Source organism: Arsenicicoccus cauae (assembly GCF_043162025.1).
Taxonomy (GTDB): Bacteria; Actinomycetota; Actinomycetes; order Actinomycetales; family Dermatophilaceae; genus Arsenicicoccus; species Arsenicicoccus cauae.
Genome location: NZ_CP171001.1, coordinates 2755743 through 2812983 on the forward strand (window position 1 = coordinate 2755743; position 57241 = coordinate 2812983).

Below are 57241 nucleotides of genomic sequence, written 5' to 3' on the forward strand. Positions count from 1 at the left end.
GAGGCCCGCCGTCGAGGCCGGCATACGGCCTGCCGTCGAGCTCGAACTCGACCACCATCACCGTCCCCGGCTCTCCCTTGTCGCCGTCCTCGGGGTAGGGGATGTCGGTGAGGATGCGTGAGTTGGGGGTGACGGAGGTCCACAGCCGTGCGGCCTCGACCGCGTCGCCGTCGAACCAGAAGACCGGGGTGACTCCCTGCGTGGTGGTGACCTCTCCTGACGTGCCCGGCCGTATGCCGGTGCGCCCACCCAGTCCGGGGCCCGGGCCGAGGCGCGCGGAACCGCCTCGGCCCGATGCGCCGGGGGCGCGGCACGCAGGTAGCGTGCCCCCATCTGGTCGTCCAGCCGAGGAGAAGCACATGCGCCCCATCGTCGTCACCGCGTTCATGTCCCTCGACGGGGTCATGGAAGCCCCCGGCGGCGAGCCCGGCCACCGCAGCAGCGGGTGGACCTTCAAGGACATCGCGTTCGACCCCGCCGCCTACGAGATCAAGGGTCGTGAGCAGGAGGAGGCCGGCGCCCTGCTGGTCGGGCGCAGGAGCTACGAGGCCTTCGCGCCGGTGTGGCCGAGCATGACCGAGGAGTTCCCCGGCTACAACGCCATGCCCCGCTACGTCGTCTCCACGACGCTCGCCGAGGCGGACCCGCGCTGGCCCGCCTCGATCCTGCGGTCCCTCGACGAGGTGGCCGCCCTGAGGGACTCCGACGGCGACCCGATCATCGTCCACGGCAGCGCGACCCTGGGGCACGGCCTCGCCGACGCCGGCCTGGTCGACCGCTACCACCTGCTGGTCTTTCCGGTCCTCCTCGGCGCCGGCAAGCGGTTGTTCAGCGACACCGACAAGGACAAGCAGCGCCTCGAGGTCCGCGAGTCCGAGACCTACGGCAACGGGATCACCAAGCTCGTCGCCGACGTCCTGCGCTGAGCCCGCTGCCGCCGGGCCACCGTCACCGCCGTCGCGGCCCTGGTCAGCCAGCAGCGCCAGGAGCGGGTGCTGTCGACGGGCGTCGTCGAGGGCGGGCGCCGGGCCGTGGGCCAGACGGCCGACGTGCTCGCCGGCTGATATCGCTCACCGCAGCGCAGCGGCATAGGACCTCACCCTCCGCAGCTCGGCGAGACGGGCCTCCCAGGTCACGCCGAGCCCGACCAGGACCCCGCCGCCGACCGCCAGCGGCAGCCACGGCGGCAGCAGGCTGACGACGGGAGCGCACAGGGCGAGGGCCAACGCCCCGGCCGCCGCGGCACCGACGTAGAGGTGGGCCGCGCGGCGGCGGGCCGCGCCGAGGGCCGTGAGTGCGACCGCCGCGACGATGCCCACGAGGGCGCGGACGGAGGTCGTGTCGTCGACCCCCATCATCGTGGTGGGGGCGAGCGCCACGGCCAGGGCCGGGACGGCCGCGTAGGAAGGGGTTCGCAGCGTCAGGGTCGCGGGCAGCGTCCAGGCGGCCAGGCAGGCCGCGGCCGTCAGGGTGTAGGCCTCCGGCACCGTGACGTCGGCCATGGCCAGGAGCAACCAGCAGGCCACGAGGAGCAGACCGGTCGCGACCATGCCGAGGGCCCGGCGTCGCCGCAGCAGGGACCATCCGGCGCACCCGGCCGCACCGACGAGCAGGACCGCCACCAGCCGCTCGGTGTGGCCGTGCGTCAGCAGCAGGGCGGCACCCCACCACACGCTCGCGGAGGGGTCAGGCCGGCGACGTCGCCCGTCGATGGCCCCACCCACCACGATGACGGCGGCGGCGACGGCCGCTCCGACGGCCGGGAGCCACCCGGCCGACAGCGCGACCATCGGCACCGAGGATCCGCCGGCACCGTTCCAGGCGCACCAGGGCACGACGAGAGTCGCGAGGACGGCGGTCTCGCCCTGGATCCCGAGGATCCGTCGCAGCTCTTGCCGCCCGGCGGGCCGGCGACCAGTCGCGTGCAGGAGCACCGTCAGGACCAACGCCGAGACCGGCCAGGTCCAGACCAGGGAGGACGGTTGCCGCACGGGGTGCGCGGCCTGCCACGCCCCGAGCGCCAGCCCGGGCACCACCCCGGACGCGGTGAGGAGCAGGCCCGGCGCGAGCGCGACGAGCGGCCGGACGTCGCCGGTCGCCCGCACCGCGACGGCACCGACGAGGCCCACGACGGCCACGAGCACCACGGAGGACCAGGCACCGTCCGCGACGGCCAGGTCGTCGGCGGCCACCAGCCACCACAGGGCGACCAGCGCGCCGGCCGCCGCGTCCAGCGCGAGCGCGACCCGCGACCAGGCCAGCGGCACGGCCGCTCGTGCCGCGGTGACCAGGACGGTGGCGAGCCAGGGCAGCGGCCAGCCGGCCAGCAGCCCGGTGCCCAGGGCGTGCTCGGCCCGTGCGGCGAGGACGGCCTGCTCGACCAGCACCACCGTCATCACGCCGAGGACCAGCGCGGCGGACCACACGGAGACCGGGGCCGCGCGGGTCACCCGCGGCCGACGCGCCAGGAGGTCGGCGAGCGCGGGGATCCCCAGGACGAGCACGACGGCCACCCAGGGACCATGGCGGTGCGCCTGCTCGACCAGGAGCAGACCGAGACCGCCCAGGCCGACGGCCCCCGCCGCGTCGGCGCTGCGCCACAGCACCCCGCGCCGCAGCCCCCGGTGCAGGCTCCCCCAGCCCACCGCGCAGAGGACGGCCAGACCGAGGGCGTGCACGACGCGCGGCTCCTCGGCGTGAGGCGCGGCAACGGCCAGGCCGATGAGGTGGAAGCCCGTCGCCAGCGCCCCCGCCGTCTCGGCGGAGCCCGGCAGCCCCCGACGGCGCAGGATCGGCGCGACCGCCAGGGCGCCCCCCGCGAGGCCCAGCATCACGACGAGACGGGCCTGCCACGGCAGGAGCATCCAGGTCACGAGGGCGAACACGCTGCCCGCTCCCAGCAGGCACAACGCGCCCACGAGGAGCAGGGTGCTGCGCACCGCCGAGTGACGCACGGGGTCTGCGGTCGGGGCGGCGGCGGGGGCCGTCCCCGCCACCGGCTCGGGCCCGGGCCCGGGCCCGAGCCGGTGATCGGCCCCCTGCGAGGCGGTCGGGTCAGGGTGGAGGGCGGTCGGGTCGGCGCGGAAGGCGGTCGGGTCGGCGACGAGGGCGTCCTTGGTGCGGTCCGCCTCGGACAGCAGCGTCGCGAGCCGACCGACCGTCGGGTGCGTCAGCCGCAGACGGCACTCGGGGCACCGGGTGACTGCGCTCGGGAGGTCGGCGCCGCAGACGGGGCACGACTGGGGGTCGAAGTACCTGGCCATGGCCCCATGCTGGCCAGCCCGCTCAGGGGGCGGCCAGAGTATCCCTACCCACGCGCCCGGTCACGGCGCGTGGGTGGAGCAGGGCAGGGCGCGGGATCAGGCCGAGCGCGATGCCGCCTTGCGCGGCGCAGCCTTCTTTGCGGTGGCCCTGCCCGTGGACGTCCCCTTGCCGGAGGTCGTCACCGCAGCCGCCTTGCCGGCGGACCTCGCGGCCTTCTTGGCCGCGCCCTTGGCGGGTCGCTCGACCGGCGCGGCCATAGAGACGTCGGACCGCTCGGTGGTCTTGGCCAGCACGGGTCGCAGGAACTGACCGGTGTAGGACCCCGAGACCTCGGCGACCTGCTCCGGCGTGCCCGTCGCGACGACCGTGCCGCCACGGTTGCCACCCTCCGGGCCCATGTCGACGATCCAGTCGGCGTTCTTGATGACATCGAGGTTGTGCTCGATCACCAGCACGGTGTTGCCCTTGTCGACCAGCCCCTGCAGCACCAGGAGGAGCTTGCGGATGTCCTCGAAGTGCAGGCCCGTGGTCGGCTCGTCGAGGACGTAGATGGTGCGGCCCGAGGAGCGCTTCTGCAGCTCCGCGGCCAGCTTGACGCGCTGCGCCTCCCCGCCGGACAGGGTCGTGGCGGGCTGTCCGAGGCGGACGTAGCCGAGGCCCACCTCGACGAGGGTCTTGAGGTGGCGCGAGATCGCGGGGACGGCCTCGAAGAAGGTGGCGGCCTCCTCGATGGGCATGTCCAGGACGTCGGCGATGGTCTTGCCCTTGTAGTGCACCTCGAGGGTCTCGCGGTTGTAGCGCGCCCCGTGGCACACCTCGCAGGGGACGTAGACGTCCGGGAGGAAGTTCATCTCGATCTTGATGGTGCCGTCGCCGTTGCAATTGTCGCAGCGACCACCCTTGACGTTGAACGAGAACCGTCCCGGCTGGTAGCCGCGGACCTTGGCCTCCGTGGTCTGCGCGAAGAGCTTGCGCATGTGGTCGAACACCCCGGTGTAGGTCGCCGGGTTGGACCGCGGCGTACGGCCGATCGGCGACTGGTCCACGTGCACGACCTTGTCGAGGTGCTCCAGCCCGGTGACGGTGCGGTGGCGTCCCGGCACCTGCCGGGCACCGTTGAGCTTGTTGGCGAGGACGGTGTAGAGGATGTCGTTGACCAGCGTGGACTTGCCGGAGCCGGACACCCCGGTCACGGCGACGAGGTTGCCGAGGGGGAAGGACACGTCCACCCCGTGCAGGTTGTGCTCCTTGGCGCCCACGACCGTCACCTCGCGGCCAGGCTCCTGCGGGCGGCGGACCGCGGGCATGGGGATCTCCCGCCGTCCCGACAGGTAGCGCCCCGTGAGGGACTCGTCGTTGGCGAGCAGGTCGTCCACCGACCCGCTGTGGACCACATGGCCGCCGTGCTCGCCGGCGCCGGGGCCGATGTCGACGACCCAGTCCGCGGTGGCGATGGTGTCCTCGTCGTGCTCGACGACGATGAGCGTGTTGCCGAGGTCCCGCAGCCGGGTCAGCGTCTCGATCAACCGGTGGTTGTCTCGCTGGTGCAGGCCGATGGATGGCTCGTCGAGGACGTAGAGCACGCCGACGAGGCCCGACCCGATCTGCGTGGCGAGGCGGATGCGCTGCGCCTCGCCACCGGACAGGGTGCCGGCGGGGCGGTCCAGCGAGAGGTAGTCGAGGCCGACGTCGAGCAGGAAGCCGAGCCGCGCGTGGATCTCCTTGATCACCCGCTCCGCGATCTGCTGCTCGCGGGCCGAGAGCTCCACGTCGCGCAGGAAGGCCGCGCACTCGTCGATGGGCAGGGCGCAGACCTCGGCGATCGACCGGCCCCCGAGCAGGATCGACAGGATCTCCGGCTTGAGGCGGGCCCCGTTGCAGGCCGGGCAGGGGATCTCGCGCATGTAGCCCTCGTAGCGCTCGCGCGACCACTCGGACTCCGTCTCGGCATGCCGCCGCCGGACGAAGGGCACCACGCCCTCGAAGCCGGTGGTGTAGGAACGGTCGCGGCCGTAGCGGTTGCGGTACTTGACGTGGACCTTGTAGTCCTGCCCGTGCAGCAGCGCCTCCCTGGCCCGCTCGGGCAGCGAGCGCCAGGGCACGTCCAGGCTGAACGACAGGTCCTTGGCCAGCGCGTCGATGACCCGCAGGAAGTAGTCCTGGGCCCCCGATCCCTGGGCCCAGGGCGCGATGGCGCCCTGGCGGATGCTCAGCTCGTCGTCCGGGACCAGCAGGTCCGGGTCGACCTCCAGCTCGGTGCCCAGACCGGTGCACTTGGGGCACGCGCCGAACGGCGAGTTGAACGAGAAGGACCGCGGCTCCACCTCGTCGATGGACAGGGGATGGTTGTTGGGGCAGGCCATCTTTTCGGAGAACCGCCGCTGCTGCGGGAGGGCCTGCCCGTCGTCGTCGACGTCGCCGTCCTTGACGTCGACGAAGTCCACGACCAGGATCCCGCCGGTGAGGCGCAGGGCGGTCTCGACCGAGTCCGTGAGCCTGCGCTTGCTGGTGGCGTCGTCCCCCTTGGCCACCAACCGGTCCACCACCACCTCGATGGTGTGCTTGCGCTGCTTCTCCAGCGTTGGCGGCTCGGTCAGCGACACCGTCTGCCCGTCGACCCTGGCCCGGGAGAAGCCCTTGGTCTGCAGCTCGGCGAACAGGTCCACGAACTCGCCCTTGCGGCCCTGCACCACCGGAGCCAGCACCTGGAATCGGGTGCGCTCCGGCAGCGCGAGCAGCTGGTCGACGATCTGCTGAGGGGTCTGCCGGCCGACCGGCTCGCCGCACACGGGGCAGTGCGGGTGCCCGGCCCGGGCGAAGAGCAGCCGGAGGTAGTCGTACACCTCGGTGATCGTGCCCACCGTCGAGCGAGGGTTGCGGTTGGTCGACTTCTGGTCGATCGAGACCGCCGGGGACAGCCCCTCGATGAAGTCGACGTCAGGCTTGTCCATCTGACCGAGGAACTGACGGGCGTAGGCGGACAGGCTCTCGACGTAGCGACGCTGGCCCTCGGCGAAGATCGTGTCGAACGCCAGCGACGACTTGCCGGAGCCCGACAGCCCGGTGAAGACCACCAGGGAGTCGCGGGGCAGGTCGACGGAGACGTTGCGGAGGTTGTGCTCGCGTGCTCCACGGACGATCAGACGGTCGTGGGCGCGGCGAGGGGCGACAGAAGCATCAGGCACGACCGCCATGCTAGGTGCCACCACCGACATACCCCTCCCTGACGCCTCGGCGCCTCGTCGCGGCGTCCGGGGGACGCTCGCACGCTGGCGGGCAGCTCTCCCCCGGCTCGTCTAGTCTTGTCCGTATGACGGACGCACGGGCCCAGCAGCACGCCGCCGACCTCGCGCTGCTCCGGGTGGAGTCGGCGCGCGTGATCGCCACCGTCGAGGCGCTGGGCGCGGACGGCATACGGCACCCGTCGATGTGCGAGGGCTGGACCAGGGCCCACGCGATCAGCCACCTCAGCGGCAACGCCCGGGCGATGCTCAACCTCGTGGCCACCGTCGAGGGCGACCCCACCCCGATGTATCCCTCGCGCGAGGAGCGGGACACCGACATCGAGCGCGGGGCCGCCGCGACCTACGAGACGCTGCTGGCCGAGCTGCGCGACACCTCGCAGCAGATCGTCGACGCCCTCGCGGCCATGCCCGAGTCGGCGATGTCCCGGACCGCGCAGGCTGGCAACGACCCCGCCGCCATGACCGCGCTGACCGGCGCCGACCTGCCCGGCCACCGGCTGCGAGAGGTGGTGTGGCACCACGTCGACCTCGACGCGGGCTACACCTTCGCGAACGCCCCGGCCAAGGCCGTCCGCCGGTGGTTCGACGAGGCCGTCGACGACCTCCGCAGCGACCCGCGGTGCCCGCCCATGACGCTGCGCACCGACGAGCGCGACGTCGTCGCCATCGGCGACGGCCGGCCCACCGTCAGCGGTCCCCGGGCGGGGCTGCTCCTGTGGCTGGTCCGGGGCCGACCCGACCAGGTCACCGCCCCCTCCCCCGACCAGCTCCCCCACCTCTCCCCCGACCAGCAGGAGGACCTTTCGTGACCCACACCGACTACACCGGCGACGTCGCCCCCGGCGGCCCCAGCGACGTGCGGGAGCTGCCGCACCTGACCATCCGCAAGACCGCGGTGTCGTCCATGCACAACAACGTGTACCTGCTCACCGACCGGGCCACCGGCCACCAGCTGCTCGTCGATGCCGCCGACGACGTCGGGCGCATCACCGCCCTCGTCGCCGAGGGCACGGGCCGGCTCGACCTGGTCGTCACGACCCACCAGCACTGGGACCACACGCGGGCGCTCAAGGACGTCGTCGAGGACACCGGGGTCGAGACCGCCGCCTCCGCGGCGGACGGCCGGGCCCTGCCGGTCCGGCCCGACCGCGAGCTCGCGCACGGCGACACGATCACCCTGGGCGAGAGCACCCTGAGGGTGATCGAGCTCCGCGGCCACACCCCCGGAGGGATCGCCCTCGCCTATGACGACCCCGAGGGCGACTCGCACCTGTTCACCGGCGACAGCCTGTTCCCCGGCGGCGTCGGCAACACCAAGAACCCCGGCCAGTCCTTCGACCAGCTCATCGACGACGTCGAGACGCGCATCTTCGGGGAGTACGACGACGCGGACTGGGTCTACCCCGGCCACGGGGGCGACACGACGCTCGGCGCGGAGCGCCCCAACCTCGACGAGTGGCGCGCCCGCGGCTGGTGACCCGCGTGGCCGCACCCCGCGGTGGGGCCCGGCCCGCGCAGCCGTTAGATTTGGCGCCGTCCTCGGTGTTCGACGGAGAATCTCTCAAGGAAGTGTCCTCATGCGCGCGCTCGTCAAGCCCCACGCCGGCCCTGGTCTCGAGCTGAGAGAGGTCCCGGAGCCGCACGTCGGCCGCGGCGAGGTCAAGATCAAGGTGATGCGGGCGGGGCTCTGCGGCACCGACCTGCACCTGGAGCAGTGGGACGAGTGGGCGGCCTCCATGGTGCGTCCGCCCATGACGCTCGGCCACGAGTTCTACGGCGAGATCGTCGACATCGCCGACGACGTCGTCACCGCCCACGGGTCCGGCAACCTGCAGGTCGGTCAGCGCTGCGCGGTCGAGGGGCACGTCGTGTGCGGCATGTGCCGCAACTGCCGAGCCGGCCGCCGGCACATGTGCCTCCACACCAGCAGCATCGGCATCAACCGGGACGGCGCCTTCGCCGACCACGTGGTCGTCCCCGCGACCAACGTCTGGGTGCAGCCCGACGACATCGACCCAGAGCTGGGGGCACTGTTCGACCCCTTCGGCAACGCCACGCACACCGCGCTGCAGTTCCCCATGGTCGGGGAGGACGTCCTGATCACCGGCGCCGGTCCCATCGGGGTCATGGCCGCCGCGATCGCACGGCACGCCGGCGCGCGCCACGTCGTGGTGACGGACCTCAGCGACTTCCGGCTCGAGCTGGCGTCCGGCGCCGGGGCGACGCGCGTGGTCAACGTGGGTCGCGAGTCCCTCGCCGACGTGCAGCGCGAGCTCGGCATGACCGAGGGCTTCGACCTCGGCCTGGAGATGTCGGGCGCGCCGGCGGCGATGAAGGCCATGATCGACAACTGCAACTTCGGCGCCAAGATCTCGATGCTGGGCCTGCCCACGGAGGGCTTCCCCGTCGACTGGGGCACCGTCATCACGCACATGCTCACGATCAAGGGCATCTACGGGCGCGAGATGTTCGAGACGTGGTACCACATGACCTTCATGCTGCAGACCAGCGCTGCCCTGCGCGACGCCGTGCGGTCGGTCATCACCCACCGGGTCGGGCTGGAGCAGTGGCCCGACGCCTGGGCGACGGCGCGCTCCGGCGAGTGCGGCAAGGTCGTCCTCGAGATCGCCGACTGACCGCGACACCTAGGAGATTCGATGTACGGCACGATCAAGGACGAGCTCGCCAGCACCCTGCAGGAGATCAAGGACGCGGGGCTGTGGAAGTCCGAGCGGCAGCTCACCAGCCCCCAGTCGGCGCACGTCACCACGAGCCGGGCGCAGGCCCTCAACTTCTGCGCCAACAACTACCTCGGCCTCGCGGACCACCCCGAGGTGGAGCGCGCCGCCGCGGAGGCGCTGCGCGAGTGGGGCTTCGGCATGGCGAGCGTCCGCTTCATCTGCGGAACCCAGAGCCAGCACAAGGCCCTGGAGGGCGCGCTGTCGGACTTCCTGGGGACGGATGACACGATCCTCTACAGCTCCTGCTTCGACGCCAACGGCGGGGTCTTCGAGGTGCTCTTCGGCGCCGAGGACGCGATCATCAGCGACGAGCTCAACCACGCCTCCCTCATCGACGGCATCCGGCTCTCCAAGGCGATGCGGTTCCGGTACAAGAACGCCGACATGACCGACCTGCGGGCCCAGCTCGCGGCGGCGCACGAGCGGGGCGCCCGCCGCGTCGTCGTCGTCACCGACGGGGTCTTCTCGATGGATGGCTACCTCGCGCCGCTGCCCCAGATCTGCGATCTGGCCGAGGAGTTCGGCGCGATGGTCATGGTCGACGACTCGCACGCGGTCGGCTTCGTCGGGGACGGCGGCCGCGGCACCCCGGAGCACTTCGGCGTCATGGACCGGGTCGACATCCTGTCGGGCACGCTCGGCAAGGCCCTCGGCGGCGCCTCGGGCGGCTACATCAGTGCCCACCAGGAGATCGTGGACCTGCTGCGCCAGCGCTCGCGCCCCTACCTCTTCTCCAACGCGGTGGCCCCCTCGGTGGTCGCCGGGTCGCTCAAGGCCCTGGAGATCGCGCGCGGCTCGGCCGAGCCCCGCGAGGTGCTGCGCCGCAACGCCGAGCTCTTCCGTCGGCTGATGACGGAGGCGGGCTTCGAGCTCCTGCCAGGCGAGCATGCCATCATCCCCGTGATGTTCCCCGGCGAGGACGGCGCCCGCCCCGCGGGTCAGGTGGCCGACGCGATGCTCGAGCGCGGCGTCTACGTGATCCCGTTCAGCTACCCCGTCGTGCCGCAGGGGCGCGCTCGCATCCGGGTCCAGCTCTCCGCGGCGCACTCCGAGGACGACGTCCGGGCGTGCGTCGGGGCCTTCGTGGCGGCCAGGGACGAGGTGGGTGCGGCCCGGCACTAGCCGCCGACCCGCTCCTGCGGCCCGCCCGGGGCCAGGCAGCCGAGCACGGCCTCGCCCACCGCGGCGAGCGCCGGCAGGACGCTGACCGAGTAGTCCTGACCGTGCCGGTCGTCATACATCCCGGTCGCCGTCACCGCCACGGCAGCCCAGGCGCCACCGGTCTCGATCAGCGCCACGTCGTGCCGGATCCCCGGCAGGTCACCCGGCTTGGAGCCGCGCACCACGTCGTCGGGCAGCAGCGCCGTCACGCCGTACGCGTGCTGCTGCTCGGACAGCAGGGCCAGCGCGAGCGCCGTCTGCTGAGCACCGAGGGCCTGGCCCGCCCGCAGCACGGCGAGCAGCCCGGCCTGGTCGGCGGCCGTGGTGGTGTTGTCGCGGCCCTGGCTCGCCGACCGGCTGTCCATCAGGTCTCGCCGCACGTGGGTGTGCCGCAGGCCGAGCTCCAGACCGCAGCGGGTGACCCGGTCGTGCCCCAGCAGCCGCAGCAGCAGGTTGGCCGCGTCGTTGTCCGACAGCGTCACCATCAGGCGCAGCAGCTCCACGACGGACAGCTCGACCACCGAAGGCAGCAGGCTGAGCGCTCCCGCGCCGCCGACGCGGTCGTCGGGGATCCGAAGGGTCTGGTCCAGGCTCAGCCGCCCCGCCTCCACCTCACGCAACGTCGCCACCAGCACGAGCACCTTGACCAGGCTCGCGGCCGGCACCCCCCTGTTGGAGTCCCACCCGGCGAGGACGCCCTCGGGCCCGACCACCTGGATGCTCAGCCTCCCGGGGGCATGCCGGACGATGTCCTTGAGGTCACGCTGGAGGACCTGGCTCGCGTCGATCGGCTGCATGCAGGCAGTATGACGCGGGTGAGCGCCCACCACCTCGTCCGTCCCCGCGCGATCCGCGAGCACCTCGGCACGGCATACGTCGAGGACAGGCTCGAGGACCTCGGACGCCTGGGTCGGACCGGATGACGGCCCACACCCGTCGCAGCACCCCGCTGCTGCTCGTGCTCGCGGCCATCGTGTCCGTCCAGCTGGGCGGCGCCCTGGCCGCCCTGCTGGTCCCGCTGATCGGGCCCACCGCCACCGTGGCCCTGCGGCTTGGGCTCGCCGTCCTGGTCCTGCTGGTGGTCGCGCGCCCCCGGGTCCGCGGGCACAGCCCCCAGGCGTGGTGGGCCGTCGTCGCCTTCGGCGTCAGCCTGGCCCTGATGAACTCCACCTTCTACGCGTCCCTCGCGCGCCTGCCCATCGGGGTCGCGGTCACCATCGAGTTCGTCGGCCCGCTGACGCTCTCGGCGGTCCTGTCCCGACGCGGGACTGACGCGCTGGCCGTCCTGGCCGCACTCGGAGGGATCGCCCTGATCTCCGGCGCCCTGACGGTGCCGTGGGCCGAGCTCGACCACGTGGGGATCGCGTTCGCCGCGTCCGCCGGCGCCTTCTGGGCGGCCTACATCGTGTGCAGCCAGCAGGTCGGGCGGCACTTCGCCCGGCTGGAGGGGCTCACCCTCGCCATGGTGGTGGCGGCGGTGCTGGTCATCCCCGTGGGCGCCGCCACCGTGGACGGCGATCGCCTGACGACCGCCGTCGTGGCCGGCGGCCTCGGCATCGCGCTCCTGTCCAGCGTGATCCCGTACTCCTTCGAGCTGCTTGCGCTGCGGCACCTCGACGCCCGGGTGTTCGGGGTGCTGCTGTCGCTCGAGCCCGCGACCGCGGCCCTGGCGGGTTTCCTCGTGCTGCACCAGACTCTCGACGGGCTGCAGCTGATCGGCATGACCCTGGTGGTCGTGGCGAGCGCCATCGTCATGGGCACGAGCAGACCCCGGGCCGCCGACATCGGCTGACCCGGGGTCCAGAGCCCGGTCGCGGCCGTGGTGCTCACGGCCGAATGACGCCCGTCAGTGCTCCAGGCCCGCCCGCTCGTCCTTCTTGGACTTCCACAGGCTGGCGATCGTCGTGACGCCGAGGATCAGCACGATGGCGCCCAGGGACACGGCGATCGGGATCTCCGGAGCCCACTCGATGTGGTGGCCGCCGTTGATGAACGGCAGGGTGTTCTCGTGCATGGCGTGGAGGATGAGCTTGACCCCGATGAACGCCAGCAGGACCGCCAGTCCGAGACCCAGGTAGACGAGCCGCTTCAGCAGGCCGCCGATGAGGAAGTACAGCTGCCGCAGACCCATCAGCGCGAAGATGTTGGCCATCAGCACCAGGAAGGGCTCCTTGGTGAGCCCGAAGATGGCGGGGATCGAGTCGAGCGCGAAGAGCAGGTCCGTGGTGCCCAGCGCCAGGATCACCAGGAACATGGGCGTGATCACCCGCTTGCCGTCCACCTGGGCGAACATCTTGGGGCCGTGCCACTGGTCGGTGGCCGGGAACCGCCGGGTGACCCACTTCGTGAAGGCGTTCTCCTCGTACTCGTCGTCGTCGCTCTCGCCCTCGAACGCCAGCTTGACCGCCGTGTAGATGAGGAACGCGCCGAACAGGTAGAAGATCCAGGCGAACTGGTTGATGAGGGTGGCGCCCACCGCGATGAAGATGCCGCGCAGCACCAGCGCGATCATGATGCCCACCATCAGAGCGGTCTGCTGGAGCTTCTCCGGGACCGCGAACTTGCTCATGATGATCAAGAAGATGAACAGGTTGTCGATCGACAGGGAGTACTCCGTCAGCCAGCCGGCAAAGAACTGCAGGCCGTAGTCGTAGCCGGCGAAGTACCACACCCCGATGCCGAACAGGACGGCCGACCCGACGAAGAAGGCCAGGTGGCGCAGGCACTCCCTCATCGTGGGGGTGTGCGGGTTGCGCATCATGTGGATGACGTCGAAGACCAGGAAGAGGACGGTGACGCCGACGGAGGCGATCCAGACCCAGGTGGGGATGTTCACGGTTGGACGAGGCCTTTCGGTGGGAGGGGGAGGCCATGCGTCGGAGGTCTCTCCCGCCCGAGGCGGACCGGTGCCCCGGGCACCTGGGACAGGGTCGTCCGTCCAGGTCCGTGCTGACGAGGCCACCGCGTTGGGGATACTCCCCTCCGTGGTCGATCGCGTGATTGTTTCACAGTCGCGGGACTTCCCCGTGCCGTGCCCGCTCAGGCCGGGCGTCTGCTCCTCGGCAGGCCCGACACGACGCGGTCGTAGGACTCCTCCATCGCCTCGCGGATCTCGTCGGCGGGGATCCGGCCCCCCACGCGCAGGACGTTCCACCCGTGCCGGCCGATGTAGGCCGAGACCGAGGCGTCCTGCGGGTAGCGCCGGATCCACTCGTCGGCCTCGTCGCGCCAGGCGCCGGGCTTGGCCAGGCAGCAGCCGAGCAGGTCGGGGGTGGCCTCCACGCCCTCGCCCCGGGGATCCGGGGTCACCGCGTGGCCTCCGTCATCTGGCGGAGCTCCTTCTTGAGGTCGCCGAGCTCGTCGCGCAACCGGGCCGCGAGCTCGAAGTGCAGCTCGGCGGCCGCCTGGTGCATCTGCTGGGTGATCTCCTGGATGAGCTCGGCCAGCTCGGCCGCGGGCATCGACCGGGCCTGCTGCATCAGCGCGCCCTTGTCGCCGGTCGCGGCGCCCGCGACGGCGCCTCGCCCCTTGCCCTTGGCCCGCGACTGACCGCGTCCGCTGCCGAGGAGCGCCTCGGTGTCGGCCTCCTCCTTGGCGATGAGGTCCGTGATGTCGGCGATCCGCTTGCGCAACGGCTGCGGGTCGATGCCGTGCTCACGGTTGTAGGCGATCTGCTTGTCCCGGCGCCGGTTGGTCTCGCCGATCGCCTCCTCCATGGACGGGGTGATCGAGTCGGCATACATGTGGACCTGGCCCGACACGTTGCGGGCCGCGCGACCGATGGTCTGGATGAGGGAGCGGGCCGACCGCAGGAAGCCCTCCTTGTCGGCGTCCAGGATGCTGACGAGCGAGACCTCGGGCAGGTCGAGGCCCTCGCGGAGCAGGTTGATGCCCACGAGGACGTCGTACTCCCCCATCCGCAGCTCCCGCAGCAGCTCCACGCGGCGCAGGGTGTCGACCTCGGAGTGCAGGTAGCGGACCCGGACCCCCTTTTCGAGCAGGTAGTCGGTGAGGTCCTCCGCCATCTTCTTGGTGAGGGTGGTGACCAGGACGCGCTCGTCCCTGGCCGTCCTCTCGCGGATCTCGTGCAGCAGGTCGTCGATCTGGCCCTTGGTGGGCTTGAGGACGATCTCGGGGTCGACCAGGCCGGTGGGGCGGATGATCTGCTCCACCGTGCCCTCGCCCTTGGCCAGCTCGTAGGGACCGGGGGTGGCCGAGAGGTAGACGGTCTGCCCGATCCGCTCGAGGAACTCCTCCCACTTGAGCGGCCGGTTGTCCATCGCGCTGGGGAGCCGGAAGCCGTGGTCGACGAGCTGGCGCTTGCGGGACATGTCGCCCTCGAACATCGCGCCGATCTGCGGCACCGTCACGTGCGACTCGTCGATCACGAGGAGGAAGTCCTCGGGGAAGTAGTCAAGCAGCGTGTTGGGGGGGGACCCCGGGGAGCGCCCGTCGATGTGCATCGAGTAGTTCTCGATGCCCGAGCAGGAACCCACCTGGCGCATCATCTCGATGTCGTAGGTGGTCCGCATCCGCAGGCGTTGGGCCTCCAGCAGCTTGCCCTGCTGCTCGAACGTCGCCAGCTGCGCCTCGAGCTCGCGCTCGATCCCGCTGATGGCGCGCTCCATGCGCTCCTCGCCAGCCACGTAGTGCGTCGCCGGGAAGACGTACATCTCCTCCTCCTCACGGACGACCTCCCCGGTGAGGGGGTGCAGGGTGTAGAGGCGCTCGACCTCGTCGCCGAAGAACTCGATGCGGATGGCGAGCTCTTCGTACTGAGGGATGATCTCGACCGTGTCCCCCCGCACGCGGAAGGTTCCCCGGGTGAAGGACAGGTCGTTGCGGGCGTACTGCATGGTCACGAAGCGGCGCAGCAGCTCGTCGCGCTCGATCTCCTGACCCACCTTGAGGCGGACCATGCGGTCGACGTACTCCTGCGGGGTGCCGAGGCCGTAGATGCACGACACGGACGCGACGACCACCGTGTCGCGCCGGGTCAGCAGCGAGTTGGTGGCGCTGTGCCGGAGCCGCTCGACCTCGTCGTTGATCGACGAGTCCTTCTCGATGTACGTGTCCGTCTGGGCGATGTAGGCCTCGGGCTGGTAGTAGTCGTAGTAGCTCACGAAGTACTCGACCGCGTTGTTCGGCAGCAGCTCGCGGAACTCGTTGGCCAGCTGGGCCGCCAGGGTCTTGTTGGGCGCCATCACCAGCGTCGGGCGCTGCACCTGCTCGATGAGCCAGGCGGTCGTCGCCGACTTGCCGGTCCCCGTGGCACCCAGCAGGACCACGTCCTGCTCCCCCGCCTTGATGCGGCGGGTCAGCTCCGCGATCGCACTCGGCTGGTCGCCGGACGGTGAGAACTCGGAGACCACGTGGAAGGGGGCCACGCTCCGCTGCAGGTCGGTCGTCGGTCGCATGACGTCAGCCTAGAGCGCGGGTCTGACAGACCCCGTGTCTACAGGTGCCCGGAGGCGGCTAGGAGTGCCACCCCGTCCGGCGGGCCCACGCCTGCATGCGCGGCCAGATGTGGTTGAACCACGGCTCCTTCGCCTCGGCGTACTCCGACGTCGTGGCACAGGTGCCCGCCAGCCGGTGCTTCTCGGTCAGGTAGTCCGCGCGCGCCTGCGCGTCGGACCGCAACCAGTCGCGGTAGAGCAGGGCGTACTGCCAGCCCGCCCCCTCCGTCTCGCGCACGTGGACGTGCACGACCCGGCCCGGGTCGCAGGACCCGTGGAACCGCTTGACCCACAGCGACGGGTCGGGCAGCTCGTCCTTGACGTTGTCCATCGTGTTGTCCTTGGACCGCGGGAACCCCAGGTCCTCCAGGGTGCGGACGAACTCCGGGTCGTCGGCGTCGTGCAGGTCGGGCACCCCGATCTGCAGGTCGATGACGTCCTTGCCCGCCAGGCCGGGCACCGCGGTCGAGCCGATGTGCTCGATCTCCGGGGCCCGCGCCCCCATCGCCGCGCTGATCCGGGCGATCAGCCGGTCCGCCTGCTGGGGCCACGTCTCGTCGTACTCCACGAGGGTGGGCACGTCCGGGCGACGCGCCCGCGTGCGGGTGCGCACGTTGTCGGCATACGGCCGCAGTCGCTCCTGCCACACCCGGTCGACCTGGGTGACCAGGTCCGCGACGGACCCGTTGTTGTCGATCAGCACGTCGGCGGCAGCGCGGCGCTGCTCGTCGGTGGCCTGGTGCTCCATCCGGGCCCGCGCGTCGTGCCCGCTGAGGCCCCGCCCCTCCAGGCGCCGCAGGCGTGACTCGTGGTCGGCCTCGACCACCACCACGAGGTGATAGGCCGGACCCATGTGCTTCTCGACCAGCAGGGGCACGTCGTGCACGACGATGGCGTCCTCGCCGGCCTCGGCCATGAGCTGCCCGGTGCGGTGCGCGATCAGCGGGTGCGTGATCGCCTCGAGGTCGCGCCGGGCCCGCTCGTCGGCGAAGACGATGCCGCCCAGGGCCCCGCGGTCGAGCGCACCGTCCGGACCCACGACGCCGTCACCGAACCTCTCACGGACGGCCCGCAGCCCCTGCGACCCGGGCGAGACGACCTCGCGAGCCAGCTGGTCGGCATCGACCACCACCGCGCCCAGCTCGCCGAGGCGCTGCGACACCGTCGACTTCCCAGAGCCGATACCACCTGTCAGACCGATGCGAACCATGCACAGAGGCTACTCGCGCCCGGGCGCCGACACCCGCCGGGGGGCGCCGTGATCCTCGGCGGCGGGGACGCCACGCGCACGACGACGGCCCCGCCCACCTGGGGTGGACGGGGCCGTCGGCCGGGACCGGGCGAGGTGCGCCTGGTCTGGTGGCTCAGTTGGAGCCGGTGAGCTTCTCGCGCAGAGCGGCCAGCGCCTCGTCGGAGGCGAGGGTGCCCTCGCTCGAGGAGGACGACGACACGGACGACGCGGACGTGCTCTCGGAGCCGGAGCCGCCCGAGGAGTAGGACGTCGGGGCCTCCGGGTTGGCGGCAGCCTCGGCGTCGGCCCTGGCGGCCTCCTCGACCTGGGTCTTGTGCGCCTCCCACAGCGAGTGGGCCTCGGCGTACTGCTTCTCCCACTTCTCGCGCTGGGTCTCGAAGCCCTCGAGCCACTCGTTGGTCTCGGGGTCGAAGCCCTCGGGGTACTTGTAGTTGCCCTGCTCGTCGTACTCGGCGGCCATGCCGTACTGCGTCGGGTCGAACTCGTCGGAGACGACGGACGCGTCGTTGGCCTGCTTGAGCGACAGCGAGATGCGGCGACGCTCGAGGTCGATGTCGATGACGCGGACGAAGATGTCGTCGCCCACGTTGACGACCTGCTCCGGCAGCTCCACGTGGCGCTCGGCCAGCTCGGAGATGTGGACCAGACCCTCGATGCCCTCCTCGACGCGCACGAACGCACCGAACGGGACGAGCTTGGTGACCTTGCCCGGCACGACCTGGCCGATGGCGTGGGTGCGGGCGAAGTGCTGCCACGGGTCCTCCTGGGTCGCCTTCAGCGACAGGGAGACACGCTCGCGGTCCATGTCCACGTCGAGCACCTCGACGGTGACCTCCTGGCCCACCTCGACGACCTCGGACGGGTGGTCGATGTGCTTCCAGGACAGCTCGGAGACGTGGACGAGACCGTCGACGCCGCCCAGGTCCACGAAGGCACCGAAGTTGACGATGGAGGAGACGACACCGGAGCGGACCTGGCCCTTGCCGAGCTCCTTGAGGAAGGTGGTGCGGACCTCGGACTGGGTCTGCTCCAACCACGCGCGACGCGACAGGACCACGTTGTTGCGGTTCTTGTCGAGCTCGATGATCTTGGCCTCGATCTCCTTGCCGACGTACGGCTGGAGGTCGCGGACGCGACGCATCTCGACCAGGGAGGCGGGCAGGAAGCCGCGCAGCCCGATGTCGAGGATGAGGCCGCCCTTGACGACCTCGATGACGGTGCCGGTGACGACGCCGTCCTCCTCCTTGACCTTCTCGACCGTGCCCCAGGCGCGCTCGTACTGGGCGCGCTTCTTGGACAGGATCAGACGACCCTCCTTGTCCTCCTTCTGGAGGACCAGGGCCTCGACCTCGTCGCCCACGGAAACGACCTCGGACGGGTCGACGTCGTGCTTGATCGAGAGCTCACGGCTCGGGATGACACCCTCGGTCTTGTAACCGATGTCGAGCAGGACCTCGTCCCGGTCGACCTTGACGATGACACCGTCGACGATGTCTCCGTCGTTGAAGTACTTGATCGTCTCGTCGATCGCGGCGAGGAAGTCCTCCTCAGATCCGATGTCGTTGATCGCGACCTGAGGGGCGGTCTTTTCGACCGGGCTGGCAGTCATGTAGTAGGAACTCCGATGGTGGACAGATTGAATAGGTGGGATCGTGCACGTGCCCCGGGCCGCCGGCTTTCGCGCGCGGTCACGCACGAGACACCCGCCTATCCTAACGGTCCTGTCACGCACCGGTCAAAGCAGGAGGCAGTATGACGAGCGCCCACCGCGGTCGCTTCGCCGGCGTCAGCCGGCGCGACGCCGACCAGGGCGAGTCGGCCCGCGCCAACAAGGGCTGGTGGGACGCCGAGGCGGGCGACTACTACGCCGAGCACGGGGCCTTCCTCGGTGACTCAGACCTGGTTTGGGGCCCGGAGGGCCTGCGCGAGCACGACGCCCGGACCCTCGGCCCGGCCGACCGACTCGTCGGGCTCCGCGTCCTCGAGATCGGCGGGGGCGCGGCCCAGGGGGGCCGGTGGCTGGCGGACCAGGGGGCGGTCGTCGTGTCCACCGACCTGTCCACGGGGATGCTCGCGCAGGCGCGCAGCATCGACGCGCGGCGGGCGGACGGCATACGGGCGGGGCAGCCTCCGGTGGCGCCGCTCCCCCTGCTGGCGTGCGACGCCGCCGCGCTGCCGTTCGCGGACGCGAGCTTCGACCTGGTGCTGACCGCCTACGGGGCGGTGCCCTTCGTCGCCGACTCGGCCGCGGTCATGCGGGAGGCGGCGCGTGTGCTGCGCCCGGGCGGCAGGTTCACCTTCTCCACCACGCACCCGATCCGCTGGGCCTTCCCCGACGTCCCGGGAGAGGCCGGGCTGACCGCGTCGAGCTCCTACTTCGACCGCTCCCCCTACGTCGAGGAGGACGACGTCGGCAACGCCCTCTACGTCGAGCACCACCGCACCCTCGGCGACCGGGTGCGGGAGATCACCGCCGCCGGTCTGCGCCTCGTGGACCTGGTCGAGCCCGAGTGGCCGGCGGGGCACGAGCAGGTGTGGGGCGGCTGGAGCCCGCTGCGGGGACGACTCATCCCCGGCACCGCGATCTACGTCTGCGAGCGCTGAGCGAGGGATCGCCCTGGCCGGCGACCGCCGCGGGACGCGACATCCGCGCCCCCTCGACGGGGAGGCCGCCGCCCCGCCCGCACCCCCTCCCGGCCGGGCGACCCCGGCCGGGAGGGGGTGGAGGCGGTCCGACATACTCGCCGTCGTGGACACAAAGCCGTTTCCCTCAGACATCGAGATCGCGCGATCCGCTGATCTCGCCCCCATCCCCGAGGTCGCCGCCACCGTCGGCATCGACGCCTCGCACCTGATCCCCTACGGCCCGCACGTGGCCAAGGTCGAGCTCGACGTCATCGACGAGATGCGGGACCTGCCCGACGCGAAGTACGTCGTCATCACCGCCATCACCCCCACGCCGCTCGGCGAGGGCAAGACCACGACCGCGGTCGGGCTCGCCCAGGGCCTGGCGCGCGTCGGCCGCAAGCCGGTGCTGGCGCTGCGCCAGCCGTCGCTCGGCCCCGTCTTCGGCGTCAAGGGCGGCGCAGCCGGCGGCGGCTACAGCCAGATCGTGCCGATGGAGATGCTCAACCTGCACCTCACGGGCGACTTCCATGCCATCACCGCGGCGCACAACCTGCTCGCCGCGATGGTCGCCAACCACCTGCACTTCGGCAACGAGCTCGGGCTCGACGACATCCAGTGGCGCCGCGTCCTGGACGTCAACGACCGCTCGCTGCGGCACATCATCGAGGGCTGCGGGGCCAAGACGGAAGGCGTGACCCGCCAGGCCGGCTTCGACATCACCGCGGCGTCGGAGGTGATGGTCATCATGGCCCTGGCCACCTCGCTGCGGGACCTGCGCGAGCGGCTCGGCCGCATCGTCGTCGGCTTCACCAAGGACAAGCGGCCCGTCACGGCGGAGCAGATCGGCGCGGCGGGCGCGATGTGCGTGCTGCTCAAGGACGCCCTCAAGCCCAACCTGATGCAGACCCTGGAGCACACCCCGGCCCTCATCCACACCGGCCCGTTCGGCAACATCGCGATCGGCAACTCCTCGATCATCGCCGACCGCGTCGGCATCAAGGCTGGCGACATCCTGCTCACCGAGGCGGGGTTCGCCGCCGACATGGGCGCCGAGCGGTTCTTCAACGTCAAGTGCCGGGCGGCCGGGCTCACCCCGCAGGCCGCGGTGCTCGTCGCCACGGTCCGCGCGCTCAAGTCCCACTCCGGGCGCTACGAGGTCAAGGCCGGCAAGCCGCTGCCCGAGGGCATGCTGCTGGAGTCGCCCGAGGACGTCGAGGCGGGCTGCGACAACCTGCGCAAGCACATCCAGATCATCCAGGACTTCGGGGTGCAGCCGGTCGTCGCCATCAACGCCTTCCCCACCGACCACCCGTCCGAGCACGACGTGATCCGGCGCGTCGCGGAGGAGATGGGCGCGCGTTGCGCGGTCTCCACCCACGTCAAGGACGGTGGCGCCGGGGCGGAGGACCTCGCCCGCACGGTCGTGGAGGCCTGCAACGACGAGGTCCACTTCACGCCGACCTACGACTTCGAGGACTCCCTGGAGACCAAGATCCGCAAGATCGCCACCAAGGTGTATGGCGCCAACGGGATCTCGCTCGACCCGGCCGCCGCCAAGGCCCTCGCGATGTACACCGACCAGGGCTACGGCCACCTGCCGGTCCTCATCGCCAAGACGCAGATGTCGCTGTCGCACGACGCGACCCTCAAGGGCGCGCCCCGCGGCTGGACCCTGCCGGTCCGCGAGGTGCGGCTCGCTGCCGGTGCCGGCTACGTCTATGCGATCTGCGGGTCGATGATGACGATGCCGGGCCTGTCGAAGTCGCCCGCCGCGATGCGCATCGACATCGACGCCGACGGCAACACGGTCGGGTTGTTCTGACCCTCTCCGCGGGGCGAGGCCAGGGAGGGTCGGGCGGCTAGGTCCGCTCGACCTTCTCGTCGTCCCGCACGCCGGGCACCTGACCGGTGCGGACCGCCGCCCGGCTCAGCAGGTGCGAGGAGACCGGGGCGCTCGCCATCTGAAAGATCGCGACGAGCAGCAGCATCCCGACGTCGAGCGGGGAGTGCCGACCGATGCCGACCCCGAGCAGCACCAGCAGGATCCCCAGGGTCTGCGGCTTGGTCGCGGCATGCATGCGCGAGAGCAGGTCGGGGAAGCGCGCCAGCCCGATTGCGGCGCACAGGCACAGCAGCGACCCGAGGGCCAGGCAGACAAGCGCGGCGAGGTCGGCGACGGCGGTCCAGGTCATCGGTTGCCCCCGTGGTCGTCGGCGACACCCTGGTCCTCGTCGAAGCCGCTGACCTCGGCGGGCTCGGGCACGTCGGACCCGGGCCGACCGGCCTCCCGCAGCCCGAGGTCGGAGTCACCGGCGACGAACCGCGACACGGCGACCGTCGCCACGAACCCGACCAGCGACAGGGACACGAGGACCGGCAGCGTCGTCGAGTGGTCCCGCACGACCGCCTCCACCCCGAGCGCACAGATGATGACCGCCACGAGCACGTCGCTCGCCAGCGTGCGGTTGAGCACCGTGGGACCCGTCACCAGGCGCCAGAGCACGAGCAGCGCCGCCGCCAGCAGAATGGTCACGATCAGCCACACCAGCACCGTCATCGCCCGGCCTCCTCGTGCTCGCGGGTATGCCGCCCCGGCTGCGCCGGGTCCTTGCCGAGTGCGCGGTGCACGCGGCGCTCCAGCGCGGCGACCCGCTCCCGCTCGGCCTGCAGGTCCGCGGGGTCGGTGCGGTCCAGGACGTGCATCGTCAGCACCCCCGACGACGGGTCGAGGTCGACCACGACCGTGCCGGGCACGAGGGACGTCAGCTCGGCCACCACGGTGCGCAGCAGGTCGTCGTGCACCGTGAGCTGCACCTCGATCACCGCTCCGGTCCCGATCGGCCGGGGGCGCACAGCCAGCCAGGCGACCGCGAGGCTGGCCGTGACCAGGTCCTTGAGGAAGGTGCCGACCAGGACGAGCAGCCCCCAGGGGTGGACCCGGACGCCGGACATGACGTGCGGCAGGGGAAAGAGCACCTGGACCACCAGGGCGACCAGGAGTCCCGCGAGGACGTTGCCCCACGAGACGTTGCCCCAGAGCAGGACCCACACCAGGGCGAGACCGAGGGTCGGGGTGAGACGCACGCGGCTGCTCATCGCGACACCCCGTGCAGGACGGCGGCGGTGTAGCCGTCCGGCTGGGCGAGCTGACCCGCCGCGGCATCGGTGACGTGGTAGAGCGGGCCGGCCGCGAAGGTGATGGCCACGCTGACCGCGACCAGCAGCGTGGTCGGCAGGACGGTGCCGAGGGGCAGGCGTCGTCCGGCGACCACCTCGGCCGCGCTGTCGCCGGTGACGACGATCACGTCGTCGTCACCCCCGTCGTCGTCCGGCACCGCGGCCCGTGGCGACCTCCAGAACACCCGGCCCCACACCCGGCTGATGGCGTAGAGGGTGAGCAGGCTGGTGATCACGGACCCCGCGACGAGGAGGTAGGAGAGCCAGGTGCCTGCCGCCACCCCGGCCTGGATGAGCCCCACCTTGCCCAGGAAGCCCGAGAACGGCGGTATGCCCGCGAGGTTCATGGCGGGGACGAAGAACAGGAGGGCGAGCCCCGGCGACAGTCTCCCCAGCCCGCCCAGGTGGCTGAGCGAGGTGGAGCCGCCGCGAGCCTCGATCAGGCCGGTGACCAGGAACAACGCGGTCTGGATGGTGATGTGGTGGGCGGTGTAGAAGATGGCCGACGACAGCCCGGTCTCGTTGCCGACGGCGACGCCGAAGACGAGATAGCCGATGTGCGAGACGAGCGTGAAGGAGATCAGTCGCTTGATGTCGTCCTGGGCGACGGCACCGAGGATGCCCACCAGCATCGTCAGCAGCCCGGCCCACATCAGCACGCCGTCGAGGCGACCGTCGGGAAAGAGCAGGGTCTGCGTGCGGATCATGGCGTAGACGCCGACCTTGGTGAGCAGTCCCGCGAACACCGCCGTGACCGGTGCCGGCGCCGTGGGATAGGAGTCCGGCAACCAGCCGGACATGGGGAACACCGCGGCCTTGATGCAGAAGCCCAGGAGGAGCATGCCGTGCAGGAGCCCCTGCTGGCCCGCGGGCAGGGCGCCGAGGCGCCCGGACAGCTCCGCCAGGTTGACCGTGCCCGTGGCGGCGTAGACGAGCGCGATGGCGACGAGGAACAGCAACGAGGACAACAGGTTGACGACGACGTAGTTGGCCCCTGCCCGCACCCGGGAGGCCGTGCCCCCCAGGGTGAGCAGGACGAAGCTGGCGAACAGCAGCATCTCGAAACCGACGTACAGGTGGAACAGGTCACCGGAGACGAAGGTCGTGGAGACGCCGGCGGCGAGCACGAGCATCGTGGGGTGAAAGATCGGGAGGGGCGCCCCCCCGTCGTGCTCGCTGTCGTCCGAGGCGCGGCCCTGCCCGATGGAGTAGAGCATGACCGCCAGGGTGACCGTCGAGGACACCAGGAGCATCAGCCCGGACAACCGGTCCACGACGAGGACGATGCCGTCGGCCGGGGACCAGCCGCCGGCGTTCACCACCAGCGTGCCCCGGGTGTGGGCACCCCACAGGAGCACCGCAGAGACCACCACGGAGGCGGTGAGCACGAGGGTGCTCACCATCCTCTGCACCGCCTGCTGCCCGGACGCCACGACGGTCAGCCCGGCCCCGACGAGGGGCAGCACCACGGGCAGCGGCACCAGCGGCCCTGGGTCGATCATCGGTGGTCTCCCCGGTCGTCGGTCGCCGCGTCGGCGAGGGCGTGCGGATCGGTGGTGTCGGCGTAGTCGGTGTCGGGAACCCGGTCGGAGTCGGCCAGCTGACCGATCCGGGTGTCCTCGGGATCGTCCTCGACGTTGTCGCTCGACGAGAGCTGCCAGGACCGGTGCGCGAGCGCCAGGCAGTAGGCGGTCACCGCCAGCATGATCACGATGGCCGTCAGCACCATGGCCTGCGGCAGGGGGTCGGAGATGCCGTCGGCACCGACGGTCACGCCGTCCGCCGAGGCCTTGCCGACGATGGGTGCGCGCCCGGGTGCGCCGGAGGCGACGAGGAAGACGACGTTGACGCCGTTGCTCATGAGCAGGACGCCCAGCAGGGCTCGCACCAGGCTGCGCGCCATGAGGAGCACCACGCCCGAGCCGAAGAGGATGCCGGCGAGGACGACGAGCGTGAGGTTGACGGTCATCGGCCGGCCCTCCCGCTGATCTCGCGGTCGAGGGCGGCCCCGAGGGACCTGAGGATGTCGAGCATTAGTCCGATCACGACGAGATAGACCCCGATGTCGAAGAACACCGAGGACACCAGGTGCAGGTGGCCCACCAGCGGCAGCTCGACGTCCGCGTCCCAGCTCTGCAGGACGTCACCGCCCACCAGCATGGAGACCAGGCCGAAACCGGCGGACAGGAACAGCCCGGTGCCGAGCAGCGCCCCGGGCATGAGCGGGAGCGCGGCCCGCAGCTCGACCCGCCCGCCGGCGAGGTAGCGCACGGTGAGCGCGAGGCCGGCGACCAGCCCCGCCGCGAAGCCGCCGCCCGGGTTGTTGTGGCCGGCGAACAGCAGGTAGAGGGACCAGACCATGATGGCCGGGAAGATCAGCCGCGTGATCACGGCGAAGATCAGCGACGGCTCCTCGGTCCGCTCGCCCGTGGGCACGGCCAGCCAGCTGGGCCGGCCCTCCCGCGTGCGGTCGCGCAGACGCCTGGCCTCGTCGAGCCGCCTGCGGGTCGCCAGGACCCGGTCGTGGCTGAGGTAGATCAGGCTGGCGACCCCGGTCGCCGCGACCAGGACCACGGCGATCTCCCCCATGGTGTCCCAGGCTCGGATGTCGACCAGGGCGACGTTGACGATGTTCTCCCCGCCGCCGAAGCTCGTCGCTCCCACCGGCCACCCGGCGGACCCCGGGGGCGCCGTGCGCGCCCCCGCGGCGGCGAGGGCGGCCCCGCTCACCAGCACCCCGGACACGACGCCGAGCGCGATGCGCAGGCTGCGGTTGCCGCGGGACGGGTTGTCGTTGAACTTGCCGCTCAGCCGCCGCAGGACGAGCACGAAGACCACGATCGACACGGTCTCGACCAGGACCTGCGTCAGGGCGAGGTCGGGGGCGCCGTGGAGCAGGAACAGGACGGCGCTCGCGTAGCCCGTGACCCCGACGAGGAAGACGCCGCGCAGCCGCCGCCGGGACCGCACGGCCATGACGGATGCCAGGGCGGCCACCACGGCCACGACCGCCTGCGCAGGGGTGTCCCACCAGCGGGTGCGGGGCATCGCGCCGATGCCGAGGAGCCCGGCCGCGGTGAGGCCGATGAACACGACCAGGATCAGCCCCAGCGACAGCGGCAGGGACCCCCGCTGCGCCGCGCCGGTCACCTCGATCGAGCCTCGGTCGAGGGCGCGCATCACCCAGCGGTATGCCGACACCGCGGCCGGGGGGTGGGGCAGGCGGCGCTGGGCCGTCTCGAGGGGGCGCCGCACCGCCACCAGCGCCAGGCCGACGACGACCGTGAGGACACTCAGCCACAGGGCCGGCGTCAGGCCGTGCCAGAGCGCGAGGTGGATGGGATGGTCCGAGGGGGGCCAGCTCGCGGCATACGGCTCGACGAGGTGCTGCGCGGCGCCGAGGAAGGGGCTGGCCAGCACGCTGCCCAGCCCGAGGAGGGCCGGCACCCACACGACCGGGCGGTGGAGTGCGTGATAGGGGGTGTCCTCCCGGCCCGGCACGTCGCTCCACGCTCCGAGGAGGAAGCGAGCGCTGTAGGCGAAGGTCAGCATGGAGCCGATGACGAGCACGACGAGCACCGGCCGGCTCCACGCCTGACCGCCGTGCCAGTAGGTCTCGTAGACCGCCTCCTTGCCGACGAAGCCCAGGGTCGGGGGCAGCCCCGCCATGGACGCCGCGCACGCGACGGAGGCCGCGAAGACGACAGGCATGCGTCGGCGCAACCCGCTCAGCTGCCGGATGTCCCGGGTGCCGGTGGCGTGGTCGATCGCGCCGACGGACAGGAACAGCCCACCCTTGAAGACCGCGTGGGCGACGAGCATGGCGAGCCCGGCCACGGCGGCCTCGGCCGACCCGGTGCCGACGAGCACCACGAGGAAGCCGAGCTGGGAGACCGTGCCGTAGGCCAGCAGGAGCTTGAGGTCGACCTGCCGCAGCGCGCGGTAGCCCCCCACGAGCATCGTGGCGCAGCCCAGCACGAGGATGACGGGGTGCCACGTGGCGGCGTCGTGGAAGCCCGGCGCAAGCCGGGCCACGAGGTAGATTCCGGCCTTGACCATGGCCGCGGCGTGCAGGTAGGCACTGACGGGGGTCGGCGCGGCCATCGCCCCGGGTAGCCAGAAGTGGAAGGGCACCAGCGCCGACTTGGTGATCGCCCCGACGAGCAGCAGGGCCACGGCGACGGCCACCCCGGGGCCCGCGGGCGGGTGAGCCAGGATCGTCACCAGCGAGTAGGTCCCGGCGCTCTGGCCGAGCATGACGATCCCGACCAGCATCGCGAGGCCGCCGGCCGTGGTCACCACGAGCGCCTGGGTGGCGGCGTTGCGGCTGTCCTCGAGCTGCGAGGAGTGACCCACGAGGAGGTAGGACAGGACGGTGGTGAGCTCCCAGAAGAGGTAGAGCACGAGGAGGTTGTCGCTCAGCACCAGCCCGGTCATCGCGCCGGCGAAGGCCGTCAGGTGCGCGGCGAAGCGGTCCAGCCCCGGCTCGTCGGGCTCGAAGTAACCCGCGCAGTAGATCAGGACGAGCGCCCCCACCACCCCGACGACGAGGCACATCAGCCACGCGAGGGCATCCATGCGGAGCGTCACCGACAACCCCAGCGACGGCACCCAGGTCAGGTCCTCGCGCGGCACGGGGCCCGCGGTGGCCTCGCCGGTGCGCGCCAGGGCGAGACCAGCGGTGGCGGCCGACGGCAGCGCCAGAAGCCAGAACGCTCGGGGTCCCCACAGCCGCACGAGCAGCGGGGCGCACACGGCCGCGAGCAGGTGCAGACCGACGAGGGCGAGCATCGAGCTCCTGAGGTCGTGAGGTCGTGAAGGGGCCAGGGGTGGGCCCCCAGTGAACTCTAGGAGAGTTGGCTGGGCCTGGCCTGGTTGCCCGGTCCTCGAACCGTCGGGTCCGCGGATCGGCCTCCCGTCAGTGCTCGGCGTCCTGCCACGAGCGGCCCACCCCCACGTGGACGTCCAGGGGGACGTCCAGCCGGGCGGCACCACCCATCTCGCGACGCACCAGCGCCTCCACGGTGTCCCGCTCCCCCGGCGCGATCTCGAGCAGCAGCTCGTCGTGCACCTGCAGGAGCATCCGGGACCGCAGGTCCTCGGCGCGCAGGGCCCGGTCGACACCGAGCATCGCCACCTTGATGAGGTCGGCCGCCGAGCCCTGGATCGGGGCGTTGAGGGCCATCCGCTCGGCCATCTCGCGGCGGTTGCGGTTGTCGCTCGTCAGGTCGGGCAGGTAGCGGCGTCGCCCGAGGATGGTCGCGGTGTAGCCCGTGGCACGTGCCTCGGCGACCACCTCGCGCAGGTAGTCGCGGACCCCGCCGAACCGCTCGAAGTAGCCGTCCATCAGCCCCTGGGCCTCGCCCGTGGAGATGCGCAGCTGCTTGGACAGGCCGAAGGCCGACAGGCCGTAGGCGAGCCCATAGCTCATGGCCTTGACCTTGGAGCGCATCGCGGCGGTCACGTCCTCGGGCTCGACCTGGAACACGCGCGACCCCACGAACCGGTGCAGGTCCTCGCCCGTGCGGAAGGCCTCGATGAGCCCGGCGTCACCGGACAGGTGGGCCATGATGCGCATCTCGATCTGGCTGTAGTCGGCCGACATCAGCGACGTGTAGTCCACCGGCTCGTCGCCGTGGCGACCCCGCCCGACCACGAAGACGGACCGGATCCGGCGGCCCTCCTCGGTGCGGATGGGGACGTTCTGCAGGTTGGGCTCGGTGGAGCTGAGCCGACCGGTGGCCGCCACGGTCTGCAGGTAGGTGGTGTGGATCCGTCCGTCCTCCGCGACGGACTTGCGCAGCCCCTCGATCGTGGAGCGGAGCTTGGCCGCGTCGCGGTGCCGCAGCAGGGCCTCGAGGAAGGGGTGCTCGGTCTTGGTGTGCAGATCCGCGAGCGCCTCGGCGTCGGTGGTGTAGCCGGTCTTGGTCCGCTTGGTGCGCGGCATGTCGAGGCGCTCGAAGAGCACGACCTGCAGCTGCTTGGGCGACCCGAGGTTGATGCTGTCGTCGTCGATGGCCGTGTGGGCGTCCGCCTGGGCCTGCGCCACCAGGTCGGCGAAGTGCGACTCGAGGCGGGCCAGCCCCTCCTCGTCGACCGCGATGCCCACCCGCTCCATCTGCGCCAGCACGCTCAGCAGCGGCAGCTCGACGTCGGCGAGCAGCTCGCGCTGCCCGGTGGCGACGAGCTCCTGGTCGAGCACGGCGGACAGGTCGAGGACGGCCCGTGCCTTGACCATGGAGGCCTGGGCCTCGGCGTCCTGGTCGGCGGTGAAGTCCAGCATCCCCTGCCCGTCGCTCGCGCCCTCGACCCGCAGCTCGCGGTGCAGGTGCCGCAGGGTGAGATCGGCGAGGTCGTAGGACCGCTGGTCGGGGCGGACGAGGTAGGCCGCCAGGGCCGTGTCGAGGCGGACACCCGCGACGTCGGCGAAACCCCTCGCCGCCAGCGCCTGGAGCTGGCCCTTGGCGTCGTGCAGGACCTTGGGGACCGAGGCGTCGGCGAGCCAGGCGGCCAGGGCGGCCTCGGCCTCGGGCGTCAGGGACGTGACGTCGAGGTAGGCCCCGGCGCCGTCCTCGGCCGCGAGCGCCAGCCCCTCCACGTCGCCCGTGCCGCGCGCCCATCGTCCGTCGACGACCAGCCCCACCGACCCCGACCGGCCGTGGCTCGACAGCCAGTCCCCCAGCTCGTCGGCCTCCAGCACGGTCCCGTCGAGGTCGAAGCCGGACTCCGCCTCCGGCGCGGCGGACTCCACAGTGGCGAAGAGCCGGTCGCGCAGCACCCGGAACTCGAGCCCGTCGAAGACGCGGTGCACCTCGTCGCGCTCCCAGTTGGCCCGCTGCAGGTCCGCGATGCCGAGCGGCAGGTCCACGTCCGTGACCAGCTGGTTGAGCTGCCGGTTGCGCAGCACCTGGTCGAGGTGGGCTCGCAGCGACTCGCCCGCCTTGCCCTTGATCTCACCGACGTGCTCGACGATCCCCGCGAGGTCGCCATACTGCGTGATCCACTTGGCCGCGGTCTTGGGCCCGACCCCCGGCACGCCCGGGAGGTTGTCGGAGGTCTCCCCCACGAGGGCCGCGAGGTCGCTGTAGCGCTCGGGAGGCACGAGGTACTTGCTCTCGACGGCCGCGGGGTCCATGCGCCACACCTCGGACACGCCGCGGACGGGGTAGAGCAAGGTGGTGCGCTCGTCGACGAGCTGGAAGGCGTCCCGGTCGCCCGAGCAGATCACCACCTCGTCCAGACCCGCGGCGGCCGCCTGCGTCGTGAGCGTGGCGATGATGTCGTCGGCCTCGAACCCCTCGGCCTGCAGGTGCGGGATGCGCATCGCGTCCAGCACCTCCTGGATGAGCGAGACCTGGCCCTTGAACTCGTCGGGCGTCGTGGCGCGGCCCGCCTTGTAGTCCGCGTAGGCCTCGGTGCGGAAGGTCTGGCGCGACAGGTCGAAGGCGACCGCGACGTGCGTCGGCTCCTCGTCGCGCAGCAGGTTGATCAGCATGGAGGTGAAGCCGTAGACGGCGTTGGTGGTCTGCCCTGTCGTCGTCGAGAAGTTCTCGGCCGGCAGGGCGAAGAACGCGCGGTAGGCCAGGGAGTGTCCGTCGAGGAGCAGAAGTCGCGTCACGCATGGCAGCCTAGGCCGTATGACTGACACACCCGCAACGGCGACCGAGCCCGACCCTTCCACCCCCCTCGAGCAGCTGCGGGACGCCGGCCGCGGCACCCTGATCGAGCGGATGGCGATCGAGCTGACCGAGGCGTCCGCGCAGCGGTGCTGCGGGACGATGGACGTCGAGGGCAACACGCAGCCCTACGGGCTGCTCCACGGTGGCGCCTCGGTGGTCCTCGCGGAGACCCTCGGCAGCATCGCGGCCATGCTGGCCGCAGGACCGGGCAGGTATGCCGTGGGCGTCGACATCAACGCCACGCACCACCGCTCGGTGCGCTCGGGCGCCGTCACGGGCATCGCCACGGCCGTGCACGTCGGCCGCACCACCGCGTGCTACGACGTCGTGATCAGCGACGAGCAGGGGCGGCGCGTCTGCACCTCGCGGATCACCTGCGCCCTGCGCGACGAGGTGTGACCGGACCCGTCAGGAGGCGCTGGCGCCGGCCTGCACGATCTCCAGCGGCTGGGTGAGACCGGTGCGGGCCCGCAGCGACCGCCGGCGGGCCAGCACCTTGTCGAAGGGGCGGCCCCCCTCCTCGCCGGACAGTCGGCGGCGCAGGGCTGCGGGAGAGGTGATCCTGCGGGTCACGGTGGACGCGAACCCCATCCGGGCAAAGAACCGGTTGAGGTCGCGCGACTGGCTGGGGACGTTGGACACGACGTGGGTGGCGCCGGTCTGCTCGGCCAGCACGGCGGCCTTGGCCAGGAGCAGATGGCCGATCCCGCGACCGCGGCGGGCGGGCGTGACGTAAAGGATCTCCACGGTGACGCAGGCCGAGTCCGTCAGCCCGCTGAGGGGGTTGCTGGTGGCGACCATGAGCCCCACCAGGTCGTCGTCGTGCTCGGCGACCATCGTCGTGACCCCCGGACGGCTGAGGACCTGCTCGAGACGCTCCGCGCCGACCTGCCGCCCGGCACCGTCACCGGCCGGGGTGGCGTCCGCGAGGGCGTCGGACCACAGCCGATGCACGCCGGCCCAGTCCCCGGGCCCGACCAGACGCGCGACGGTCCACGACCGTGCCATGAGTACCTCCAGGGAAATCACCGGGACGAACGGTTGGCGCATGCCTCCCCCGAAGCACTCTCCACAGCAAAATATGGCACGCCCCCCGATGGTTTGGGTAGCCGGGGTGGCCCTCATCGCTTCTCTCCCGGCCACGGACCGGTCGGTCGTCCATGGCGTGCGACCGGACGCCTACTCTGCGCCCATGAGCGCTGCCTTTCCCGGCCTCGGCACGGTCGTCAATGTCGTCGCCGTGCTCCTCGGAGCCTCCCTCGGCATGGTGATCGGCAACCGGCTGCCCGAGCGCACCCGGTCGATCGTGACGGACTGCCTCGGCCTCACCACGCTGCTGATGGCCCTGTTGTCCGCGTGGGAGGTGACCTCGCGCAGCCTGACCGACGCTGTCGGCACGGGTGCCCCCATGCTGATCGTCCTGGGATCCCTGCTCGTCGGCGCCATCTGCGGCTCGGCGCTGCACATCGAGCGACGGCTGGAGGGGCTCGCCGCAGCGGTGCAGCGGCGCGTCCACCGCAGCGCTGCCCCCGGTCCCGACGCAGCCGCCGGGGAAGGCGCTTCGGCCGACGAGGAGCGGGAGAGGTTCATCGAGGGCTGGCTGACGGCGAGCCTGCTGTTCTGCGTCGGGCCGCTCACGATCCTGGGGTCCCTCAACGACGGGCTCGGGCGCGGCATCGACCAGCTCGCCCTCAAGTCGGTGCTGGACGGGTTCGCCGCGCTGGCCTTCGCCTCGACCTTCGGGATCGGGGTGCTGCTGTCGGCGGTCTCGGTCGCCGTCGTCCAGGGCGCCCTGACGGTGGTCGGTGTCCTGCTCGGGTCGGTGCTGCCCGAGGCCCACATCGCGGCGCTGACGGCGACGGGCGGGCTGCTGCTGGTGGCGATCGCGCTGCGCCTGCTACGCATCCGGGAGATCCCCGTCGGGGACCTGCTGCCGGCGCTCGTCGTGGCGCCCCTGCTCACCCAGCTGGTGGTCGCTCTCCGCTGACTCCCGGGACCCCGGACCCCCGGACCCCCAAACCCGGAACCCCGGGGTGGGGGTCCGGGGCCGGGTGGGCGATGGGGCTACTTCTTGGCCTTGTCGTCGCCCATGCCGGTGATGACGGCGTCGGCGACCTGCTTCATCCCCATGCGGCGGTCCATGGCCGTCTTTTGGATCCACCGGAAAGCGTCGGCCTCGCTCAGCTTGAGCTTCGCCATCAGCACGCCCTTGGCCCGGTCGACCGACTTGCGGGTCTCCAGCCGCTCGGACAGGTCGGCGATCTCGGACTCCAGCGCTTGGTACTCCGCCCACCGCGTGACGGCGATGTCGATGGCCGGAGCGAGGTCCGCCGCGGTGAACGGCTTGACGATGTAGGCCATGACGCCCGCGTCGCGCGCGCGCTCGACGAGCTCGGTCTGGCTGAACGCCGTGAGCATCACGACCGGGCAGATCTTGGCGTTGCCGATCTGCTCCGCCGCCGAGATCCCGTCCAGGACAGGCATCTTGACGTCCATGATGACGATATCGGGCTTGTGCTCGGAGGCGAGCTCGACCGCCTGCTCGCCGTTGCTGGCCTGACCGACGATCTCGTGGCCCGCGTCGCGGAGCATCTCCACCAGGTCGAGTCGGATGAGGGCCTCGTCCTCGGCGACGAGGATGCGGCGGCCGGTGGTCACGGGGTGCTCAGTCACCCCGTCACTCTAGTCGCTCACAGGTGCGCCGGGCGACCGGGCAGGCCTTGTGAGCCGTGGTGCCGAGGGCGGGACTCGAACCCGCACGCCCTTGCGGGCGGAGCATTTTGAGTGCTCTGTGTCTGCCATTCCACCACCCCGGCAAGGTGCCCGCCCATGCTACCGGCCCCTGCACGGGCCGGCGTACGGACGGGCGTCACCACGTCAGGCGGGCTGCTCGTCGAGCGTGCGTCCCATCCGGTGGTTGATCGAGTCGCCCATGCGGTGCACCCGCACGGAGTTGGTCGAGCCCTCCACCCCCGGGGGCGTGCCGGCGACGATCACGACATAGTCGCCCTCCTCGACCCGGCCGGCGGCCAGCAGGGCCAGGTCGACCTGCATGACCATTTCGTCGGTGTGGCTGGCCCCCGGCACGAGGAAGGTCTCCACGCCCCAGGACAGCGACAGCCGCGAGCGCGTGGCCTGCTCGGGGCTGAACGCCAGCACCGGGATGCTGCAGCGCAGGCGGGACAGCAGGCGTGCGGACTTGCCGGACTGGGTGAAGGTCACGAGGTAGCGCACGTCGAGGTGGCGCGCGATGTCGACCGCGGCCTGCGTGACCGCGTCACCCACGTGCCAGCGCGGCTCGGGCGTGGGCAGGACGCGGGACAGGCCGTGCTCCTCGGTCGACTCGATGATGCGGGCCATGGCCTGCACCGTCTCGATCGGCCACTTGCCCACCGAGGTCTCGCCCGACAGCATGATCGCGTCCGCGCCGTCGAGCACGGCGTTGGCGCAGTCCGAGGCCTCGGCGCGGGTGGGCCGGGAGTTCTCGATCATCGACTCCAGCACCTGCGTGGCGACGATGACGGGACGGGCGTACTTGCGGCACAGCTCGATCGCGAGCTTCTGCACGATCGGGACCTCCTCGAAGGGCAGCTCCACGCCGAGGTCGCCGCGGGCGACCATGACGGCGTCGAAGCGCTGCACGATCTCCTCGAGGTTGTCGATCGCCTGGGGCTTCTCGATCTTGGCGATGACGGGGACGCGGCGGCCGACCTCGTCCATGATGCGGTGCACGTCGTCGACGTCGGCCGCGGAGCGCACGAAGGACAGGGCGACCATGTCGCAGCCCAGCCGCAGGGCGAACCGCAGGTCCGCCTCGTCCTTGTCGGACAGGGCCGGCACGCTCACGGCCACGCCGGGCAGGTTGATGCCCTTGTTGTTGGAGACGAAGCCGCCCTCGACGACCTCGGTGACCACGTCGGTGTCGGTGACCTCGACGGCGCGCAGGCCGACCTTGCCGTCGTCGATGAGCAGGCGGTCCCCCGGCGAGACGTCGCCCGGCAGGCCCTTGTAGGTCGTGCCGACTCGCTCCTGGTCGCCCTGGACGTCGTCGGTGGTGATGGTGAACCGGTCGCCCTTCGTCAGCAGGATGGGGCCGTTGGCGAACCGCCCGGTGCGGATCTTGGGGCCCTGCAGGTCGACGAGGGTGCCCACCGCGCGGCCGACCTCGTCGGACGCGGCCCGCACGTTGGCGTAGACCTGCTGGTGGTCCTCGTGGGACCCGTGGGAGAAGTTGAGGCGAGCCACGTCCATCCCGGCAGCAACCAGCTTGCGCATCTGCTCGATGGAGGATGTGGCCGGCCCGATGGTGCAGACGATCTTGGCTCGGCGCATGGCTCCCATCCTAGGGCAGTGGCGTGCGCCACAGTGCCGCCGGGACCGGGTGGCGGGAGCCAGGATGGGCCCCGCGCCCATCGAGGGTCCGGGCAGCCGTATGCCGGTCGCCCGCCGTGCAGCGGGCCACCGGCATACGGCGTGCTGGGGTCAGACCACCAAGGGCCGGTCCGTCGGATCGACCGGCCTCGGGAGGCGGGAGGTCCCGCCGGTGAGGTAGGCGTCGACGCCCTGGGCGGCGCTGCGCCCCTCGGCGATGGCCCAGACGATGAGCGACTGGCCCCGGCCGGCGTCCCCGGCGACGAAGATGCCGGGGACAGAGGTCATGAAGCTCGGGTCGCGGCGGATGTTGGAGCGCTCGTCGAGCGCGACGCCCAGCTGGTCGACCAGGCCCTCGCGCTGCGGGCCGAGGAAGCCCATGGCCAGCAGGACGAGCTGGGCGGGGATCACGCGCTCGCTGCCCTCGACCTCCTCGAACCTGCCGTCGCGCATCTCCACCTCGGTGATGCGCAGACCCGCGACGTTGCCGTCGTCGTCGCCGAGGAACTCCTTGGTGCTGACGGCGTAGACGCGGTCGCCGCCCTCCTCGTGCGCGCTCGCGACGCGGTAGAGCATCGGGTAGGTCGGCCAGGGCTGGTGGGAGGGACGCAGCTCCCCCGGCCGGCCCATGATCTCCAGGCTGGTGATCGACCGTGCGCCCTGGCGGATCGAGGTGCCGAGGCAGTCCGCGCCCGTGTCGCCGCCGCCGATGATGACGACGTCCTTGCCCTCGGCGGTGACCTGTCCCTCGACCCGCTGCCCGAGGGCCACGCGGTTGGCGGGGGGCAGGAAGTCCATCGCCTGGTGGATGCCGCGCAGCTCGCGCCCGGGGACCGGCAGGTCGCGCGGCACCGTCGAGCCGATCGCGAGCACGACCGCGTCGTAGCGCTCCCGCAGCTGGTCGCCGGTCAGGTCCTCGCCGACCTTGACGCCGGAGCGAAAGATCGTGCCCTCCTGCGTCATCTGGTTGAGCCGGCGGTCGAGGACGGCCTTCTCCATCTTGAACTCGGGGATGCCGTAGCGCAGGAGCCCGCCGGGCTTGTCGGCGCGCTCGTAGACCGCGACGGTGTGGCCGGCGCGGGTCAGCTGCTGGGCCGCCGCCAGGCCGGCCGGTCCCGAGCCCACGATCGCCACGCGCTTGCCCGACAGCCGCTCCGGCGGCTGGGGGTCGACGCGCTGCGCCTCGAAGGCCCGCTCGACGGTCGTCACCTCGATCTGCTTGATCGTCACCGGCTCCTGGTTGATGCCGAGGACGCAGGCGGTCTCGCAGGGGGCCGGGCACAGGCGACCGGTGAACTCCGGGAAGTTGTTGGTCGCGTGGAGGCGGTCGATGGCGTCGCGCCAGTCGCCGCGCCAGGCCTGGGTGTTCCACTCGGGGATGAGGTTGCCGAGGGGGCACCCGCTGTGGCAGAAGGGGATGCCGCAATCCATGCAACGCCCTGCCTGCCGCTGGAGCTGGTCCACGGGCTGCGCCTCGTAGACCTCCTTCCAGTCCTGGATGCGCACCGGCACCGGGCGCCGCTTGGGCAGCTCCCGCTGGCGGTTCTTCAAGAATCCACGGGGGTCAGCCACGGGAAGCCTCCATGATGCGGTCCCAGACCTCGTCGCCCTCGAGGTCCAGTCCTTCGGTCTCGGCCTGGGCGCGGACGTCCAGCACGCGCTGGTAGTCGCGGGGCAGCACCAGGGTGAAGCGGGCGTAGGCCGCCTCGAGGTCCTCCAGCAGGCCGGCGGCCACGGTGGAGTCGGTCCAGCGCAGGTGGTCGCGGAGCAGACCCTCGACCACCGGCTTGTCCAGGTCACGCAGCGGCAGCACGTCGACGAGCTCGGTGTTGACGCGGTCGGTGCGGGCGTCGAGCAGGTAGGCCACGCCGCCGGACATGCCGGCCGCGAAGTTGCGGCCCGCCTCGCCGAGGATCATGGCCAGGCCCCCGGTCATGTACTCGCAGCCGTGGTCGCCGACGCCCTCGACGACCGCCGTGATGCCGGAGTTGCGCACGCAGAAGCGCTCCCCCACGGTGCCACGCAGGAAGATCTCGCCGGTGGTGCCGCCGTAGCCGATGACATTGCCGGCGATGACGTTGTCCTCGGCCACGAGCGCGCTGCGCTCGCCCGGCCGCACGACCACGCGACCGCCCGACAGGCCCTTGCCGACGTAGTCGTTGGCGTCGCCGAACAGCTGCAGGGTGATCCCTCCGGGCAGGAAGGCGCCGATCGACTGCCCGGCCGAGCCGTGCAGGCGCACGGTGATCGACCCGTCCGGCAGACCGTGGGGGTGGGCTCGGGTGACCGCGTTGCCCAGCATGGTGCCGACCGTGCGGTTGACGTTGCGGACGGGGACGTCGAAGGTCACCGGCTCGCCGCCGTCGATGGCGGTGCGCGCCCGCTCGATCAGCTCGTTGTCGAGCGCGTGCTGGAGCCCGTGGTCCTGCTCCTGGGTCTGGTGGCGCGCGGCGCCGTCCAGGGGCACGGCCTCGGCGAGGACCGGGGACAGGTCCAGGCCGCTGGCCTTCCAGTGGTCGATCGCCTTGCGGGTGTTGATGACGCCGGTCTGGCCGATGGCCTCCTGGATCGAGCGGAAGCCCAGCTCGGCGAGGAGCTCGCGGACCTCCTGCGCGATGTACTCGAAGAAGGTCTCGACGAACTCGGGCTTGCCGCTGAACCGCGCCCGCAGCTCGGGGTTCTGCGTCGCGACGCCGACCGGGCATGTGTCCAGGTGGCAGACGCGCATCATGATGCAGCCCGACACGACGAGCGGGGCCGTGGCGAAACCGAACTCCTCGGCGCCGAGCAGCGCCGCCACGACGACGTCGCGACCGGTCTTGAGCTGGCCGTCGGTCTGCACCACGATGCGGTCGCGCAGGCCGTTGAGCACCAGCGTCTGCTGGGTCTCGGCCAGGCCGATCTCCCACGGGGCACCGGCGTGCTTGAGCGAGGTGAGCGGCGAGGCTCCCGTGCCGCCGTCGTGGCCGGAGACGAGCACGACGTCGGCGTGCGCCTTGGACACGCCCGCCGCGATGGTGCCGACACCGATCTCGGAGACCAGCTTGACGTGGACGCGGGCCTGCGGGTTGGCGTTCTTGAGGTCGTGGATCAGCTGGGCGAGATCCTCGATGGAGTAGATGTCGTGGTGCGGCGGCGGCGAGATGAGGCCGACGCCCGGGGTGGAGTGCCGGGTGCGGGCGACCCAGGGGTAGACCTTGGGGCCGGGCAGCTGGCCGCCCTCGCCGGGCTTGGCGCCCTGCGCCATCTTGATCTGGATGTCGTCGGACTCGGTGAGGTAGAGGCTGGTCACGCCGAACCGGCCGGAGGCGACCTGCTTGATCGCGCTGCGCCGCTCGGGGTCCATCAGCCGGTCGACGTCTTCGCCGCCCTCGCCGGTGTTGGAGCGGGCGCCGAGGTGGTTCATGGCGATGGCCAGGGTCTCGTGCGCCTCCTTGGAGATCGAGCCGTAGCTCATCGCCCCGGTCGAGAACCGCTTGACGATCTCGCTGACCGGCTCGACCTCCTCGACGGGGATCGAGGGGCGGTCGGAGGCCAGGTCGAACAGCCCTCGCAGCGTCATCAGGCGCTGGGCCTGGTCGTCCACGCGCCGGGTGTACTGCTTGAAGATGTCGTAGCGCCGCTCGCGGGTCGAGTGCTGCAGGCGGAACACCGTCTCGGGGTCGAACAGGTGCGGCTCGCCCTCGCGGCGCCACTGGTACTCCCCGCCGATGGGCAGGGTGCGGTGCGCCTGACGCACACCGTCCACCGGGTAGGCCGTGACGTGACGGGCGGCCACCTCGTCGGCGATGACGTCGAGGCCGATCCCGCCGAGCTGGCTGACGGTGCCGGTGAAGTAGGTGTCGACCAACTCCTGCGACAGACCGATCGCCTCGAAGACCTGCGCCCCGCGGTAGGACGCGACGGTCGAGATGCCCATCTTGGACATGACCTTCAGGACGCCCTTGCCGAGCGCCTTGATGAGGTTCTTGACCGCCTTCTCGGGGGTGACCCCCTCGATGATGCCCTGGCGCACCAGGACCTCGACGGACTCCATCGCGAGGTAGGGGTTGATCGCGGCGGCGCCGTAGCCCACGAGCAGCGCGACATGGTGCACCTCGCGGACGTCGCCGGCCTCGACCACCAGGCCCACCTGGGTGCGGAGCTTCTCGCGGATCAGGTGGTGGTGGACGGCCGAGGTGAGCAGCAGCGACGGGATGGGGGCGTGCTCCCGGTCGGAGTCGCGGTCGGACAGTATGACCAACCGCGCGCCGCCACGGATCGCCTCCGTGACCTCGGCGAAGATCTCCTCAAGGCGGGTCCGCAGGCCCTCGGCGCCCTCGTCGACGCGATAGAGCCCGCGGACGACGTGGGTGGCGTAGCCGGGCAGGTTGCCGTCGGCGTTGATGTGGACGATCTTGGCGAGCTCGTCGTTGTCGATCACGGGGAAGGACAGCTCGACCTGGCGGGCCTGCGTGGCGCTCGGCAGCAGGGCATTGCCCTCGGGGCCCACGGCGGTCCCGAGCGAGGTGACCAGCTCCTCGCGGATGGCGTCCAACGGCGGGTTGGTGACCTGTGCGAAGAGCTGCGTGAAGTAGTCGAACAGCATGCGCGGGCGGCTGGACAGCACGGCGATGGGGGTGTCGGTGCCCATCGACCCGAGCGCCTCGGCGCCGTTGACCGCCATCGGCGTCAGCAGGATCCGCAGCTCCTCGAGGGTGTAGCCGAAGGTCTGCTGGCGTCGGGTGACCGAGGCCGCGGTGTGGACGATGTGCTCGCGCTCGGGCAGGTCGGACAGCTTGATGACGCCGGCCTCCAGCCAGTCGGCGTAGGGCTGCTCCGCCGCGAGCTGGGCCTTGATCTCGTCGTCCTCGACGATCCGGCGGGCCTCGGTGTCGACGAGGAACATCCGGCCCGGCTGCAGGCGCCCACGGCGCACCACGTGCTCCTCGTCGAGGGGCAGGACGCCGGACTCGGAGGCGAGGACCACGAGCCCGTCGTCGGTGACCCAGTAGCGCCCCGGGCGCAGCCCGTTGCGGTCCAGCACGGCGCCGACCAGGGATCCGTCGGTGAAGGTCACGCACGCCGGGCCGTCCCAGGGCTCCATGAACATCGAGTGGAACTCGTAGAAGGCCCGGCGGGCGGGGTCCATCTCGGCGTGGTTCTCCCACGCCTCGGGGATCATCATCAGCACGGCGTGCGGCAGCGACCGGCCGCCGAGGTGCAGCAGCTCGAGGACCTCGTCGAAGGACGCGGAGTCCGACCCGTCCGGCGTGCAGATCGGAAAGAGCCGCTTGAGGTCGCCGGGGATGACGTCGCTGCGGAGCATGGACTCCCGCGTGCGCATCCAGTTGCGGTTGCCCTTGACCGTGTTGATCTCGCCGTTGTGCGCGATGTAGCGGTAGGGGTGCGACTTGGGCCAGGACGGGAAGGTGTTGGTCGAGAACCGTGAGTGCACGAGGGCCAGCGCCGTGGCGAACCGCTCGTCCGACAGGTCGGGGTAGAACTGCTCGAGCTGGGCGGTGGTGAGCATGCCCTTGTAGACCAGGGTGCGCGCGGACAGCGACGGGAGGTAGACGTGCGCCTCGTGCTCGGCGCGCTTGCGCAGGCAGAAGGCCAGCCGGTCGAGCTCGAGACCCTCGCGGCGACCGGTGATGTCGGAGACGAACAGCTGGGCGAAGTGCGGCATGCAGTCCCGGGCGACCTGGCCGACGCAGCCCGGCTCGACCGGCACCTCGCGCCAGCCGAGCACCTTGAGGTTCTCCTCGGAGGCGATGCGCTCGATCGTGCGGACGGCCTCGGCGCGCTCGGCCTCGTCCTGGGGAAGGAAGGCCGTGCCCACGGCATACGTCCCGGCGGTGGGGAGGGCGAAGTCGGTGACCCCGCGGAGGAACTCGTCGGGGACCTGGGTGAGGATGCCCGCGCCGTCACCCACGAGCGGGTCGGCCCCGGTGGCGCCGCGGTGCTCCAGGTTGGTCAGGGCCAGCAGGGCCTGGTCGACGATGTCGTGCCCGGCCGTGCCCCGGAGGGTGGCCACCATGGCGACCCCGCAGGCGTCGTGCTCGTTGTCCGAGCGGTACAGCCCCTGGTCCCCCGGCTGGGCGCCGAAGCGCGCGAACGTCGTGGGGATCGTGGTGCTTCGAGGGTTCGCGGACGTCGCAGACGACTGGGACATCAGGTGATCACCGTCCTCCGTGCTGGGCCGGACGGCGGGGCGCCGTCCGGTCATGAGGCATCGCTGCGGGGACGGCGGTGGCCACGCAGCAACACGGGTGAAAGAGTGCCCCCCGGTGGGGAGGGACTCGTTATTCATTCCGAAGTATGAGATTCCATCGGGTCGTTTGTCGAGACGCTGTGCGGCCCTCGACGAGCCAGGACGAACCATGCCAGACCGAAGGCGAGTACGACGAGGCTGGTCCAGACGTTGAGCCGCAACCCCAGCACGTGGTTGGCCTCGTCGACGCGCATCATCTCGATCCACGCCCGCCCCAGCGTGTAGCCCACGACGTAGAGCGCGAAGACCTGGCCCCGTCGCAGGTCGAGGCGCCGGTCGGCCCACACCAGCAGGGCCGCCACCCCCAGGCACCACAGCGACTCGTAAAGGAAGGTCGGGTGGTAGTGGCCTAGGACGATGGCCTGGCCCGACACGTCCCGCACCGCCTCCCCCGCAGCTGCGTCCCACTCGTGGATCCGCAGCGCCCAGGGCAGGTCGGTCGGGCCGCCGTACAGCTCGTTGTTGAACCAGTTGCCCCACCGGCCGATCGCCTGGGCGACCAGCAGGCCCGGGGCCAGGGCGTCGGCGAAGTGGAGGTAGGACACGCCGCTGCGCCGGCAGCCGATCCACGCCCCCAGCGCCCCCAGCGCGACCGCTCCCCAGATGCCGAGGCCGCCGTTCCAGATCTTGACGGCGTCCAGGGGGTGGCCACCCTCCCCGAAGTACGCCTGCGGCGAGGAGATGACGTGGTAGAGCCGGCCCCCGACGATGCCGAAGGGCACGGCCCACATGGCCACGTCGACGACCCGCTCGGGGTCACCCCCGCGCGCCGCGAGCCGGCGCTGGGTCAGCCACACCGCCACGAGGATGCCCGCCAGGATGCACAGCGCGTAGGCACGCAGGGGCAGGGGGCCGAGGTGCCAGACCCCCTGCGTCGGGCTGGGGATCTCGGCGAGGATGGGCGTCACCGGGTCACTTCGTCGCCGCGGCGACGTCCTTCTCGAGCTGGGTCGGGTCCTGGGCGAGGGTCTGGAAGGACAGCTCCTTGCCGTTCAGGAGGTACTGGGGGGTGCCCGTGTTGCCCTTCTGCTGGCCGACCTGCTCCATCTTGGTCGCATAGCCCTGCATCTTCTTGTCCTGGACGCAGGCCTGGAAGCCGGCGAGGGAGTCACCGCTCAGCCCGGCCTCCTGGGCGAAGTCCACGCGCAGCTGCTGGTCGGTGTAGCCCTTGCCCTCCTCGGGCTGATGCTTGAACACGACGTCGTGGTAGGCCTTGAACCGTCCTGCCGCATCGGCGCAGCTCGCTGCCGAGGCCGCCCGCAGCGACGAGTCGGGGTTGGGGACGTTGGGCATGGCCCGCTGGATGTTGGTGTCCAGGAAGCTGCGCAGGTGGTACTCGAGCCTGACCTTGCCCTGGTCGGCGAGCGTGGTCACCGTCGGGCCGACGACGTCCTCGACCTGCTTGCAGATGGGGCACTGGAAGTCCTCGTAGATCACGAGCGTCGGGGCCCCGGCCTTGGCCTTGCCGGGGTTGGCGACGATCCCGCCGCCGTCCGTCGTGGCGTTGGGCGGCGTCGAGGCGTTGGCGATCGTGTCCGCGACCTCGCTCTTGTGGGACTGCTGCGACCAGATGGCCCAGCCGACCGCGGCCAGGACGAGCAGCGCGACCAACGCTGCCGCCGCTGCGACCTTGGCCTTGTTGTCCCTCGGGGCCGCGGCCTGCGCCTTGCGGCGCCGTTCCTCGTAGCTCGTGCTCATCGGTGGTGCTCCTCGATCAGTGTCTGGTCGGGGCTCCGAAGAGCCATCGGTCCATGCTCGCAGGGGTGCGCGGTCGGATCGTCAGCCACACGCCGCAGAGCAGCAGGCCGGCGTCGCGCACGACGTCCCACAGGTAGTTGGTGTCCTCGGGCGCCACGACGCCTCCCCCGCCGAAGCAGCCGCAGTCGATGGAGATGCCGCGCACCCACACGCTGACGATGCCGATGAGGAAGGCGACCATCAGCAGACTGCCCGCGACCGCGGCCAGACGGGTGAACAGCCCGAGCACCAGCAGCGCGCCGATGGCCAGCTCCAGCACCGGCAGGACATATCCGACCAGGTTGGCCAGGTCGAAGGGCAGGATCTTGAAGGCGCGCACGGCCTCGGCGGAGGACTCGAGCGAGCCGACCTTGAGGTAGCCCGAGACGAGCAGCACGACGCCCAGCACGAGCCGGGCCACCAGGCCCACCCAGCCACCCCAGCGACCCGCGCTCATCGGCCGCCCTCCCGGACCCCCGCGGCGAGCTCGCGCACGACGCCCTGCAGCTCCTCGACACCGTCGGTGAGCGCCCGCACGAGGGCCGACCCGACGATGACCCCGTCGGCGTACGACGCCACCTGGGCCGCCTGCTCGCGGGTGGAGACGCCGAGCCCGACGCACAGCGGGGTGTCGGTGACGGCACGGGTCCGCTCGATGAGGTGGGCCGCCTCGGGCCCGACGGCGGCCCGGGCCCCGGTGACGCCCATGAGGGCGGTGACGTAGACGAACCCGCGGCAGGCGGCCGCCGTGCTCGCCAGACGCTCGGTGGTCGAGGACGGGGCGACGAGGAAGATGCGGTCGAGGTCGTGGCGCTCGGCCGCCTCGATCCACGCGCCGGCCTCGTCAGGGATCAGGTCGGGGGTGATGAGCCCCGATCCGCCGTTGGCGGCCAGCTCGGCGGCGAACCGGTCGACGCCATACCGCAGGACGGGGTTGATGTAGGTCATGCAGACCGCGGCGCCCCCGGCATCGGTGATGGCCCGGACCGCACGGAAGGCGTCGGCGAGCCGCACCCCGCCGGCCAGGGCCCGCACGGCGGCGTCCTGGATCACCGGGCCGTCCATGACGGGGTCGCTGTAGGGGATGCCGACCTCGACGACGTCGACGCCCGCCTCGACCATGGCGACCATGGCCTCGATCGAGCGGTCGACGTCGGGGTAGCCGACGGGCAGGTAGCCCACCAGGGCGGCCCGGTGCTCGTCGCGGCACCGCCGCAGGACGTCGGTGACCCGGGAGCTCACTGGCCCACCCCTTCGTTGTCGGCGACGGGCTCGGCGGCCTTGATCTGCTCGGCCCGGGCGAAGTCCTCGCCGTCCATCAGCCCGAACCACCGGGCGGCGCTGTCGACGTCCTTGTCCCCGCGCCCCGACAGGCTGACGAGGATGACCGCGTCGGGCCCGAGCTCACGGCCGAGCTTCATGGCGCCCGCGAGCGCGTGGCTGGACTCGATCGCGGGCAGGATCCCCTCGGTGCGGGTGAGCAGTCGGAAGGCCTCCATCGCCTCGTCGTCGGTGATCGGGTGGTACTCCGCGCGGCCGGAGGCGTGCAGGGCGGCGTGCTCGGGCCCGACGCTGGGGTAGTCGAGGCCCGCCGAGACCGAGTGGGACTCGATCGTCTGGCCCTCGTCGTCCTGCAGGAGGTAGGTGAAGGCGCCGTGGAGCACGCCCGGGGTGCCGGTCGAGAACCGTGAGGCGTGGCGCCCGGACTCCACACCCTCGCCGCCGCCCTCGAGGCCGACCAGCCGCACCTGCCGGTCGGGCACGAAGGCGTGGAAGATCCCCATCGCGTTGGACCCGCCGCCCACGCACGCGCACACGGCGTCCGGCAGCCGGCCGACGAGCTCGAGGACCTGCTCGCGCGCCTCCTCGCCGATCACCTTGTGGAAGTCCCGGACCATCTCCGGGAAGGGGTGCGGCCCGGTGACCGTCCCCAGCACGTAGTGGGTGGTGGCCACGTTGGCCACCCAGTCGCGGAAGGCCTCGTTGACCGCGTCCTTGAGGGTGCGGCTGCCGTGCGTCACCGGGACGACCTCGGCCCCGAGGAGCCGCATGCGGGCGACGTTGAGCGCCTGTCGCTCGGTGTCCCGCTCCCCCATGTAGACGACGCACTCGAGCCCCATCAGGGCCGCCGCGGTGGCCGTCGCCACGCCGTGCTGCCCGGCGCCCGTCTCGGCGATGACGCGGGTCTTGCCCATCCGGCGCGTCAGCAGGGCCTGGCCGAGGACGTTGTTGATCTTGTGGGAGCCCGTGTGGTTGAGGTCCTCCCGCTTGAGGATGACCCGCGCTCCCCCGCAGTGCTCGGCGAAGCGCGGCACCTCGGTGATGATGCTCGGCCGGCCGGTGTAGGTCCGCTGCAGCCGCTCGAGCTCGGCGACGAACTCGGGGTCACGGGCGGCCTTCTGCCGCTGCTCGTCGAGCTCGTCGAGCGCGGCCACGAGAGCCTCGGGGACGTAGCGCCCGCCGAAGTCGCCGAACCGGCCGACCGGGTCGCCCGGCTGGGCGTCGCTGGGGCTGCGGTGGCTGAGGTTCGTCATACGGCGTCTCCGGATCTGGTCAGTGGCGCAGGGCCGGGTGGGCGCCGGCAGCGACGAGCTCGGCGACGGCGTCCCGCGGGCTGCCCCCGGTGACGAGGGACTCTCCGACGAGGACCGCGTCGGCGCCGGCGCGGGCGAGCTCGAGCACGTCGTGCGGTCCGCGGACCCCCGACTCGGCGACCCGCACGACCGTGTCGGGCAGCACCGCGGCGACCCGGCCGAAGGTCGAGCGGTCGACCTCGAGTGTCTTGAGGTTGCGGTTGTTGACGCCGACGACCCGGGCGCCGGCGTCGAGGGCCCGGCGCGCCTCGTCCTCGTCGTGCACCTCGACCAGGGCCGTCATGCCGAGGGACTCGGCACGCTCACGCATCGAGACCAGGACGGGCTGCTCGAGGGCCGCCACGATGAGCAGGATGACATCGGCGCCGTGCGCCCGCGCCTCCCACAGCTGGTAGGGCTCGACCATGAAGTCCTTGCGCAGCACCGGCACGTCCACGGCGGCCCGCACCGTGTCGAGGTCGGCCAGGCTCCCGCCGAACCTGCGCTCCTCGGTGAGGACGCTGATGACGCTGGCCCCGCCGGCCTGGTAGTCGGCTGCGAGCCCGGCCGGGTCGGCGATCAGGGCCAGGGCGCCCTTGCTGGGGCTCGACCGCTTGACCTCGGCGATCACCCGGACACCGGCGGTGCGGCCCGCGGCGAGGGCGGCTCGGGCGTCCTTGGCGGGCTCGACCTGCGAGGCGCGCTGCTTCAGCTCCTCCAGGGAGGCCTGCGCCTGACGGCGCGCGAGATCGTCGCGGACGCCGCCGATGATGTCGTCGAGTACCGAAGCCACGGCCTCAGGCTAGCCACTGGTGGCGCGGTCACCGAATCCGTCCACCCGTCGGCTAGGGCTGCCACCACGACAGCGGCGCCCACCAGCGGGCCACGCCGAAGGCGCACCACAGCAGGAGCACCGCTGCGGCCCAGCGTCCGGCCGGGGCCTCCTGCAGACGTATGACGACCGGGTCCGCTCCCCCGACGCGGGCCGCCCGCCAGGCCACCACGACCCAGGCGATGGTGCCGGCCACGACGGCCACCACCGCAAGCAGGGTGGGGGCGCTGGACGACACGGCGGCGAGCAGGTCGCCGCGCACGAGGTCGTTGACCGAGCGGAGGCCTCCGCACCACGGGCACGGCATACCGGTGATCGTCAGGAACGGGCAGCTCCCCCACGACCCCGCCACGTGGGGATCCCGCACGGCCAGGGTGCCGAGCGCCAGGGCCTCGCCGGTCAGCAGCCCCAGCGGCAGGGCGGGCCTTGCCCGCGGGCCGGCGGGGGCCGGTGCCGGGGTGGAGGTCTGCTGCACCAGGCCACGATACGGCCACGACCTGCGGACGCACGGGTGACGTCCACGGCGCGCCCCGGGCCGGCGGCTAGCGTGGCAGCGCCGCCCTGACGGGCGTGTCCGTCACCGACGAGAGGGGAAATCCATGACCGACCACCCGCAGAACCCGCCGCCCCCGGCCGGCGAGCCCGAGCGTCCCGCCTCGGGCGGCGCGTACGGCAGCCAGCCCTACGGGAGCCAGCCCTACGGGAGCCAGCCCTACCAGCCGGCCGACGGTCAGACTGGTGGCGCTCAGCCGTATGACGGGGACCAGCCGCCCTACGGGGACCAGCCCTACGGCCAGGGCTACGCCCCGCAGCCGCAGGGCACGAACGTGCTGGGCATCATCGCCCTGATCCTCGGCATCCTGTCGATCCCGCTCGCGTGCTGCGGGGGCTGGCCGGGCCTGCTCGCCGGCATCGTCGCGATCGTCCTCGGCGTGATGGGCAACAAGAAGGCCAAGCAGGGCCTCGTCGGGGGCAAGGGCCTGTCGATGGCGGGTCTGATCCTCGGCATCATCGGCACCGTGATGGGGATCGCGATGCTGGTGTTCACGATCATGTTCGCGGACCTCGCGCAGAAGTGCCAGCAGTACGACCAGGACCCGGCCAAGATGCAGCAGTGCGTCACGGACGAGTTCAACAAGCGCTGAGTCTCAGCTGGGGCGCCCTGACGCGCGCCCCACGAATATCGTGAGGGTTTGGTCCACGCTTGTGGATGTCGTGTCTCGGTACATGTGGGACGCGATGTCTCGATGGATGTGAGACAGGTTAGGCGATGAGCTGGCCTTGGTTGCGTCGGTCGCGGTCGAGGGTGAGGTGGCCGAGGTGATGGCCGTCGTGGTCGTGGACGTTGGCGTGCTGCCCGTCGATCACGACGGTCATCGTCTGTCCGGTGTGGGCCCGTCCGATGGTGATGCTGGTGCCGTGCATCCAGACTCGGCCGGTCTTGTCGACGCGGGCGGCGTAGATGTGGGCGTCGGTCTGAGCGGGCAGGCTGGTGGGGCCGCCGAGCGCTGGGGCGTTGGCCCAGGTGGCGGCGGGGGTAGCGCGGATGGCCGAGTGCCAGCGTTGGGTGTTGTACCAGTCCTGGTACTGGTCGCATAGGGCCTGCATGTGCGTCAGCGTCTGGGGCTGGTGCCCGCTGGCTGCGAGCCACTTGTTGAAGGTCTGGTGGTGCCGTTCGACCTTCCCGCAGGTCTGGGGGTGGTACGGGCTGGAGTGGATCAGCCGGACGCCGTGCCGGTCGAGGTTCTGCGCGAACCGTGATCGTTGGGTGCCGCCACGGCGGGCGGTGGTGGAGAACGCGGTCCCGTTGTCGGACAGGACGATCGCCGGTGCCCCGTAGCTGGCGATGGCGGCGTTGACCGCGGCGATCGCGTCTTTGGTGGTTTCGGCCCAGCAGGCACGGGTGGCGACCAGGGTGCGGGTGCAGTCGTCCAGGACCTCGATCACGCACACCCGTCCCACCGGCAGCCCGGTGATGGTGGTCCCGTCGATCTGGTAGCAGTCCCGCGGTCGCGCGTACACGAACCGTCGGTAGGACGAGCGGGGCCGCTTACGAGGCGTTTTGGTGAGCAGCCCAGCCCGGTCCAAGATCGCGTTGATCGTCGACCGGGCCGGCACCACCAAACCCTGCGAGGCCCAGTCCTGCTCGGCCGCTTCGACCAGCAGCGCGGCCCGGATCATGTCCGCGCCGTTGTCCGGGCCCAGTTCCTCGCGCAGCGCGATCACCCGCGCACGCACCCGCTCAGGAGTGGCGTTCGGTCGGTTCCGAGGCGCTCGGGACCGCGGCTGCCACCGTCCCTCGAGCTTGACACGTTCTCGGTGTCGATAGGCCGTGGCTCGAGGCAGGCCGTGCGAGCGCACGAACGCGGCGAACCCTTGCGGGAACGCCGCGTCCGTGCCGTGCTCGGCCTCGATCTTCAACGCGTTGTCCAACAGCTGCATGACCGCCGCCCGCTTCCTGCACATCCGCAAGGGATAGCGCACTCAGCGCCCCACACGCCCCGAATCACGTGTCTCACATGATCCAGGACATGCCAGTCTCAAATGTCCCCGGACCTAACATCCACGCTTGTGGACCAAACCCTCACGATCTGTGGGGTGGGGCGCTGGGCGCCTCAGTGGTGGTGCGCGCTGTTGGTGAAGCGGTCCTTGGGGCCGCCGGCGCCGTAACCGGCCTTGGCCATGCCGATGCCGACAATCGGGCCGGCCGCGAGGATGAGCGCGCCCACGGCGATCCAGAACCAGTTGGCGAAGACCACCGCGAGGGACATCACGACCGCGCCGAGGAGCAGGACGCCCACGGCGGCCCAGGCGGCCATCGACTGGCCGTGCGTGTCGTGCGTCACCCGCTCGTTGGCGGAGGGGGCGGAGTCGGGGCGGTCTTGGATCATCGGTCTGGCTCCTCGTCGGGGCGTGAGGGTCTGGTCTCTGCGGCGGGACGGTCTGGCGTCATTGTGTCAGGTCGGCGGGGCTCGTGCGGTGCGGCGCCACCGGTGTCGCCGGCCCCGCCGGTGTCGTCCGTGTCACCGCGGCTCACCTCGTCCCAGAGGGACTCCTCACGAGCCGGCGCCTGCTCGGGCGGGCCCGCCGCCGGGGAGTCGTAGCGGCCCGACAGCCCTCGGGTGCGACCAGCGAGCCGCAGCGCGGCCACGCCCGCGGCTGTCGGCAGCAGCGTCGCGGCGAGCGCGGCCCACGCCGCCCAGGTCGCCGACGCGCTCACCCGTGGAGGCGAGGTGCGGCCGGTGCGGGTCGCGAGGTCGGCGGCCAGCGGGGAGGCGGGGTCGGTGAGGAACCACCCGATCGCGGCCGCGCAGCCGAGCGCGGACGCCAGCAGCAGGGCCGCGGCGACCCGGCGCACCACCCGCCCACCGGTGACGGCCACGACCGAGGCCGCACCGGCCGCGAGCGCCAGTGCCCCGGCGAGCGGCACCAGGGAGGAGCCGCTGGCGGTGACGGCGCGCCCCCCGACGAGGGCGTCGGCGGAGCTGCCGGTGGCCCAGGGCTGGGTCGCCAGCCCCAGCACGACCCCCGCCCCCAGCACGGCCGGGAGCACGACCGACCGAGCGGGCGTCACGGCGCCCGCAGCCCGGACGCCGCCGCGACCGCCCTCAGGGCCGCCGCGGCCTTGTTGCAGGACTCCTGGAACTCCAGCTCGGGGACCGAGTCCGCCACGATCCCGCCGCCCGCCTGCACGTGCGCGACGCCGTCGCGGATGAGCGCGGTGCGGATGGCGATCGCCATGTCGAGGTCGCCGTGGAAGTCGAGGTAGCCGACCACTCCCCCGTAGAGCCCGCGGCGGCTGGGCTCGAGCTCGTCGATCAGGCTGAGCGCGCGGGGCTTGGGCGCCCCGGACAGCGTGCCGGCGGGGAAGGTGGCGGCCAGGACGTCATACGCGCTCCGTCCCTGTGCGAGGCGACCGACGACCGTGGACTCGATGTGCATGATGTGGCTGTAGCGCCGGATCGTCATGAACTCCACCGTGTCGACCGTGCCGGCGTCGCAGACCCGCTGCAGGTCGTTGCGGGACAGGTCGACGAGCATGACGTGCTCGGAGCGCTCCTTGGGGTCGGCCAGCAGGTCCTTCTCGAGCTGGACGTCCTCCTCGGGACCGGCGCCGCGAGGGCGGGACCCGGCGATCGGGTGGGTGATGACGCGCCGCCCGGTGACCTTGACCAGCGCCTCCGGCGAGGACCCGACGATGTCGTAGCTGCCGCCGTCGGGGTCGGGGCAGCGCAGGAGATACATGTAGGGGCTGGGGTTGGAGGCGCGCAGGACGCGATAGACGTCCAGGGCGTCGGCCGGGCAGGGCACGCTGAACCGCTGCGCCAGGACGACCTGGAAGACCTCGCCCGCCCGGATCGCCTCCTTGCCCTGCTCCACCATGGCGTGGAACTCCGACGGGGTCATGTTGCTCGTGGCCTCGGGAGCCGCCGGCTCGACGACCGCGACGGTGCTGGGCGCGGGGGCCGCCAGCTCGCGCACCATCCGGTCGAGCCGCTCCACCGCCCCGGCGTGCGCCTCGTCCACGCGCTCGTCCGTGTCGTCCACGTTGATCGCGTTGGCCACCAGCAGGATCGAGCCGTCCGCGTGGTCCATCACCGCGAGGTCCGTCGCCAGCATCATGGCCAGCTCGGGCAGGCCGAGCACGTCCTCGGCGTGGTCGGGCACACGCTCCCACCGGCGCACCGCGTCGTACCCGACGAAGCCCACCATGCCGCCGGTCAGCGGCGGGAGACCGGCCAGGGGCTCGGTGCCGAGCACCTCGACCGTGTCGCGCAGGACCTCCACCGGGCTGCCGTCGGTGGGGATCCCCGCGGGCACGTCCCCGAGCCAGGTGGCCGACCCGCCGCGCTCGGTGAGGGTGGCCAGGCTGGCCGCCCCGACGATCGAGTAGCGCGACCACACGCCGCCGTGCTCCGCCGACTCGAACAGGAAGGTGCCGGGGCGGTCCTGGGCGAGCTTGCGGTAGACCGACAGCGGCGTCTCGGCGTCGGCCAGCAGCCGCCGCACGACGGGGATCACGCGGCGGTCCCGCGCCAGCTCGCGGAAGGTGTCAAGGCCCGGCCAGGTCGTCCCGAAGCCCAGGTCGGGGAGGTGCTCAGAGGCCTGGTCGGTCACGGTCGGTTCCCTTCTGCCGCAGGCAGATCGGTGTGGAAGCAGGTCCGCTGCCCGGTGTGGCAGGCCGCGCCGACCTGGTCCACGCGCACCAGCAGCGCGTCGCCGTCGCAGTCGATCGCGACGCCCTTGACGTGCTGCGCGTGCCCGGAGGTGTCCCCCTTGCGCCAGTACTCACGACGGCTGCGGCTCCAGAAGGTCACTCGCCCCTCGGTCAGCGTCCGCCGTAGCGCCTCGTCGTCCATCCACCCCACCATGAGCACCTCCCCCGTGTCGTGCTGCTGCACGACCGCCGCGACCAGTCCGTGGTCGTCGCGCTTGAGGCGGCTCGCGATGGTCGGGTCCAGGGCGGGTGGCCGTATGGCGGCGTCGGGGGTCACCAGGTCATTGTGCCAAGTCGACCGGGTGCCCGGTCACCCCGTCTCGTGGGCGAGCACGTGCGAGACCAGCACGCCGGGAGGCTCCGGGGCCACCGGGTTCGGTGCCAGGATGGGGTCATGACCTCGCTCGCCCACGCCCAGCGCCAGGCCCTGTCCGACCTCTTCGACCGCGTGGGGCCCGACGCCCCCACCCTCGACGAGGGGTGGACGACGCGCGACCTCGCCGCTCACCTCGCGACCCGTGACCGCCGCCCCGACGCCATGCCCGGCATCCTGGTCCCGGCACTCTCGGGCCACACCGACGCGGTGCAGCAGTCGTATGCCGCGCGCCCCTGGCCGGAGCTGGTCGACCTCGTGCGCTTCGGACCCCCGGCCTACGCCCCGACCCGCATCCCCGCCATCGCCGAGCGGGTCAACCTGGCGGAGTTCTACATCCATCACGAGGACGTGCTCCGCGCCCAGGAGCCCAAGGCGCAGGTCCCCATGACGCCCGAGCTCGAGGCGGCCCTGTGGCGGATGGTCTCGACGATGGGCCGGATGACCCTGCTGCGCTGCAAGGTCGGGGTCACCGTGGTGGCGCCGGGGCACGGCGAGCAGGTGCTGCGCAAGCCCACCGGGGCGAGTGCGGTCTCGCTCACGGGTCGACCGGGCGATCTCCTGCTCTATCTGTCCGGGCGGACGGCGGCCGCCGACGTGACCGTCGAGGGCTCCCCCGAGGCGGACCGGGCGTTCCGTCAGACGCCGCTCGGCCTCTGACCGCCCCGCTCAGCGGACCTCGTGCCCGGCGGCGCGCAACGCGTCCTTGACCTGACCGATCGTCAGCTCGCCGTAGTGGAAGACGCTGGCGGCGAGCACGGCGTCGGCCCCCGCCTCGACGGCCGGGGCTAAGTGCTCGAGGGCGCCCGCGCCGCCGGACGCGATCAGCGGGACGCGCACCTCCCGCCGCACGAGCCGGATCAGCTCGAGGTCGAAGCCGTCCTTGGTGCCGTCGGCGTCCATGGAGTTCAGCAGGATCTCCCCCGCGCCGAGCCGCTCGGCCCGGGCGCACCACTCCACGGCGTCGATGCCCGTGCCCCGCTTGCCACCATGCGTGGTGACCTCGAACCCCTCGACCACCCGGCCCTGCTCGTCGCGCCGGCGACGCACGTCGGCCGAGAGCACGAGCACCTGGTTGCCGAACCGGTCGGCGATCTCGCTGATCACCTCGGGACGGGCGATCGCGGCGGTGTTGACCCCGACCTTGTCGGCGCCGGCTCGCAGCAGCCGGTCGACGTCCTCGGGGGTGCGCACTCCCCCGCCGACGGTCAACGGGATGAACACCTGCTCCGCGCAGTGCCGCACCATCTCGTATGTCGTCTCCCGGTTGCCCGAGCTCGCGGTCACGTCGAGGAAGGTCAGCTCGTCGGCGCCCTGCGCGTCATAGCTGCGGGCCAGCTCGACGGGGTCGCCGGCGTCGCGGAGGTTCTCGAAGTTGACGCCCTTGACGACGCGTCCGGCGTCGACGTCCAGGCAGGGGATGACACGGATCGCGACAGGCACCAGCAGATCCTATCCGGGCGGCCCACCGGTGTGCCTAGGCTCGGTCCGTGCCTCCCCTCGCCAGCGCCGCCACCCGGCTGGTCACCATCGCCAGGCGGCGACCCGCCCTGCCCTGCGGCACCCGGGTCGTGGCGGTCGACGGGCCGAGCGGCTCCGGCAAGACCACGCTCGCGGCGCACCTGGAGGCGCACCTGCGCCGGACGGGCGGCCACGTCGTCGTCGTGCACATGGACGACCTCTATCCCGGCTGGGACGGTCTGGCCGCCGCGGTGACCCTGCTCTCGTCCCAGGTCGTCGAGCCGCTGGCGCAGGGGCGGGACGGCGCCTACCAGCGCTACGACTGGGCGCGCGGCGCCTACGCCGAGCGGCACGAGATTCTTTGCGCCACAGCCTGGCTCGTCGTCGAGGGCGTGGGGTGCGGGGCGGACGTCATACGGCCTCGGCTGGCGGCCCTGGCCTGGCTGGAGGCGGACCGCGAGACCCGCAGGCGTCGGGGGCTCGAGCGCGACGGCGAGTCCTACGCCCCGCACTGGGAGCGCTGGGCCGGCCAGGAGTCCGCGCACTTCGCCGGGCACGCGACCCGGGAGCACGCCGACCTGGTCGTGGATACGGGACAATGAGCCGGTGGGCAACGAACCGAAGGGCACGAAGGACGCGGTCACCCGCTCCTCGAAGGACCGCACGGGGCGCACGGTCGAGGAGTGGGTGGCGCTGGTTCTGGCCGCCTACGAGCAGAACTGACGTGGGCGCCACCCGTCAGGTCCGCTGGGGCGAGCGCGCGGCCGACCTCGGCCGGTCGTCCGCGCGCGTGTCGCGGCGAGGGGCGCTGCGCAGCGCGCGGCGCCTGCGTCAGCGGCTGTTCTTCATCGCCCAGTGCGCACTCGCCGCCATGACCGCCTACTCCATCGCGCACTACGGCTTCGACGTCGGCGTGCCGCTGTTCGCCCCCGTCGCCGCGATCGTGGCGCTCGGCATGACCTACGGCCAGCGGCTGCGGCGCGCGATCGAGATCACCGTCGGCGTGGCGGTGGGCGCCTTCATCGGCGAGTCCTTCGTGCACCTGTTCGGGATCGGCCCCTGGCAGATCCTCCTGATCGTCAGTGCCGGTATGACGATCGCCACGCTGCTCGGCGCCGGCACCCTCATGGCCAACCAGGCAGGCATCCAGGGCATGATCGTCGCCCTGCTGGCCGCGGCGCCGCAGGGCGCCTTCGGTCGCTGGTTCGAGGCGCTCGTGGGCGCGGTCGTGGCCCTGGTGTTCGCGTCCCTGGTGCCCAGCTCGTCCCTGGTCAAGCCGCGCAGCCAGGCGAGCAAGATCCTCGACGCCATCGGCGACCTGCTGCACACCACCTCCTCCGCCCTGCGCGACGACGACCTCGACGCCTGTGAGGAGGCGCTGGCCGCGGCCCGCGCCACCGAGCGTGACCTGACGGCGCTGCGCGGCTTCTCCGCGGACAGCCTCGAGGTGATGCGGGTGACCCCCTTCCACCGGCGCCACCGGCCGGCGGTGGAGGAGGTCGCCAACCTCATGGAGCCGATGGACCGTGCCATCCGCAACATGCGGGTGCTGATCCGCCGCGCCACCGTCGCGCTGCAGAACGCCGAGCACGTCCCCGACCGCTACACCGACGCCATCGACCGGCTCGCCGAGGCGGTCGACCACATCTCCGACGCCCTCAGCGTCGGCGAGCTGTCGGAGGAGCTGGAGCCGGAGCTGCTCGAGATCGGGCGGCTGACCCGCGACCCCGACCCGGACGCCACGCTGTCCGCCGAGGTGATCCGGGCGCAGCTGCGGTCCATCGTCGTCGACCTGCTGCAGGTGCTCGGCCTGTCCTTCGACGCCGCCCAGCACGAGATCCGGCGCGTGCTGGAGGCCGACCTCGGCAAGGACACGCCCCACCGACAACCGAGTAGCGAGTAGCGAGTAGCCCCTCAGCGCCGGCGTCGCGCCTCGCCGTCGTTCTTGCCGTCCTCGACGTCGTCCTCGACGTAGTCCTCGTCGACGTACATCCCGGGGGTGTCCAGGACGAGGCTGCTGCCCCCGGCGGTGTCGCTCAGGTGCCGCGGCGCGACCGCGTGCGCGAGGTGGTAGAGCGCGACGGTGACGACGGTGCCCAGAGCGATGCCGCCGAGGGTGAAGTCGTCGGTGATCCGCAGCGAGGTGTCCCCGATCCCGATGATGATGCCGGCCGCGACGGGGACCAGGTTGACGGGGTTGCCGAAGTCGACGCCGTTCTCCTTCCAGATCTTGGCGCCGAGCAGGCCGATCATGCCGTAGAGCACCACGCAGATGCCGCCGAGGACGCCTCCCGGGGTGGCGGAGATGATCGCGCCGAACTTCGGGGAGAAGCCGAACACGATCGCCACCAGGGCTGCCACGACGTATGCGGCCGTGGAGTAGACGCGGGTGGCGGCCATGACGCCGATGTTCTCGGCATACGTGGTGGTGGGACCGGCCCCCACCCCCGTGGCGAGGACGGACCCCAGCCCGTCGGCCATGATGGCCCTGCCCATCTCCTGGTCGAGGGGCGCCCCCGTCATCTCTGCGACGGCCTTGACGTGGCCGGTGTTCTCGGCGATGAGGGCGATGACGACGGGCAGGGCGAGCAGGGCGTAGGCGAGGGAGAACTGCGGCAGGTGCCAGCCGACCGTGGTGCCGGACGTGGCGGGCGGGAAGCCGAACCACGGGGCTGCGCTCACGGCCGACCAGTCGACGCGGAGGTGCTCGACGACGCCGGTGGGGTTCTGCGCGGAGACTGCGCCGGGCTGGAAGCTCGTGATGGGGCCGGCCACGAGGTCGAGGACCCAGGACACGGCATACCCGATCAGCAGGGCGAGGAAGATCGCGACCCGGGACAGGAACCCCCGCACGCCGACGTTGAGCAGCACGACGACCAGCATCACGACCAGCGCCACCCACTGGTCCTGCGGCCAGTAGGTGCGGGCGACCACGGGCGCAAGGTTGAAGCCGATGAGCATGACGACCGCGCCCGTCACGACGGGCGGCAGCGTGCGGTGGATCACGGTGGCGCCGGCGAGGTGGATGACGACACCCACGACGGCGAGGGCGACCCCGCACCAGAGCATCGCCCCGGAGACGTGCGCCGGGGACCCGCCCGCGGCATAGATGGCGGTCGCCACCCCGACGAACGAGGCCGACGAGCCCAGGTAGCTCGGCACCCGACCGCGCACGATCGCGAGGAACAGCAGCGTCGCGACGCCGCTCATCATCACCGCGAGCTGCGGGTTGAGCCCCATGAGGATCGGGAAGACGAAGGTCGCACCGAACATCGCCACGACGTGCTGGGCGCCCAGCCCGATGGTCTTGCCCCAGCCGAGCCGCTCGTGCGGGGCCACCACGGCTCCCGGTTCCAGGACTCCCCCGTTGTGCAGCGTCCACAGCGCCATCAGGTCATGCTCCTCGCCGGCCGGAGCGTCCGGCCCGCGTCATCCTAGCGACCGGTCGTGCCGATCACGACGTCGCCACGACCCGTCAGCACGAGTCCCGAGTCCGTCGCGGGCGAGTAGCAGCTCTCTCCCCGTCCGAGCACCACCTGGTCTCCCGCGTCGTCGGTCACGGTGACCTCGCCCTCGAGGCACAGCAGCAGGCGCGGAGCGCCGTCACCGGGGAGGTGCCGGCCACCGGCCGTCGCGCCACCCTCGCCCACCGTGCAGCGGAGCAGGTCGAACTCCGGAGCCGGCGTCTCGAAGTGCGTGAGTCCCGGGGCGACCTCGACCGGGCGCAGGGTCGGGACGGTCACCGCGGGGTCGAGCAGGCGCAGCAGCTCGTCGACGTCGACATGTTTGGACGTCAGGCCGGCGCGCACCACGTTGTCCG

At 71.8% G+C, this 57241-nt stretch carries 49 protein-coding genes, 1 tRNA gene and 1 pseudogene (2 of these 51 only partly in view); 14 read left to right on the forward strand and 37 right to left on the reverse strand.

Annotation, left to right across the window (positions count from 1 at the left end; all coding sequences use genetic code 11):
* A pseudogene (locus ACF3NS_RS12925) lies at nt 1-463 on the reverse strand (VOC family protein) (its annotated part extends 8 nt beyond the left edge of the window); the annotation flags it as partial.
* Between ACF3NS_RS12925 and ACF3NS_RS12930 the strand changes: the two are divergent.
* Nucleotides 360-926, forward strand: coding sequence for a dihydrofolate reductase family protein (locus tag ACF3NS_RS12930; protein WP_154591914.1), 567 nt, complete (start codon nt 360-362; stop codon nt 924-926). The pseudogene ACF3NS_RS12925 and the gene ACF3NS_RS12930 overlap by 104 nt on opposite strands.
* Before the next feature lie 144 nt (nt 927-1070).
* Here ACF3NS_RS12930 and ACF3NS_RS12935 read toward each other — a convergent pair whose 3' ends face one another.
* The gene (locus ACF3NS_RS12935; protein WP_392466498.1) at nt 1071-3263 is read right to left on the reverse strand and encodes an SCO7613 C-terminal domain-containing membrane protein; all 2193 of its coding nucleotides are present in this window, start codon (nt 3261-3263) and stop codon (nt 1071-1073) included.
* Between the two features lie 96 nt (nt 3264-3359).
* Nucleotides 3360-6458 carry an excinuclease ABC subunit UvrA gene (gene uvrA, locus ACF3NS_RS12940; protein WP_392469133.1) on the reverse strand — a complete coding sequence of 1033 codons (3099 nt, stop codon included), beginning with the start codon at nt 6456-6458 and terminating at the stop codon, nt 3360-3362.
* Between the two features lie 116 nt (nt 6459-6574).
* On the opposite strand from uvrA, the gene ACF3NS_RS12945 reads away from it, so the two are divergent.
* The 4 genes from ACF3NS_RS12945 to ACF3NS_RS12960 all read left to right on the forward strand — a co-directional run bounded on the left by ACF3NS_RS12945 (nt 6575) and on the right by ACF3NS_RS12960 (nt 10372).
* Nucleotides 6575-7318 carry a maleylpyruvate isomerase family mycothiol-dependent enzyme gene (locus ACF3NS_RS12945; protein ID WP_288797548.1) on the forward strand — a complete coding sequence of 248 codons (744 nt, stop codon included), beginning with the start codon at nt 6575-6577 and terminating at the stop codon, nt 7316-7318.
* Complete coding sequence (locus ACF3NS_RS12950) at nt 7315-7986, forward strand: MBL fold metallo-hydrolase (RefSeq protein WP_288797549.1); 672 nt, start codon at nt 7315-7317, stop codon at nt 7984-7986. Before ACF3NS_RS12945 ends, ACF3NS_RS12950 begins: the two co-directional genes overlap by 4 nt.
* 100 nt (nt 7987-8086) lie before the next feature.
* Nucleotides 8087-9145: an L-threonine 3-dehydrogenase gene (gene tdh, locus ACF3NS_RS12955; protein WP_392466500.1), complete on the forward strand. Its 1059-nt coding sequence runs from the start codon at nt 8087-8089 to the stop codon at nt 9143-9145.
* A 21-nt stretch (nt 9146-9166) separates the two neighbouring features.
* Nucleotides 9167-10372, forward strand: a complete 1206-nt coding sequence (locus ACF3NS_RS12960; RefSeq protein WP_392466503.1) for a glycine C-acetyltransferase — start codon at nt 9167-9169, stop codon at nt 10370-10372.
* On the opposite strand, the gene ACF3NS_RS12965 is transcribed toward ACF3NS_RS12960, so the two are convergent.
* Complete coding sequence (locus ACF3NS_RS12965; RefSeq protein ID WP_154591920.1) at nt 10369-11208, reverse strand: serine hydrolase; 840 nt, start codon at nt 11206-11208, stop codon at nt 10369-10371. The genes ACF3NS_RS12960 and ACF3NS_RS12965 overlap by 4 nt on opposite strands.
* A 122-nt stretch (nt 11209-11330) precedes the next feature.
* On the opposite strand from ACF3NS_RS12965, the gene ACF3NS_RS12970 reads away from it, so the two are divergent.
* A complete protein-coding gene (locus ACF3NS_RS12970) occupies nt 11331-12203 on the forward strand; it encodes a DMT family transporter (RefSeq protein WP_289033736.1) in 873 nt (290 codons plus the stop codon).
* A gap of 54 nt (nt 12204-12257) precedes the next feature.
* Here ACF3NS_RS12970 and ACF3NS_RS12975 read toward each other — a convergent pair whose 3' ends face one another.
* The 5 genes from ACF3NS_RS12975 to rpsA all read right to left on the reverse strand — a co-directional run bounded on the left by ACF3NS_RS12975 (nt 12258) and on the right by rpsA (nt 18728).
* Nucleotides 12258-13247, reverse strand: a complete 990-nt coding sequence (locus ACF3NS_RS12975) for a TerC family protein (protein WP_288797552.1) — start codon at nt 13245-13247, stop codon at nt 12258-12260.
* 203 nt (nt 13248-13450) lie between these two features.
* Nucleotides 13451-13720 (reverse strand): MmcQ/YjbR family DNA-binding protein, encoded by a 270-nt coding sequence (locus ACF3NS_RS12980; protein WP_154591922.1) that lies wholly within the window; start codon nt 13718-13720, stop codon nt 13451-13453.
* Nucleotides 13717-15828, reverse strand: a complete 2112-nt coding sequence (gene uvrB, locus ACF3NS_RS12985) for an excinuclease ABC subunit UvrB (RefSeq protein WP_288797553.1) — start codon at nt 15826-15828, stop codon at nt 13717-13719. Before uvrB ends, ACF3NS_RS12980 begins: the two co-directional genes overlap by 4 nt.
* 58 nt (nt 15829-15886) lie before the next feature.
* A complete protein-coding gene (coaE, locus tag ACF3NS_RS12990) occupies nt 15887-17077 on the reverse strand; it encodes a dephospho-CoA kinase (RefSeq protein ID WP_154591924.1) in 1191 nt (396 codons plus the stop codon).
* 154 nt (nt 17078-17231) lie between these two features.
* On the reverse strand, nt 17232-18728 hold the full coding sequence (gene rpsA, locus ACF3NS_RS12995; protein WP_154591925.1) for a 30S ribosomal protein S1: 1497 nt from the start codon (nt 18726-18728) through the stop codon (nt 17232-17234).
* A gap of 143 nt (nt 18729-18871) precedes the next feature.
* On the opposite strand from rpsA, the gene ACF3NS_RS13000 reads away from it, so the two are divergent.
* Nucleotides 18872-19723, forward strand: coding sequence for a class I SAM-dependent methyltransferase (locus ACF3NS_RS13000; RefSeq protein WP_392466507.1), 852 nt, complete (start codon nt 18872-18874; stop codon nt 19721-19723).
* A gap of 145 nt (nt 19724-19868) precedes the next feature.
* Nucleotides 19869-21569 (forward strand): formate--tetrahydrofolate ligase, encoded by a 1701-nt coding sequence (locus tag ACF3NS_RS13005; RefSeq protein ID WP_392466508.1) that lies wholly within the window; start codon nt 19869-19871, stop codon nt 21567-21569.
* 37 nt (nt 21570-21606) lie between these two features.
* On the opposite strand, the gene mnhG is transcribed toward ACF3NS_RS13005, so the two are convergent.
* The 7 genes from mnhG to polA form a co-directional block, all read right to left on the reverse strand.
* The gene (mnhG, locus tag ACF3NS_RS13010; protein ID WP_154591927.1) at nt 21607-21939 is read right to left on the reverse strand and encodes a monovalent cation/H(+) antiporter subunit G; all 333 of its coding nucleotides are present in this window, start codon (nt 21937-21939) and stop codon (nt 21607-21609) included.
* Nucleotides 21936-22304 (reverse strand): monovalent cation/H+ antiporter complex subunit F, encoded by a 369-nt coding sequence (locus ACF3NS_RS13015; RefSeq protein ID WP_154591928.1) that lies wholly within the window; start codon nt 22302-22304, stop codon nt 21936-21938. The genes mnhG and ACF3NS_RS13015 overlap by 4 nt, the downstream gene beginning before the upstream one ends.
* Entirely contained in the window at nt 22301-22831 is a 531-nt protein-coding gene (locus tag ACF3NS_RS13020) for a Na+/H+ antiporter subunit E (protein WP_288797556.1), read from the reverse strand. The genes ACF3NS_RS13015 and ACF3NS_RS13020 overlap by 4 nt, the downstream gene beginning before the upstream one ends.
* A gap of 8 nt (nt 22832-22839) precedes the next feature.
* Nucleotides 22840-24426 (reverse strand): Na+/H+ antiporter subunit D, encoded by a 1587-nt coding sequence (locus ACF3NS_RS13025; protein WP_392466511.1) that lies wholly within the window; start codon nt 24424-24426, stop codon nt 22840-22842.
* Complete coding sequence (locus ACF3NS_RS13030; protein ID WP_392466513.1) at nt 24423-24893, reverse strand: Na(+)/H(+) antiporter subunit C; 471 nt, start codon at nt 24891-24893, stop codon at nt 24423-24425. The genes ACF3NS_RS13025 and ACF3NS_RS13030 overlap by 4 nt, the downstream gene beginning before the upstream one ends.
* The gene (locus ACF3NS_RS13035; protein ID WP_392466516.1) at nt 24890-27715 is read right to left on the reverse strand and encodes a Na+/H+ antiporter subunit A; all 2826 of its coding nucleotides are present in this window, start codon (nt 27713-27715) and stop codon (nt 24890-24892) included. Before ACF3NS_RS13035 ends, ACF3NS_RS13030 begins: the two co-directional genes overlap by 4 nt.
* A 127-nt stretch (nt 27716-27842) precedes the next feature.
* Complete coding sequence (gene polA / locus ACF3NS_RS13040) at nt 27843-30542, reverse strand: DNA polymerase I (RefSeq protein WP_392466519.1); 2700 nt, start codon at nt 30540-30542, stop codon at nt 27843-27845.
* A gap of 19 nt (nt 30543-30561) precedes the next feature.
* Between polA and ACF3NS_RS13045 the strand changes: the two genes are divergently transcribed.
* A complete protein-coding gene (locus ACF3NS_RS13045; RefSeq protein WP_392466522.1) occupies nt 30562-31002 on the forward strand; it encodes a hotdog fold thioesterase in 441 nt (146 codons plus the stop codon).
* A gap of 9 nt (nt 31003-31011) precedes the next feature.
* Here the strand turns inward: ACF3NS_RS13045 and ACF3NS_RS13050 are convergent, their stop codons facing one another.
* Nucleotides 31012-31611, reverse strand: a complete 600-nt coding sequence (locus ACF3NS_RS13050) for a GNAT family N-acetyltransferase (protein ID WP_392466524.1) — start codon at nt 31609-31611, stop codon at nt 31012-31014.
* A gap of 184 nt (nt 31612-31795) precedes the next feature.
* Here ACF3NS_RS13050 and ACF3NS_RS13055 point away from each other — a divergent pair, with 184 nt between their 5' ends.
* On the forward strand, nt 31796-32590 hold the full coding sequence (locus ACF3NS_RS13055; RefSeq protein WP_392466527.1) for a DUF554 domain-containing protein: 795 nt from the start codon (nt 31796-31798) through the stop codon (nt 32588-32590).
* Between the two features lie 77 nt (nt 32591-32667).
* Here ACF3NS_RS13055 and ACF3NS_RS13060 read toward each other — a convergent pair whose 3' ends face one another.
* The 12 genes from ACF3NS_RS13060 to ACF3NS_RS13115 all read right to left on the reverse strand — a co-directional run bounded on the left by ACF3NS_RS13060 (nt 32668) and on the right by ACF3NS_RS13115 (nt 46844).
* The gene (locus ACF3NS_RS13060; protein WP_392466528.1) at nt 32668-33276 is read right to left on the reverse strand and encodes an ANTAR domain-containing response regulator; all 609 of its coding nucleotides are present in this window, start codon (nt 33274-33276) and stop codon (nt 32668-32670) included.
* Nucleotides 33277-33333: 57 nt separating this feature from the next.
* Nucleotides 33334-33419: transfer RNA gene (locus ACF3NS_RS13065), tRNA-Leu, on the reverse strand.
* A 61-nt stretch (nt 33420-33480) separates the two neighbouring features.
* Nucleotides 33481-34935 carry a pyruvate kinase gene (pyk, locus tag ACF3NS_RS13070; protein WP_154591936.1) on the reverse strand — a complete coding sequence of 485 codons (1455 nt, stop codon included), beginning with the start codon at nt 34933-34935 and terminating at the stop codon, nt 33481-33483.
* 150 nt (nt 34936-35085) lie between these two features.
* Entirely contained in the window at nt 35086-36546 is a 1461-nt protein-coding gene (locus ACF3NS_RS13075) for a glutamate synthase subunit beta (RefSeq protein ID WP_392466530.1), read from the reverse strand.
* Nucleotides 36539-41128 (reverse strand): glutamate synthase large subunit, encoded by a 4590-nt coding sequence (gene gltB / locus ACF3NS_RS13080; protein WP_392466533.1) that lies wholly within the window; start codon nt 41126-41128, stop codon nt 36539-36541. The genes ACF3NS_RS13075 and gltB overlap by 8 nt, the downstream gene beginning before the upstream one ends.
* Before the next feature lie 134 nt (nt 41129-41262).
* On the reverse strand, nt 41263-42135 hold the full coding sequence (lgt, locus tag ACF3NS_RS13085) for a prolipoprotein diacylglyceryl transferase (RefSeq protein WP_392466535.1): 873 nt from the start codon (nt 42133-42135) through the stop codon (nt 41263-41265).
* Nucleotides 42136-42139: 4 nt separating this feature from the next.
* Entirely contained in the window at nt 42140-42925 is a 786-nt protein-coding gene (locus ACF3NS_RS13090; protein ID WP_154591938.1) for a thioredoxin domain-containing protein, read from the reverse strand.
* Nucleotides 42926-42941: 16 nt separating this feature from the next.
* Nucleotides 42942-43421: a MauE/DoxX family redox-associated membrane protein gene (locus ACF3NS_RS13095; protein WP_154591939.1), complete on the reverse strand. Its 480-nt coding sequence runs from the start codon at nt 43419-43421 to the stop codon at nt 42942-42944.
* On the reverse strand, nt 43418-44206 hold the full coding sequence (trpA, locus tag ACF3NS_RS13100) for a tryptophan synthase subunit alpha (protein WP_392466538.1): 789 nt from the start codon (nt 44204-44206) through the stop codon (nt 43418-43420). The genes ACF3NS_RS13095 and trpA overlap by 4 nt, the downstream gene beginning before the upstream one ends.
* The gene (gene trpB / locus ACF3NS_RS13105) at nt 44203-45498 is read right to left on the reverse strand and encodes a tryptophan synthase subunit beta (protein ID WP_392466539.1); all 1296 of its coding nucleotides are present in this window, start codon (nt 45496-45498) and stop codon (nt 44203-44205) included. The genes trpA and trpB overlap by 4 nt, the downstream gene beginning before the upstream one ends.
* Nucleotides 45499-45517: 19 nt before the next feature.
* Nucleotides 45518-46330, reverse strand: a complete 813-nt coding sequence (gene trpC, locus ACF3NS_RS13110) for an indole-3-glycerol phosphate synthase TrpC (protein WP_311966331.1) — start codon at nt 46328-46330, stop codon at nt 45518-45520.
* 52 nt (nt 46331-46382) lie between these two features.
* Nucleotides 46383-46844, reverse strand: a complete 462-nt coding sequence (locus tag ACF3NS_RS13115) for a DUF2752 domain-containing protein (protein WP_392466542.1) — start codon at nt 46842-46844, stop codon at nt 46383-46385.
* 124 nt (nt 46845-46968) lie between these two features.
* Here ACF3NS_RS13115 and ACF3NS_RS13120 point away from each other — a divergent pair, with 124 nt between their 5' ends.
* Complete coding sequence (locus tag ACF3NS_RS13120) at nt 46969-47514, forward strand: hypothetical protein (RefSeq protein WP_392466544.1); 546 nt, start codon at nt 46969-46971, stop codon at nt 47512-47514.
* Nucleotides 47515-47632: 118 nt separating this feature from the next.
* Here ACF3NS_RS13120 and ACF3NS_RS13125 read toward each other — a convergent pair whose 3' ends face one another.
* The 5 genes from ACF3NS_RS13125 to hisI form a co-directional block, all read right to left on the reverse strand.
* On the reverse strand, nt 47633-48811 hold the full coding sequence (locus ACF3NS_RS13125) for a DDE-type integrase/transposase/recombinase (RefSeq protein ID WP_392466547.1): 1179 nt from the start codon (nt 48809-48811) through the stop codon (nt 47633-47635).
* 173 nt (nt 48812-48984) lie between these two features.
* On the reverse strand, nt 48985-49260 hold the full coding sequence (locus ACF3NS_RS13130; protein ID WP_154594402.1) for an HGxxPAAW family protein: 276 nt from the start codon (nt 49258-49260) through the stop codon (nt 48985-48987).
* Entirely contained in the window at nt 49257-49943 is a 687-nt protein-coding gene (locus ACF3NS_RS13135) for a Trp biosynthesis-associated membrane protein (RefSeq protein WP_195849245.1), read from the reverse strand. The genes ACF3NS_RS13130 and ACF3NS_RS13135 overlap by 4 nt, the downstream gene beginning before the upstream one ends.
* Nucleotides 49940-51487, reverse strand: a complete 1548-nt coding sequence (locus tag ACF3NS_RS13140) for an anthranilate synthase component I (RefSeq protein ID WP_311966719.1) — start codon at nt 51485-51487, stop codon at nt 49940-49942. Before ACF3NS_RS13140 ends, ACF3NS_RS13135 begins: the two co-directional genes overlap by 4 nt.
* Nucleotides 51484-51864, reverse strand: a complete 381-nt coding sequence (gene hisI / locus ACF3NS_RS13145; protein WP_289033249.1) for a phosphoribosyl-AMP cyclohydrolase — start codon at nt 51862-51864, stop codon at nt 51484-51486. Before hisI ends, ACF3NS_RS13140 begins: the two co-directional genes overlap by 4 nt.
* Nucleotides 51865-51981: 117 nt before the next feature.
* Here hisI and ACF3NS_RS13150 point away from each other — a divergent pair, with 117 nt between their 5' ends.
* Entirely contained in the window at nt 51982-52620 is a 639-nt protein-coding gene (locus tag ACF3NS_RS13150; protein WP_392466552.1) for a TIGR03085 family metal-binding protein, read from the forward strand.
* A 9-nt stretch (nt 52621-52629) separates the two neighbouring features.
* Here the strand turns inward: ACF3NS_RS13150 and hisF are convergent, their stop codons facing one another.
* Complete coding sequence (gene hisF, locus ACF3NS_RS13155) at nt 52630-53403, reverse strand: imidazole glycerol phosphate synthase subunit HisF (protein ID WP_392466553.1); 774 nt, start codon at nt 53401-53403, stop codon at nt 52630-52632.
* 47 nt (nt 53404-53450) lie between these two features.
* Between hisF and ACF3NS_RS13160 the strand changes: the two genes are divergently transcribed.
* Nucleotides 53451-54023, forward strand: coding sequence for a uridine kinase (locus tag ACF3NS_RS13160; RefSeq protein ID WP_289033944.1), 573 nt, complete (start codon nt 53451-53453; stop codon nt 54021-54023).
* Nucleotides 54024-54145: 122 nt separating this feature from the next.
* Nucleotides 54146-55324 (forward strand): aromatic acid exporter family protein, encoded by a 1179-nt coding sequence (locus ACF3NS_RS13165; RefSeq protein ID WP_392466556.1) that lies wholly within the window; start codon nt 54146-54148, stop codon nt 55322-55324.
* Nucleotides 55325-55335: 11 nt separating this feature from the next.
* Here the strand turns inward: ACF3NS_RS13165 and ACF3NS_RS13170 are convergent, their stop codons facing one another.
* Both ACF3NS_RS13170 and manA read right to left on the reverse strand, forming a co-directional pair.
* Nucleotides 55336-56811 carry a uracil-xanthine permease family protein gene (locus ACF3NS_RS13170; protein WP_392466557.1) on the reverse strand — a complete coding sequence of 492 codons (1476 nt, stop codon included), beginning with the start codon at nt 56809-56811 and terminating at the stop codon, nt 55336-55338.
* Nucleotides 56812-56855: 44 nt separating this feature from the next.
* Nucleotides 56856-57241: the end of a mannose-6-phosphate isomerase, class I gene (gene manA, locus ACF3NS_RS13175; RefSeq protein ID WP_154594411.1), read on the reverse strand. Its footprint extends 835 nt past the window's final position; only the last 386 of its 1221 coding nucleotides appear in the window; the start codon falls outside the window, past its right edge; its stop codon occupies nt 56856-56858.

Bases quoted from the DNA above. Each gene is read 5' to 3' on its own strand.
- ACF3NS_RS13015 (WP_154591928.1), bottom strand. From the start codon at position 22,304: ATGACGGTGCTGGTGTGGCTGATCGTGACCATTCTGCTGGCGGCGGCG.
- ACF3NS_RS13090 (WP_154591938.1), bottom strand. From the start codon at position 42,925: ATGAGCACGAGCTACGAGGAACGGCGCCGCAAGGCGCAGGCCGCGGCC.
- pyk (WP_154591936.1), bottom strand. From the start codon at position 34,935: ATGCGCCGAGCCAAGATCGTCTGCACCATCGGGCCGGCCACATCCTCC.
- ACF3NS_RS13030 (WP_392466513.1), bottom strand. From the start codon at position 24,893: ATGACCGTCAACCTCACGCTCGTCGTCCTCGCCGGCATCCTCTTCGGC.
- ACF3NS_RS13125 (WP_392466547.1), bottom strand. From the start codon at position 48,811: ATGCAGCTGTTGGACAACGCGTTGAAGATCGAGGCCGAGCACGGCACG.
- uvrA (WP_392469133.1), bottom strand. From the start codon at position 6,458: ATGGCGGTCGTGCCTGATGCTTCTGTCGCCCCTCGCCGCGCCCACGAC.
- ACF3NS_RS13055 (WP_392466527.1), top strand. From the start codon at position 31,796: ATGAGCGCTGCCTTTCCCGGCCTCGGCACGGTCGTCAATGTCGTCGCC.
- ACF3NS_RS13150 (WP_392466552.1), top strand. From the start codon at position 51,982: ATGACCTCGCTCGCCCACGCCCAGCGCCAGGCCCTGTCCGACCTCTTC.
- ACF3NS_RS12930 (WP_154591914.1), top strand. From the start codon at position 360: ATGCGCCCCATCGTCGTCACCGCGTTCATGTCCCTCGACGGGGTCATG.
- ACF3NS_RS13035 (WP_392466516.1), bottom strand. From the start codon at position 27,715: ATGCTCGCCCTCGTCGGTCTGCACCTGCTCGCGGCCGTGTGCGCCCCG.
- ACF3NS_RS13120 (WP_392466544.1), top strand. From the start codon at position 46,969: ATGACCGACCACCCGCAGAACCCGCCGCCCCCGGCCGGCGAGCCCGAG.
- ACF3NS_RS13025 (WP_392466511.1), bottom strand. From the start codon at position 24,426: ATGATCGACCCAGGGCCGCTGGTGCCGCTGCCCGTGGTGCTGCCCCTC.
- ACF3NS_RS12960 (WP_392466503.1), top strand. From the start codon at position 9,167: ATGTACGGCACGATCAAGGACGAGCTCGCCAGCACCCTGCAGGAGATC.
- coaE (WP_154591924.1), bottom strand. From the start codon at position 17,077: ATGGTTCGCATCGGTCTGACAGGTGGTATCGGCTCTGGGAAGTCGACG.
- ACF3NS_RS12935 (WP_392466498.1), bottom strand. From the start codon at position 3,263: ATGGCCAGGTACTTCGACCCCCAGTCGTGCCCCGTCTGCGGCGCCGAC.
- trpB (WP_392466539.1), bottom strand. From the start codon at position 45,498: ATGACGAACCTCAGCCACCGCAGCCCCAGCGACGCCCAGCCGGGCGAC.
- ACF3NS_RS12945 (WP_288797548.1), top strand. From the start codon at position 6,575: ATGACGGACGCACGGGCCCAGCAGCACGCCGCCGACCTCGCGCTGCTC.
- ACF3NS_RS13130 (WP_154594402.1), bottom strand. From the start codon at position 49,260: ATGATCCAAGACCGCCCCGACTCCGCCCCCTCCGCCAACGAGCGGGTG.
- ACF3NS_RS12970 (WP_289033736.1), top strand. From the start codon at position 11,331: ATGACGGCCCACACCCGTCGCAGCACCCCGCTGCTGCTCGTGCTCGCG.
- tdh (WP_392466500.1), top strand. From the start codon at position 8,087: ATGCGCGCGCTCGTCAAGCCCCACGCCGGCCCTGGTCTCGAGCTGAGA.
- mnhG (WP_154591927.1), bottom strand. From the start codon at position 21,939: ATGACCTGGACCGCCGTCGCCGACCTCGCCGCGCTTGTCTGCCTGGCC.
- ACF3NS_RS13045 (WP_392466522.1), top strand. From the start codon at position 30,562: ATGACTGACACACCCGCAACGGCGACCGAGCCCGACCCTTCCACCCCC.
- ACF3NS_RS12965 (WP_154591920.1), bottom strand. From the start codon at position 11,208: ATGCAGCCGATCGACGCGAGCCAGGTCCTCCAGCGTGACCTCAAGGAC.
- ACF3NS_RS13000 (WP_392466507.1), top strand. From the start codon at position 18,872: ATGACGAGCGCCCACCGCGGTCGCTTCGCCGGCGTCAGCCGGCGCGAC.
- ACF3NS_RS13050 (WP_392466524.1), bottom strand. From the start codon at position 31,611: ATGGCACGGTCGTGGACCGTCGCGCGTCTGGTCGGGCCCGGGGACTGG.
- uvrB (WP_288797553.1), bottom strand. From the start codon at position 15,828: ATGCGACCGACGACCGACCTGCAGCGGAGCGTGGCCCCCTTCCACGTG.
- ACF3NS_RS13170 (WP_392466557.1), bottom strand. From the start codon at position 56,811: ATGGCGCTGTGGACGCTGCACAACGGGGGAGTCCTGGAACCGGGAGCC.
- gltB (WP_392466533.1), bottom strand. From the start codon at position 41,128: ATGTCCCAGTCGTCTGCGACGTCCGCGAACCCTCGAAGCACCACGATC.
- rpsA (WP_154591925.1), bottom strand. From the start codon at position 18,728: ATGACTGCCAGCCCGGTCGAAAAGACCGCCCCTCAGGTCGCGATCAAC.
- ACF3NS_RS13095 (WP_154591939.1), bottom strand. From the start codon at position 43,421: ATGAGCGCGGGTCGCTGGGGTGGCTGGGTGGGCCTGGTGGCCCGGCTC.